The sequence below is a fragment of the Chryseobacterium sp. S90 genome (assembly GCF_047444895.1).
Lineage (GTDB): Bacteria > Bacteroidota > Bacteroidia > Flavobacteriales > Weeksellaceae > Chryseobacterium.
Map to the genome: position 1 here is coordinate 115344 of NZ_JBLGCX010000006.1, position 57671 is coordinate 173014.

The following is a 57671-nucleotide window of genomic DNA, read 5'->3' on the forward strand; positions in this document are numbered from 1 at the left end:
CAAAAAGAGGAGGAAATCCAATCTTTCCGTTAAACCTATTTCAGGTGAGAACATTCCGGGTAGGTATTGTAGGAAACCTGGCCACCAGATTAGGAATCAGTTCTGTTCCGTTATTGCTTCCCCTGATGATTCAGATTGCGTATAAACAATCAGCTGTAACTTCGGGCTGGATCATTGCTCCTATGGCTTTAACAGCTATCTTCGGAAAATCATCTGTGATTAAAATTCTGGATAAATACGGCTATCGTCAGACTTTGATGATCAATACATTCATCATCGGAACACTGATATGCCTACTCGCCATACCTGATATACACACTTCTTTATATTGGTTTGTCCCCATTATTGCAGTATTAGGTTTTTTCAACTCTATACAGTTCACCTCTATGAACACTATTTCTATTGCTGACCTTCGGAATTTCCAGACCAGCAGCGGAAACTCTTTAATTTCAGTGAATCAACAGCTCGCTATCGGTTTCGGGATTGCATTCGGACTGATTGTTTTAAAACTGTTTGAAAATACAGATCTTATTAATGGTGAAATCCACAACGCTTTTCGACTTACATTTCTTACAGTAGGAATATTAACGATTTTATCAGGATTTGTTTTCAGAAGACTGCACATTTCGGATGGAAAGAACATGAAATCAAAGGAAGAGTAAAGAAAAAACTTTAAAGGGCCGATTTAATCTTTCATTTTGCCATTCTACCCTTCCTACGAACTTAACACAGATCAATGCTTTTCGCACATAACTATGGTAATTTTGTTTACATAATCAACAATGTAATGGCAACTAAACAAATAGAAATCGTAGTATCTCCAAGACCTGCACACTTTGTAGGCGATGGATTCAGGGTTCACAATTTTATTCCGGGAGTATCCGGTTTAGATATGAAAAGAATGGACCCGTTTATTATGCTTGATTACAATTCAAAATTTCATTTCAATGGTTCCGACAGACCAAGAGGTGTAGGAGTTCATCCGCACAGAGGTTTTGAAACAGTAACAATAGCATATAGCGGAAAAGTAGAGCACCATGACAGCGCTGGCGGCGGCGGTGTTATAGGAGAAGGTGATGTTCAATGGATGACCGCTGCAAAAGGAGTTCTTCATAAAGAATATCATGAAACAGCATGGGCAAAAGAAGGAGGAATTTTTCAGATGGTTCAGCTTTGGGTGAATCTTCCGGCAAAGGATAAAATGAGCTGCCCGAAATACCAGGCTATTGAAAACTCTAAAATGGAAAGAGTAGATCTGGGTGAGAATGGTTTTGTTGAAGTAATTGCCGGCGAATATGACGGTCATAAAGGTCCTGCAAGTACTTTCACTCCGGTTCATATGATGAATGCAAAACTTAAGGCAGGTGGAAAAGCCGATTTTAATTTTCCGGTTCATTTCAATACCGCAGCTTTGGTTATCGAAGGAAGCATTATCGTTAATGGTGAAGAAACAGTGAAAATGGATCATCTTGCATTATTTAAAAATGAAGGTCAGACTTTCACTATTGAAGCAAAAGAAGATGCTATTGTTTTAATCATCAGTGGTGAACCGATTAACGAACCGATCTATCCACACGGCCCTTTTGTAATGAATTCCAGAGAGGAAATAATGCAGGCTTTTGAGGATTTCAACACCGGAAAGTTCGGATACCTTGAAGATTAAAAGAATTAAATTTATCTTAATCTTAGATAATTCCTTTTTTATTAACTTTATATAATGGCAAACCTTATAGGTTTTGAAACCTATAAGGTCTAGCTGTTTTAACAACTGAGTTCTGTTTATTCTATTGCAAAACAGACACTTTTAATACAAAATTATGAAACCAGAATTTGAAAATATACCTCTTGTAAAAGCAGAAAAAAGATTTGAAATAGAATTCAACGGGCATTATGCATTCATTGATTATCGTGAGACAACGCACCAGATCGCTTTGGTACATACTGAAGCAGACCCTGAATTGGCAGGAACAGGTGCCGCGGCTGCCGTAGTAGAAAAAACGCTGAATTATATTGAAGAAAGCGGAAAAAAGCTTCTTCCCTTCTGTCCTTTCGTTTTCGCTTTTATTAAGAAACATCCAGAATGGAAACGTATCGTGGATGAGAAATTTGAAGGATATGACAAACTTTAAATTTCCTGTAAAGCCACTCAATTTATTTAATTAACATTTTAAAAAGTATCACATCATCATGTCAAATATTGGACTTATCATTGAAGAAAAAGCAGCAGATATCGGAAATTTTCTGGTAGGAAGACTTCTTCCTTTCCGTGAAAAAAGAGCTGTTGGACCTTTCGTATTTATAGATCATATGGGCCCTTCGGAATTAAAGGATTATCAGAATCTTGATGTTCCCCCTCATCCGCATATCGGATTATCTACATTAACGTATCTGCTGGAAGGTTCTATTTTCCACAGAGACAGTATTGGAAGTGCTCTTGAAATAAAACCGGGTGCTGTTAACTGGATGACTGCCGGAAAAGGAGTTGTACATTCAGAAAGAACTCCTGAATATTTAAGACACACAGATAAAAAACTTCACGGATTCCAGATCTGGGTAGGGCTTCCAAAGCATCTTGAACAGTCTGAACCAACTTTTAATCATATTGAAGCTGATGAGATTCCTGTTTGGGAAGAAAATGGTATTCAATATAAACTAATTGCGGGCGAAGCATTTGGCAGAACATCTCCGGTTCCTGTACACAGCAAGTTATTTTTCATCGAAATAAAAACAAAAGAAGCTAAGAAAATAAGCATCGGAAAAGATCTTTACGGAGAAGCTGCAATGTATGTTCTGGACGGAACAGTAACTACTGAAGGAAACTCTTATGGTTCAAAACAGCTGATGATCGCTAAAGATACCAAGCTTTGTGAATTTGATATGAGCGAAAACGGAACGGTATATCTTTTCGGTGGTGAGCCATTTGATGAAGAACGTTTTATATTCTGGAATTTCGTTAACTCTGATAAAGAATTAATCGATCAGGCAAAAGTAAACTGGAATGATCAGAATCATGATGCGTTTCCTTTGGTTCCGGGCGATGAAAATGAATATGTTCCGCTTCCTAAGGCTATTTTAAACAGAAAATAATTTCAGTTGAAACCATGAAAATATTAGCATTTGCAGGAAGTACGTCTTCCACTTCTATCAACAGGGAACTGGTAAAGTTTGTTCTGAAAGATTTTCAGGATGAAGAAATCAATCTGATTGACCTCAACGATTTCACTATGCCTGTTTTTTCTGTGGATCTTGAAAAGAAAGGATTTCCGGATGAAGCCCATGGATTTTTAAAAGCCATTGAAGAATGTGACGTAATCATTTGCTCTCTGGCAGAACACAACCGTTCTTACAGTTCAGCTTTTAAAAATGTTTTTGACTGGTCTTCCAGAATTAATGTAAAAGTATTTCAGAATAAACCCATGCTTCTGATGAGTACCTCTCCCGGAGGCTACGGCGGCGGAAATGTGATGAATACAGCAAAAACATTTTTCCCTCAGTTCGCAGCAGATATCAAGGATACTTTTTCACTGCCGAAGTTTTATGAAAATTTTGACATGGAAAGCGGAGTTATCAATCCGGATATGCTGAATGAGCTGAAAGGCAAAATACAGAATTTTAAAAATCAGGTTAAAACCAATGAATAAAGGAAGACTGGAGGCATTCAGTGATGGTGTCCTTGCTATTATTATCACCATTATGGTACTTGAACTTAAAGTACCTGAGGGAGATAGCTGGGCCAGCCTCAAACCTCTTCTTCCCAAGTTCCTGGCTTATATTTTCAGTTTTATTTATGTAGGAATCTACTGGAACAACCATCATCATTTGTTTCAGACGGTAAAAAAAGTAAATGGCAGCATTCTTTGGGCTAATCTTCACCTGTTGTTCTGGCTTTCTCTGATGCCTGTTGCTACGGAATGGATCGGAACTACAGGTTTTGCTAAAAATCCTGTTGCAGTGTATGGTATCGGGCTCATTATGGCGGCAATTGCCTATACCATTCTGGAGCATGTCATTATCCGGTGCGAGGGAGAAGATTCCAAGCTGAAAGAGGCTATTCATTCAAAATATAAAGAGTATATCTCTATTATTTTTTATGTTCTTGGCATCGCTACTTCATTTTTTTATCCTTATATTGCCATAGGTTTTTATTATCTAGTGGCTCTTATATGGCTGATTCCGGACAGAAGAATCGAAAAATCATTAAAAGAAAATTGATATGGAAACACACGAATATCCCAACGGTAACATCACTGTCATCTGGCAGCCTAAAAAGTGTATCCACTCGGCTGTATGTGTAAAATTGCTTCCCAAAGTCTACAATCCTAAAGAGAGACCTTGGATAAAAGCAGAAAATGCAAGCCCGGAAGAACTTAGAACACAAATAGACCAATGCCCTTCTGGTGCATTAAGTTATAAATTCAATACAGAAAAATAATGGCGGTAACGGTAAAAGCAAGTTTAGGAAAAACAAAATATTATACAGAAGTAACAGCCGGCGAAAATCAGATCATCACCGATGAACCGATTGATAAAGGCGGACAGAATAAAGGTCTTAACCCAATGGAAATTCTGGCAACGTCATTGGCAAGCTGTACAGCTGCTACGCTGAGAATGTACATTGAAAGAAAGGAATGGGATGTAGAAAACATCAATGTGGAAGTAGAGCTTGAAAATTTCCCATTAACAAAAAGAGCTGTTTTCAAAAGGGATATCAGCTTTGAAGGTATTCTGGATGATGAGCAGCTGAAAAGACTACACACTATTGCTGATGCATGCCCTGTTCATAAAATATTAACCAACGACATAGAAATACTAACTAAATTCTCATAATATGATCGAAGTAAAACAAAACAACGACGATAAACACGGAAGTTTTGAAGCTTTCATAGATGGAAGTCGCGCAGGAATGATGACGTATACCTGGGCGGGAGAAGAAAGATTTATAATAGACCACACCGAGGTGGAAGAAGCCTACAACGGAAAAGGTGTAGGTAAGGAAATGCTTCTGGCTGCAGTGGATTTTGCCAGAAAAAATGGGAAAAAGATTATTCCCCTCTGCCCTTTCGCTAAGGCAAGTTTCCAGAAAAGTGAGGAACTTCAGGATGTTTTAGTGAACTAGTCACGGTTTTCCACCCTTATAATACAACCCTTTCAGAGAGAAATCTGGAAGGGTTTTTATTTTTAGCAGAATACAGGCTGTAAAAACAAAATATTCGTCACAATTTGTTTTGAAACTAAGAGTATTTCAAATTCACGATTCACGACTGATCTTTTTTATATATTTGCTAAAATTTAAAAATCAAGCATGAATTCAGGAACTATCCTTTTGCTATTTGTTTTCATCTATTTTATCGGCCTTTTGGTGATTTCTTATTTCACCAGCCGGAATTCTGATAACCAGTCATTTTTTATCGGTAATAAAAAGAGTAAATGGTGGCTCGTTGCATTCGGGATGATAGGAACCAGCTTAAGTGGGGTTACTTTTATTTCTGTTCCGGGTACTGTAGGAAAAATGACCGGCTCCGAATATATTTACGGAGGTTTTGAGTACTATATGATGGTGATCGGGTTTTTCATCGGATATTTTATTGTTGCAGCGATATTGCTTCCGCTTTATTATAAGATGAACCTCACATCTATCTATACGTATCTGGGGAAAAGATTCAATGTGGAAGCTCATAAAATAGGTTCCATCTTTTTTATTATTTCAAGGGCCATTGGTGCTACGGCAAGATTATATCTGGTGGTAAATGTTTTACAGATTTTCTTGCTTGAAGGTTTGGGAGTTCCGTTTTGGGTAACTTCTCTGGTTCTTTTGCTGATGGTACTTCTGTACACTTTTGAAGGAGGTGTAAAGACAATTGTCATTACAGATACACTGCAAACTTCATTTATGATTATCAGCCTTGTAGCATGTATCGTTTACATTTTATCCAACCTGAATTTATCATTTGGAGAAGCATATACTATTCTGGAACAGAAAAACTACACTCATTTCATCAATTTTGATCCTAATTCCAAAACCTTTTTCCTGAAAACAATTTTGGGAGGAATTTTTATTACGATTGCGATGACGGGACTGGATCAGGAAATGATGCAGAAAAATATCTCTGTAGATAATCTTAAGAATTCAAAGAAAAACATGCTGACCTTCGCAGGAACACTTCTTATCGTGAACCTTGCCTTCTTATTCCTGGGAGGATTATTATACCTTTTTGCCCTACAACATGGAGCAGAATATGGAACTATAAACGGTGAAACAGTCACGAATATTTTTGGATTTAAAGACACCGCAGGAAATATTAAGAATATAATGGGAGACGACCTTTTCCCGGCTTTATCGCTTCAAGGATATTTTCCAATGACAATTTCCGTTATTTTCATTATCGGATTGATCTCAGCATTATTCCCTTCTGCAGATGGTGCTTTAACGGCTGTAACAAGTTCGTATTGTGTAGATTTATTAAACCTTAATGAAGATAAAACCAAAACTGAAAAAGAAAAGAAACGTCTTCGTATGAAAGTGCATTTGATCTTTACGGTAGTTTTCTTTATCCTGATCATGGTTTTCAAAGCAATGAATGACAAATCTATTGTTTATCTGATCATGGAAATTGCAGGATATACTTACGGACCGCTTTTGGGGCTTTTTGCTTTTGGAATCTTCACGAAGTTTCAGATCTCAAGAAAGTATTCCATTCTTGTAGTGACTATTTTAGCACCTGTGCTTACCTATCTGATCAACCTTGCTGTAACAACTTATACCGATTACAAAATCGGTGTAGAGCTGATTGTTCTTAACGGATTGCTGACCTTTATTGGCCTATGGCTGGTAAAAAACAAAAACTATTTAAGAGTCGTTTAATTTAATCTTTATAAAAAAATAAAAAGGCTGTCCTTCATTGAAGACAGCCTTTTTTATTTTGGTGAATGGATTCTTTATTCTTTAATCCACTTGATTGTTTTCTCCATATTTTTAGATTTAACTTTAATCAGATAATCACCTTTAACCAACTGTGACAAATCAAAAGTACCTGTTTTATCATGGTTCAGTTTATTATTAGCCTGAGTGAATACTAATTTTCCACTTACATCATATACGTTCATGTCATACACTTCATTTGAATTGGTAAATTTAATATTCAGAAGTCCTTTACTAGGATTAGGATATACTACGAATACATCCTTATTTGAAGCTGTTTCGTTCACTCCCAATGTCTGTGTGATCGTAAAGTTAATAGGGTTAATATTGTAAAACACGTTCGTCTCTGCTGCCACCATAATTCTGGCCTGCGTAGTCGTTATATTAGGAATCGTAACGGTCTCGGAGCCATCATTTGCAGTAGAGCCTAAGATAAGCGTAGGATACGTAAGACCTCCATCTGTGGAAAGGAAAATGTTTACCGTAGCACAATTTACAGGGAAGGCAGTTGTGTTCGCTACATCCCATGTTATGGTCTGAGTAGAATTACCCGCCCAGTTAACAGCTGTGGTAGGTGCAGTTACATTGAACGGCCCTGAATTCCCATCAACGGTAATGATAGCATCATCATTTGAAACTCCTGCACATCCTGCGTTATTGTCTCTTACAGTCAGTCTGAACTCCATGGTTCTTGCATAGGATGGTCTCACTTCTCCTTTGGATACAGTACCATTGATTACGTCTGTAAGTTTCGGGAAATATCTGTAAGGAACTGTTACAGGTACGTATGATCTGAATAGAGGTGCATTACCTGTTGGAGCATTCCAGTCACCTGCCGGGCCTACATCATTCTGTTCCCAGCTGTAAGTAAGTGGATTATTATCTATATCTGAAGCAGATCCTTCTAATCTAAACGGTGTGCTCTTTGGTATGGTAAAATCACCACCTGCATTTACGGTAGGAGCGAAATTGTTAACCGGAAGTGTAACCTGACATGAAGTTGACTGAACTTTTGCTGTGATAGACTGGAATGATTTGGTATGAAAAGTAGGAATACTGTTAGGAGCTAAATTATTTGTGCTTCCACAAATTCCTGCGTAAGCCATAATCGTAATTCCACTTCCGGGTTCTACAGCATTGGTAGCACTACGGTTTCCATTGCAGCTGCCTGTAATTGCATTAAAAGTATGAGGACCTCCAAACTGATGTCCCACTTCATGAGCTACATAATCAATATCATAAGGATCACCAACAGGGTTAGGAGAACCGGTAATCCCTCTTCCTTTATTGGTTGCATTACAGATTACTCCCAATCCGGCTAATCCACCTCCGCCTGTACTGAAAGTATGGCCGATGTCATAATTAGTATTTCCTATCAGTAAATCAATCTGAGTCTGGCTCTCATTAATCAATGTGCTGGCATTGTTATTTCCGTTAAATGGATCTGTAGTAGCATTTGTAAAAACTACATTTGCTTCATTATCCACCAATACCAGTCTTGAAGCAACTTCCTGCTCATAGACTCCGTTTACTCTGTTTACAGATGTTACAATTGCGGAAAGAGTCTGCGCAACAGTAGGAGTAGCTGAACCAGTTGCTGCAACAGCATATTCTCCTGTGCAGGCCACTGCAAATCTGAAAACTCTAATTTGACCCCCTACGCTTGGACTTACGGTTTTTTGTGCGCTTTTTTTTTCAAAAGAAGAATCTTCATCTTTTACTCCGCAGGATCTCTGGGTTTTATCAATTAAGTCACTTTTCTTATAGATGATATAATTGTTAATATCCAATTTTGCATAAGGATCAATATAAGTATCTCCCGCTACTATAGATTTTATCTGTGCATGGAATCCCAGCTCCGTAAAATCCAGTTTTATAGTAGCGTACTTATCATCAATTCCCTGTCCTGTAAAAGTAACGATCTGAGGAAACTGACTGGCTAACCCAGAAGCCATCACCGAAGATTTCCAGATTCTGAATTTTGCTTTCTTACCGTCCGGCATTGGCAAAACAATAATCGGAGCATTATCTTTAAGATCACTGTCTTTCAACTCCGGAACAGAATTAAAATAACTTTTCATTCCAGCCACATCTAATGTATAAGTCAATGACTTTTCCGGCTGTACTGTCCTGTTTTTAGGATCTGCTTTGATGGACCTTTCACTGATCACTGTAAAAAAGTCCTGGGCCTTCCCTGAGGAAATGGATATTACAAATATCCCCAAATAAAATAATTGTTTAATTTTCATATATAATGGTTTGTAATTTTTATTAATTCAAATAACAAGACTAAAAACTAAAGAATAATCAGTTAAAGGTTTATAATTCAAATAATATTGAATTATAAAATTAACTAAATTTATCAAATATTATATACTAAAATTCAAAAAAAAATGATATTCAGTAGTAAAAAATCAACAATCAAGCTACCACAAAGCATTCAGCTCAATACACAAATTTTCTTTATTAAAATAACTAATTTTATAGACTTTTCTAATTTAATTATCTTTGCTACGAATGATATAAAGCCATTCAAAAATTTAACAAAATAAAAAGAAACAGAAATAAAAAAACCATGAAAAAAATTATCTCAATTATCGCTTTCTTGTTAACATTCAGTTTTATGAATGCACAGGAAAATTTTGAAGTATCAACTTTAAGAATCGGGCCGTTTAAAGTCTTTATGCCTAAGGTTGAGGCTGAAAAAATTGCAGGAATAAAACTTTCGAACTCTGGTGGAGAGAAAAAAAATAGGGTAAAGTATAATGGAGAGATCATTCAGATTGACCTTTTCGACAATTATATTAATGAAGCCAACCCGAGTGTTCCTTCAGTTACTTACATGACAACAACGAGTAAAAAATTTAAGACCAAAAGTGGAATCGGGGTTGGAAGCACCAGAGATGACCTTATCAATGCTTACAGAAATTATCCCAACTTCAGTGTACGTCCGGATTGGGATGACAATAGCAAACCTATCAAAGATTCCGGTTATTTTAATATTGAAGACAGTCAGGCAGGAACGCTGTTAAGCTTTAAATTTGTTAATAATATTGTTACAGAAATATCCGTCTACCTCAATGAGGGCTGTTAAAAGCAGGAAAATATTCAAATTAATTAAAATCCGGGGTTTCAGATCCGGATTTTTGCATTTCCATAAGCCGGTAAAAAATTGTAAATTCGCGTTCAAATAAATCAGACATAATGAGTAAAAGTATTGAAGAGCTAAAATCTCTTACTACGCAGATCAGAAGAGACATTTTAAGAATGGTTCATGCTGTAAATTCAGGACACCCGGGCGGAAGTTTAGGTTGTACAGAATACTTCACAGCACTTTATGGAAAGGTAATGAACTATAAACTTCCTTTCACAATGGAAGGCAAAAATGAAGATCATTTTTATCTATCAAACGGACATATTTCTCCGGTATTCTATTCTACTTTAGCAAGATTCGGATTCTTCCCTGTTGAAGAGCTGAGTACTTTCAGAAAATTAGATTCAAGGTTACAGGGGCACCCGACTACTCATGAGGGACTTCCGGGAGTAAGAATTGCTTCAGGTTCTCTTGGACAGGGACTTTCTGTAGCTCTTGGTGTGGCTCAGGGTAAAAAATTAGATGGTGATCAATCTCTTGTTTACACTCTTCACGGAGATGGTGAACTTCAGGAAGGTCAGGTTTGGGAAGCATTGATGTATGCTTCTGCTAAAAAAGTAGATAATATCATTTCTACTATTGATTACAACGGACGTCAGATTGACGGGGATACAGATGATGTATTAAGCTTAGGAAATCTTCATGCTAAACTTGAAGCATTCGGATGGATTGTTTTGGAGGAAAAGAACGGTAATGATCTTGAAGCTGTAATTGCAATCCTTGAGAAAGCAAAAACAGAAACCGGAAAAGGAAAGCCGGTAGCCATCCTTCTTCATACAGAAATGGGTTATGGAGTTGATTATATGATGGGATCTCATGCATGGCATGGTAAAGCTCCTAATGATGAGCAGCTAGACACAGCATTCAAGCAATTGTACCTAGAAGCTCCGGCTGATTACTAATATCTTAATATCTCGATTAATACAATAAAAATGAAATATACATATACAGAAAAAAAGGACACTCGTTCAGGATTCGGAGCAGGATTAGCAGAACTAGCGGACAAAAATCCTAATGTAGTAGCACTTTGCGCAGACCTTATCGGTTCTTTGAAAATGGAGAAATTCATTGAGAAGGCTCCGGAAAGATTCTTTCAGATAGGGATTGCAGAAGCTAACATGATGGGAATTGCTGCAGGTCTTAGCATTACAGGGAAAATTCCTTTCACAGGAACTTTTGCTAACTTTTCTACTTCAAGAGTATATGACCAGATCCGTCAGTCTATCGCTTATTCTAACAAAAATGTAAAAATCTGTGCCTCTCACGCAGGTCTTACTTTAGGAGAAGATGGAGCTACTCACCAGGTTCTTGAAGATATCGGTATGATGAAAATGCTTCCTGGAATGACGGTTATCAATACTTGTGATTATAACCAGACTAAAGCTGCTACTTTAGCGATTGCTGATTTTGAAGGTCCTGTATATTTAAGATTCGGAAGACCGGTAGTTCCTGTTTTCATTCCGGAAGATATGCCTTTCGAAATCGGAAAAGGAATTATGCTTCAGGAAGGTACTGATGTAACGATTGTTGCAACGGGACACCTTGTATGGGAATCTCTTGTAGCTGCAGATGAGCTTGAGAAAGAAGGTATTTCTTGTGAGGTAATCAACATCCACACGATTAAGCCTCTTGACGAAGAGATCATTCTGAAATCTGTTGAAAAAACAGGTAAAATTGTAACAGCTGAAGAGCACAACTACCTTGGTGGTTTAGGAGAATCTGTTGCAGGTATGCTTGCAAGAAGAAGACCTACAAAACAGGAATTTGTAGCGGTAAATGATACTTTCGGAGAGTCTGCAACACCAGCAGAATTGATGAAAAAGTATAAAATTGATGCTGCTGCAGTGAAAGAAGCTGTAAAGAGAATTTTAGCTTAAATAAGCTATTTTTATATAGATAAAACCCCGGCTGTTTCAAAGAAACAGCCGGGGTTTTTGTAATTGCGTTATAGACCACCCCGTCAAAAATTCTTTGAATTTTTGCCACCCCTCCGGCGGAGGGGAATGGTTATACATCTATTCTTCATTGTATTAGTTTTTATCCTGATTATTATTGTTCCTGTTGATTCAAAGGAATTCCTACAGCAATCAGAACCGGGCATAATATTTCCCTGACGTAATCGTCTTCTCTTCTGTCTGAAGCTTTTGAACCTGAGAAATAATTACTGATTCTGTAGTTTTTCACAAACTGATTTCTCTTTTTCCCAATTGAATAGTAGTATCCTCCTCTTTCATCATTGACAAAATAGGTCATTTCATCAAAATTCATGAGTTTTTTGGACAGTAAAAGTTTTCTGTAAATAGACTTCTCTGATTTATCAAAAATATATTTCACAGGAACCCTGAAAAACAAATCAAACAGGAAGTAGATCATATAAATTCCCCACAGTCCCATTACAATTTTAAACTGATCTCCGGAAGTTTTACCCTTAAAATAATATAGAATTACAGGAAGAGCAATCACCCCCAACGCCAGCCACCATACTAAAGTACGCAGGAAATTATAGTTGGGCATAAAGCTTATTTCACTTCCGTTTTCTTCAAACTTATAGCGGTCTCTGATATCCATTCTCAGGATTATTAATGTTCATAATGTCCTCTGTTTCATTCACCATCTTCTGTATTCCTTTTTGGGTAAGAGCCTGGCCTATCGTAAGCTGTTTTTCTTTGCCATTCACTTCAAAATACATCGACAGCATTACATTTGTGGTGATAAAACCCATGTATTTTGTTGCCAGCACATGAAAGTTTCTGAAGTTCTCTATCGGATAGGTTCTGGCCGGAACGAAAATGGTATGTTTTCCTGTAATCGTCATGCGATCCATATCAATGATGAATTTCTTAGTAAAAAAATTAACCAGAATAAGTGCCACCACAGCAATGATGACATAGCTAAGAGTTCTTACACTATTAAAGAGCAGTCCAGCTACAATCAGGAAGATAATACAAAGCACAGTTATAAATACCGGCTGGTTTTTAAAAATATATTGATTTCCTTCTTGTTTATAAAATTTGTAGTTGTTCATAATTAATATAATTGTTGTTTAATTTCTGGTTTCTGATAATGATATTATAAAGGTTTAGTGAGACTGTGATTGATAAGAGGCTTCTGAGACAATTATTTTATCGGGCTTCATATGTATATATTTAAAGTGTTTTTTTAATTCGTCATTCTTTTAATTGCCCCAGGTAGCCATCCAGTTCAGATATTCACTTCTGTATTCGTTATCATTAAGGCTTAAGATAAGACTTTTCAGTTCTTCCCTCTCAAACTCATAATCTGAGACCGTGAAAATCAGGAAAATATCCTTGCCTGTTATCTTTGTAAAAAAGTTCTCATTTTTAAGTTTTTCCAGCACTTCTATACAGGTAGAATACAACTTAGCCTGAAAACCATCAAACCATTGATCATCATCGTCATGCTGATCCAGCTCTGCTCTCAGTTGAGTACAGATTTCATTGAACTCTCCATCGGCTCCTTCCATTTCATAGATCCATTCTGCCGGTTCATACTTATAATAAAGAGCATCATCTTCATCTGCTGCTTCCAGTACTTTTATGGTATTTGCTGCTGGGCATACTGTCATTGCACCCTCATCACTGTACAATGCAAAGCTGTAAATCCCTTCTGTTCCATGCTTTTCATACACTTCTAAAAAAGCTTTCTTAGCAGCATCTTCTATCTGCTGTTTCAAAATTTCAAAATCCATACTTCTTTTCTTTTTTAAAATGGGCGGTAAAAATACCTTTATCCTATCAAATCAGCACATTATATTCTAAGAAAGGCTGTTCAATTTCATGATTATAGCTATCTGTTTTTATTATACAAGATTAATCCGGGAATCAAAATAGCTGCCCCAAGCAGCATGGGAGGCAACTCTCCATATTTGAATAACCAGGAAGTTTCACTTGAGGATCCTATCTTAATCACCACTACCAGGCAGAAGCCTATCAGAATCAGAATAATTCCAGCTATTTTTTTCATAGTATAAAATTTTAATTATTAGTAAATCAGTCTACAAAAGTGTTATAACGATCAAGAACATAACCCGCTTCTCTTTCCAGATCATCAAGATTATTGTTCAGTTCCTTACTATTTTCATTCAGGCTTCGTTGTACAATCCGCATTTTACCCAAAAAATCATTTACAGAATTGTTGAATGCCTGATAACTGCTTTCTTTTTGTTTTTCCGAAGACGGAATCTTTTCACTGATATTCCTATTGTATAATTTTTCCATCTGCTGATATTGCTGGGAAAATTTGTTTTTGTAAGCATTCATATCCGTGACTTTATAAGAATCGTCGATGATTTTCTGCGTCAGTTCCATTGTTTCTCTGGATTGAAGAATCTGTGTTTTAAGCGGATGATCTTTAAGAGTTTCTATCTCCGCTTTGTCTGCTCTTGGAGAAAGTTTTGCAAACAGCTCTGTAGCTGCGGCTCGATTTTCCTGGATAAGTTTTTTTGCTTTTTCAGTGATCTCGGTTACTTTTTTTCCTTTATCATCTTTCCAGTCTTCTGCTTCTTTATAAGTTTCTAATTCTTTCTTCAGGGTTTCCAGTTGAGCCGTTGTATCTTTCATTGTATCAACTAAACCTTGAAATTCTTTTCCCAGCACATCCGGAGCCTTCAGTTCCTGATGAGAATACATCATGATTGTAGGAGTGAAAGTGGGTGAAATTCCAGAAAACTGAGAATTAGCAGCTGCATTTTTCACAAATTCTTCCATCTGAGTTAATGAATTCTGGAAATTTTTGATAAAATCCGATTGAGCATCATCCATTTTTACCACTTTATTATTAAAGGAAATAATATCTCTATTGGTATCTCCGGAATTGACACTGAAAGGGTTTACCTGTTTGGTATCATTCTGCGAAAGTTTTTCTTTCATCTTTTCCAGCTTATCACATGAGATGACAGAAAAACTCAGGAGAAGCATTCCTGCAATAATTATTGATCTTTTCATAATTCTTTATTAAATTGTAATAGGTGTTTTTATCTGATTTTCATATTCACATCTTCAAGTTCGTTGGTAATCTCCTGCATCATTTTTTTACTGAAAGACTGTGATATTAAAGGACGTTTAAGATTTGATACATTTTTAAAATTAGCATACAAATAACACCCTAAAGGAATAAATGCCAACCGGAATGTTTGCAGCTCAAAGCCTTCAAAATCCTCTAGTCTGTACAAAAATTCCTTTCTGTTCAATCCGCTGTTTATTACCGTAAGAAGCTTATTTTCAGGATCAAAATTAACCTTTGAAGGAATAAAAGAAATAATGGTGAGCAATAATGAAAAGATTAATAAAAAAATCCCCGTTTTCAGATAGCTTGTATTTATGAGAATTACTCCTGAAATACACACCCAGGCAACTACTATAATATGTTGAAATGCAACATATTGTTTCACCTGATATCCAGCACCTTCTTTCTTTAAATGTTTAAAGTCTTCCATATCCAGAAATTTCAGACATTATCCGATAAAAGAAAATTTATCTTCACACATTTTCCCAATCAAAGGCAAAGGTTTTTCAACATCATTCGCAGCGTTAATAATTCCGATAATCATCAGTATCAAAGGGATGAAACCGAATATCCCAAGAATCCCGATTTTGGTAACCATCAATATAATATTGAGAATGATGGATAGTACAATAGAAAAAAGGATTAATCCTAATGATTGTTTCAGATGGTATTTTAAAAGGCCGTTTGATTTTTCTTTTCCGATAACGAAGGAAATTAACCACCCGATAAGAGTAATGTAAGACAGGATTGATAATGTTTTGTTGTCCATAACTGTAAAATTTTAAATTAATATTCTTTGATTTTTTCTGATCCAAAATTGCAACGGAAAAACATCTCTACATTATTTTTTGCAACTACAAAACATCTTCAACTCAGATTAAAGATGACTACAAAACGTCTACAAAAACAAATAAACATCTAACTATCAATCATTTAAAAACAATACTCATTTCTACTTTTTCAGAGCCTAAATTGAAAGATGTCTACAATTTTTGTACTTTCACCCTATGAAACTGAAGTACTCACTCTTATACTGTATACTTTTTATCTGCACTTTATATCCTGCACAGAATACATTTATTGATGGTCTTAAAAACCAATTGAATGAAGATCACATTTCTTCTGCAGAAAAATTCAAAATTTACAATGAACTTACTGAATATTACAGAGTCAGTGATCAATATTCTACAGCTGAAAAATATGCTCAGCAACAGCTGGAATTTGCTAAAAAGGAAAAAAATTACGCTGAAGAAGCCAAAGCTCTTACGCAAAAAGGAATTATTAAGCTTAACCAGTCTGAGTATGATAAGATTCCACCTATTCTGGATGCGGCTAATGCAATTGTTCAAAAGAGTAATAATAAAACTGCTGAACTATATGCCAGCTATCTGAATATCTATTATAGAAATGTTTTTGGTGAGCCTGAAAATACAATCAAGCTGATTCAGAAAGTGCTTCCACTCGTTGAGAAGCAGCCTTCCGAAATCATGTTAAATGCAAAGCTTAATTATCTTCTCTACGGAATTTATACTGAATGGAATGATGCTGAAAATGCCACTAAATATGCAAAAAAATCTATTGAGCTTGCAGAAAAATCAGGAAACAAAAATTTACTCAGTTCTACCTATTCCGCTCTTGCTGTCTGCTACTCTTTTCAATATGAAAAAAACGGAAATTTAAAAGATCTGAAACCGGTCATAGAAATGTGCAAAAAAGCTGTTGGCTTGTACCATCAATTTCCAGGTCATGTTTCAGCCCATGTACAAGCAATGGCATTGCTGAATCTTATTAATTATTATTTAAATTATCCCGTTATAACTCCTGAAATCCGCGAGGAAATTCAGAATAATGCCAACGAAATCCTGACTCTCACACAGCATACAACTCTAAACCAGGGAATTCAGGCAGGTGCGCTTGGTGTTTTGAGTAATCTGGCTTCACGGGATCAGAATGATGCTTTATCAGAGCAATATCTTTTAAAAGCAGAACAGATTCTTCTTACGCAGCAGCCGGTTTATTACCATGTCATGATCAATGTGGTGAAAGACCTTGCCCAGCTGTATGCAAAACAAAAGAAATATCAGAAAGCGTATGAATACGAATCAAAACTAGCAGAATACAGCAATCTTCTCTTTGACGAAGGACAGGCTGAAACGGCAAAAAAACTCGAAGCTCAATACCAATCTCAGAAAAAAGAATCTGAACTCAGATCTCTTACTGAAAAAACAACCAGTCTGAAAAAAGAGAAACTGCTTTACATTGGTTTGGGAATAATTGGATTAATTGGTGCTTTCTTTATGTTCCGTTCTTATCATTTCAAATTACGATATTCTATAGAAAGGGAAAATAAGCTTGACACAGAAAAGCATGAAGCAGAAATGCAGATTAAGCTTCAGCAAGAGGAGCAGGCAAGATTAAGAGCTGAGCAGGAACTTCTTACCCTTCAACAGCAAAAACTGCAAAGCGAAGTACTGGCCAGCCAATTGCATATTCAGCATAAAAATGAAGTTCTTCAACAGCTTCAGACCCAGCTTTCTGATACAGATATTAATATTCATCAGATGGTAAAAGAAGAAAGCCGTGTGGATAACGATTTTGAAAAGATCAGATTCACCATTCAGGAATTGCATCCGGATTTCTTTAAAAGTATCAATGAAAGGGCGAAACAAAAACTCACTGCTCTGGATTTGAAATACTGTGCCTATATTTATCTTGGCATGGATACAAAACAAATTGCCAACCTTCTCAATGTAGAACCTAAAAGCGTAAGAATGACCAAATACCGTTTGAAAAAGAAGTTCGGGCTGGATGAAAACACTGCTTTGGATTCTTTTTTTCAGGGTGTATTTTCTGAATAACCACAAGTATACTTTACCTTAATATTAAACTCCATAAGCTTTTCAACATCGGGTTGAAAAGCTTCATTTTTTATAGCTCAATATTATCTATCCTGATTAATTTATCTGAAACCAATACTTTTTTGTGGAAATTCACAAAGCGACTACATCATTTTTGAACAGAAAACCATTACTTTTTCACGAAAAACATCATTAAAACATGCAAATTTCTTTCAAAATGAATGAATTACCATGTTATTTCTAATGTTAAATTCATTCATTTCACCATATTGTACAATAGAATATCTTACTCTATAATATGCTATTACATTCCTAAGCTTTCTTAACATTTTCAGAGTTCACTTTATACTTTTCAATATTTAAAATATTTCACCAAACCTTCTCATATATGCACAACTTGCATAAGCATATTTGTACACAAAATATACAAACCACTTACACATTTTATCCCAATGAAGTGAACTGAATATTTATAGATTTGAAAACATCAACGTTGACGGAATGCATTCTACATCTTTGTATGTATGTGTACAGTACATAAAAATATGTAAAGTATTCACTCCCAATGTCAGGGTTTATATGGCACAAATGATTTACACAACACAACAAAAATTATCAAAATGAAAAAATTAAATGGAATGAAGAGTGGCTTCTCTTCTACAGAAAACAAAAAACTACAAAGAAAAGATTTAAAATCTATTTTAGGTGGAGATGGTTATAAATATGTAGAAACAGATTGTGGTTCTACATGTTATGATAAAGAGACTTGGAAAGATGGAGTTCATATCAGTACTTTAAAAATCGATACCAGTCTTAATTAATATTATCACAGATAGAGGGTTATCCCTCTATCTCTTTTATCAGATCATATTCGTTAGAGGATTTATGAAAAAAGATATTTGGAACTATACTTCATATGCTTTAATAGTTATATTTTTTACTCTTACAGCTTGTAAGAGCAGAAATTTAAACTATATAACCTATTATAATAAAATCAATAAAATCGACAGTATATTTCGTTTTCAAAAGGATACAATATTTACGATCAAGCAGTACAAAAAAATATTCAGACAATACCCTCCCAAAAACCAGGACCGGAGAGAAGAATATGAAAATTACATAAAGCTTGCAGATCAACATCACAAAAATTTCGGAGGGAAGAAAAGTCTTTACAAGCTTATTCCGTTAGTTGCACCTAATTGGAAATATAAAAAGCAAGACTCCGGCTTCATACAACTCTATCAAAAATATGGTATTGGCAGGCAGGAAATGGAATTGAAAGTTGAGGAATGGAAAAAAAGACTTAATCAAAAACTTGTAGATTCTTTTACAGTTGCGTTTAAACGTGATCAAGACAGTCGTATTTATTCAAATTATGCAGATATCAATAAAAATGATAAAAAGAATGCTGAACTTCTGAAGTGGATGTTTGAGAACTATGGATTTCCAGACCTGCAAAAAATAGGTTTATGGAATGGTGATTTTTTTATGCCCTCCGGCCCCATGTTACTTCATATGGCCGATTATGAAGAGTATTACCCATATTTGAAAATAAAAGTATTAGAGTATGTAAAATCAGGTGAATGTCCCCCAAGAGACTACGCAGCTATGATAGATAGAAATAATTTACACCATAAAGTACCTTATACTTATGGCGTTTATCAAGGTTATGAAAATATAAAAGATTCTGCAACCGTCAATCGTAATCGCAAAAGCATTGGGTTGCCAAGCTTAAATCATGCTCAGTTGATTACAAAAGATTTCTTCAAAAAAATAAAAAAGAAAAATTGATACTCATTATTTCTCAAAATAACGAAATAACCACTACAGAAGTCATTAAATGGCTACTAAAATTGGAGAAAAGCTTTATCCGGGTGCATGAAGAGGAAATTTTTGATATTAAAATCAAAGAAAGACGGATTTATCTAGAAAGCCCGAGAAATTGTTTTTTTATTGATGAAATTACCAGTATATGGTATAGAAGAGGTGGATTGAAGTTTAACCGTCTACATTATAAAAATGAAGCAATTAATCTCAATATGAATGAATATCAACACTGGCTGGAAGATTATATAATTAAGTTTTTAGAGTCAAAAAAACATATCAATAAACAAAGCAATAGTGATATCAATAAACTTCTCGTGCTTGAAGCGGCTCAAAAGGTTGGATTAGATGTTCCGTCTTACTTCCTGGCTGACACAACAGATGATGTTACTTTAAACAAAACAATCATCAAAACCATTGGTGGAAATCCGCGAATGGAAAACATACTCAAAGATTCAAGCGGTATGATGTATACAACAATTGTTCAAGAAAATGAAGACGAAAATTTTTTTATCACCTTCTTTCAGGAAAAAATTGAAAAAGACTTCGAGATCAGAAGCTTTTATCTAAATGGTAAAGTTTGGTCTACAGCCATCTTTTCGCAAAATGATAATCAAACTAAAATTGACTTTAGGAAATATAATGATGAAAAACCAAATAGAAAAATCCCTTATAATCTTCCGAAAAATATTGAACAAAAAATACATCTGCTAATGCAGTCATTAGATCTTAATTCCGGTTCTCTTGATTTCGTTAAAAATGATAGTAAATATTATTTTTTAGAAGTCAATCCTGTAGGCCAGTTTCTGGGAATGTCAGTAATGTGTAATTATTTATTGGAAAAAGAAATAGCTGATTATTTATGAAAAGAGATTTTACTAATAAAGAAAAGCATAAACTGCCTCTCACCTTTAAATATATTGACATTGTAAAAAGTAAAAGCCGTGAGAAAAAGCATTTTAGCATCACCATTCCTTGTGAAAAATATTATACGGATTCTTATGCTAAACTTAATCCTTATAAATTTCTGACAAGATTGCTATGAAATACTTTAATCTTTTCTCAACAATTCTCATTACAAAAGGAGCCAGCAGAATTCTTATTTCAGACCTACAGAGAAATGTATCTGAACTATATCCTTTGGAATTATACGAGATGATAGAAGAAATGAAAAATCATTCTCTTGAAGACATCCTAAGAGATTATGATGAAGAATCCAGGCCGATTGTTCAGGAATATATTAATCTGCTGCTGGAAAAAGAATATGGATTTGTTACTGAAAACGATTGGGACAGGAACTTCCCTCCTCTTTCTTATGAATATCATGAGCCCAGTGCTATAACAAATCTCTTTATCGAAATGGAAGATATTGAGCTGCTGAAAAAAATAAAACCTTCTGTAGAAAACCTTGGCATTAAACATTTGGTTATTTACAGTTTAAAACCATTAACAATAGATGAATTCATAGAAATTGATGATATTTTTAAAACCTCAGTGCTGTCAGGAATAGAAATTTTTTCCCCGTTTCATCAGGAAACCAATCTATCTTTTATACAGGCTCTTCACAAAAATACAGTCAGAATATACAGTCTCATTTTCTACAATTGTTCGAAACCTCCTTTCAAAGCTAAAGATGAATACAGATTCTCGCTTAATTTTCTAAAAGATGACCTGAAAATATCTGCCTGTGGAAAAGTGGAACTGAAATATTTCAATACCAACCTTCCAAAAGTACTGGAAGCAATGAACCACAATTCCTGCCTGTATAAAAAGATGGGTATTGACCGAAACGGCACCATTAAAAACTGCCCGCTGATGGTTGAAAGCTTTGGAAATATCCATAATCACAGTCTTGAAAAAGCAATCACCCAGAGTGATTTCAAAAAATATTGGGATCTGACCAAAGACAATATAGAAATCTGTAAGGACTGCGAGTTCCGTTATGTCTGCACAGACTGCAGGGCATACACCGAAAATGCAGAAAAAAGCAAAGAAGGCCTGAATATATCAAAACCTCTGAAATGCGGTTATAATCCCTATACAGGAGTCTGGGAAGACTGGACAAAAAATCCTTTGAAGCAAAAAATTTTTCATTCATTAGAACTCAGATAGTGTTTCTCATCCCCTCTTATATCCAAGAGCGGCTTTTAAATTGAATTTAAAAGCCGTTCGTCTTATTATAAAGTGATTATATTCTTATTTGAAAAACTTCCATTTCGGAATAATGGCCAGCATTCCGAATCCTGTAAACAGGAAAAGGTTGGTAACATCTGTATACAGGAATGTAGACAGGTAATAATTGTGCATAAAGAAGTGCATCACCAGTAAAGCCGGGAACATGAAGATTCCTATTTTTCTGTAGAAGAACATCAGTACCAGTCCAATCATCATTAATACATCAATTGAGAAAATAACGTAGAAATACCACCTCGGGATCTCCAGATATTCATGCTGCAGATATTCATCCACATCTATTCCAAGCCCCATTATAGTAAACAACATCAGGGCTGCAAATGCCAGTACAAATCCCCATCCTTTCTTCGGATCTTCGTCAAAATAACTGTATTCTTCCATACCTACAAAAATAAAGAACTTATGAGAAATTTCATAAGTTCTTTTATAATTATTCGTTTAAAATTTGACTTATATAGAGATAGCGTTGATCAATCTATTTTTGTCACTTAAGAATTCTTCCATAGAGATCATACTTTCAGTTCTCATTACGTCCTGAATGTCGTCTATCTGGTAAATAATTCTTTTAGCATCATCCGTGTTCTTAGCTCTTACTTTACAGAAAATATTATATTTTCCGGAAATAACGCTAGCTTCAATGACGTTAGGTAAAGTTGACAATTCTTTCAATACTTCCTGAGTACGGTTTGATTTTGTCAAAAGGATCCCTATGAAAGCTGTAAAGTGATAGTCCAGCTTACCATAATCGATATTAAGAGATGATCCCAAAATAATACCTGCATCTTCCATCTTTTTCACTCTTACGTGAATTGTTCCAGCAGAAACATCCATCTGCTTTGCAATTTCAGTAAAAGGCATTCTTGTGTTTTCTACTAAGAAATCAAGAATTTTCTTGTCTATTTCGTCCAGTTGATAGTTCATATTAGTTAAATTACAATTTCTTTAAAAAATCTATGTATTTTTTGCAAATTTACGAAAAATAATTTAACTAAAAAATATATATCAAATATTAACAATAATTAACACAGATGATAAAAATCATTAAAATATTCTGATTATTTACCATTTGATTTTATAGAATCTGTTTTTATTTCACCTTTTGCACCTGAAGTTTTTTTGTCTTTTTTCTTCTTTTTAAACAAAGAATTGAAGCTTTTACTCCACACAACCCCTCCTCCATAGGCTTGATTCGCAGAGCCGTTTGTACTCACCATACCCATACCAATATTGGTAGGTTTAGAGTATCCTCGTATGATTAAACTTCCATCATTCTTTTTTGAAAGATCATATTCTACAGACCCTTCTCCGGAAAGGTAGTTATTCTGTGTATTATCTGTTTTCGACAGAGGAATTCCTAATCCAGTCTTAATATTAACTCTAGGAGAAACCGCTACACTTACTCCTGCATTGGCTCTGTCTCCGACGGTTGAGTTCTGGTCTCCTTTTACATAATTAAGGTCAATCTGAAATTCATTACTCATTGTATTAAGAACAGATCCCAGCTGCTTAAGAAGCATGTTATACCCTTGCGATTCTGCAACGTTACCTACATTTACTTCAACTCCACCACTATTGGATACGTTAAAGGTGCTCAACAAAAGAACTGAACCGAATTGAAGTACTTTCTCTCCTTCCTGACTCATTTTAGCAGCCAGTGTTTCTCTTACCTGACTGGACACATCCATAGCCGTTACATTCAGATCAATCTGAGGGTCTACTAAAGATTGGGTAATATGAGCCTGTAATAAAACACTGATAGGCTGTAGTTTTCCCATACTCAGATATTCCCCAACATTGGCTACCATCCTAATATAATTGGCATTAATATCCAGTGCCGGCTTCATAGCGTCACCATCCCACCTGATACTACTGTTTCTTTCGATCTGGAAGGTCTTGTTAAGAATCGCTTTAGATACAAATGTTCCATTGTCTACTTTATAGGTACCGCTCATGGCGATATTTCCCTGTCTGTTCATGTGGAACCTCAACGGATCTGCAGAACCTTTTACAGTAATATTTCCTACATCATCTCCTACCAGTACATTTACAGTAGTTCCTTTATCTACGGCCAGATTGAAATCAATATTCATATTGGCTCCTGTTTTCTTCTTTTCTTCCAGTGTAATCAGACCGTCTTTTCCTTCTTTCAGGAACCTCAGCATTTTAAATTCTTCAACATTGGATGTAGAACTGGAATTAAAGGTAAAGGTACTTCCGTTAAGTGCCTTCATATTAGGGGTTGTAATACTTAATCCAGAAACAGGTCCATCCACATAAAGATCTCCCTGTCCGTAAACTCTTCCCCAGAACAGGTCGAAATCTTTTTGAGTAGTATTAAGCATCAACAGATTGTCTGCCCTCATTACGAGAGATACCCCCATTGAAGAAAGGGTCTCAAACTGGATCGCCCCGGAAATATTCCCTTTAGAATTGGTTCTTCCATCATGTACTTCAATATTGTTGAGGATGGCTAATCCTTTGGTCAGTTGAATTACAGTGTCATCAAATGAATAATCTACTCCGGTAAACAAAAGCTTTAATCCGAAATCTTTTAAAGCAATATCACCGCTATAGTCAAGATTGCTGAGTTTTCCGTTGATTTTAAGGTCTCCGGTTGCTTTTCCTCTCAGGTTTGCAAAAACAGTCTGTACAAACTGCTGAGTAAATGACAGGTCAAAATCACGCATTTCTGCCGTAAGATCAATGATCGGAGAAGAAGTGTTATTGTTAACAGTTCCTGTCAGATTAAGACTATTATTCCCAAGAACACCCGCAGAATGTACTTTTACATCAATATCATAAACGTTCAGTGAGAAACCATTGGTGGCAGAAATAGAGATATCTCCCATATCATTGCCGTTCATCTTGATATCATCAATATTAAGATCTACCAGTGGCTGAAGTGTACTTTTATCCATCTTGATCTTGACACTTCCGTTGGCAAGACCCTTGATATCCATTGTATTTCCTCCGGACTGCATTTCCAGAAGTTTTTCTATTGAAAAGTCGTTGATATCGGCATCCAGATAAAAATCTTTTGCCGATTTAAACTGTGCTTCTTTAATAAACAAGGCACTTTTATCGGAATAAACCCTTAAGTTTCTGATATCAAAATCTCCGGTATTCCTTCTATAGGTAATGGAATGATTGAGTTCCGGACTTGTATCTATTGCCCAGGTCACTTCATTGAATTTTACTTCCGTAGGCTCAAATCTGAACACGTAATCTCCGGCTGCATCGGTAGACTGATCTACATTAATAGCGTATTCTTTAAGCTTTTCATTAATTTCATCATCAGGGCTTCCATGCTTGAATACGGTAGCTAAATGAAGGGTATTTCCATTCTCATTATTCCCTTTAAGTTCAAAATCTTTGATGACATTTTTGTTATAAACTACCCTATTAATCCTTGCATACAATTGCTGGTTAAGGTCAGCTGTGTTAATTCTCACTTTAACACTATCCACCATTGCACTGTCTCTGTTAATGTTCTTTCGGTCATTAACTTTATAATCAGGATTGGAATCTGCCAGCGCTTTATCAGCATCTGTAATTTCTTCTTCCTTCGTCATCATATATTTTAAAGAAGCAGCATCCAGATTCAGAATCAGGTTGTTTGAATTTCCGTCATATTCACCTTCTACAATAGCTCCCTGAGGAAGTCTAAGCTCCGGTAAAAAGTAATTGACCAATCCCTGTTGAACATCAAACTTCAGGGCAAAATTCTGTCCGCGGTATAATTTTCTCGGCGGTGGTCCCACCAATATTTTTCCGACTCCGTTTTCTACCATTCCTGCAAGATCTGCCAGGCTGTATCTTCCCGATATCTTCCCTGTGGCAGCTCCCGGAGCATCCACATCAATCACACGGCCTCCTGCTTCTACAAAGGTTTTTAATTTAGCATTCGGAATATTATATTTTTGAGTTGCAGTAGCAAAATTCAGATTGTTGGCATTAACGTCCAGCGTAAGATCATTAATGGAAGACATGGCCATCTTTCCTTCAACCTGACCGCTTACCACCTGGCTGCCAGGCTTATTGGTAAAATAGTTCATATTCAGGTAGGTGACATCTGCGTTGACATCCATAGCCACTCTTGAAGTACTGAAATCTATTAATCCTTTTATTGTAGCTTTTGCCTGCTCATCATTAACGGTAATAAGTCCGTTGTATTTTTTATGATCCAATAATCCATCCAGATACAGATTATTGATCGTTTTATCCATAATTTCAACGCTTGCAATCTGAGATTTAGTGGTCAGACGCATCGTATTTACATCAAAGCTTTGCCCGTTAAGATCAAATTTACCGGAGATCAAGCCTACCGTTTTATTCTTTGTAATAACAGATGTATTAAGATCTTTTACATCAAGATAACCGGAATATTTAGGCATTGCGGTGCTGTAACCCGATAATGTAAGCTTGGAAATTTTAGCCTGCCCTATTCCTGTCATTAAATTCCCACTGTCCACATAGATCTGATCCGGATTTACTCTTGCTGTTCCATTATACTTTAATTTCCCGAAATCATCAGCAAAGTTCTTCATCTTTTTAGAGATAAAGGATGGCATCATTGCTTTTAAATCTTTGTAAGTAAAATCTGCAGAAAGATCTTTTGTTTCGATGGCAAAATGTCCTTTCAGCAGGTTATCAACCTTCATCGTTTTGGTTGCAATATTCACATCAGGATTTCTGATCAGGAAATTCTCCAGATGGAACTTATTTAAAGGTCCCGTCATCGTCCCTGAAAGATTGAACGGTTTTATATTATCCCAGTTCGTCACAAAATAGCTGATGTCATAACCACTCACCTGGCTTCCCTGTTGAATATTCATATCCCATCGTACTCTGTCAGCAAAATCTGACCATGATCCGTCATGAAGATTAAATTTAATATCCCCCTGAAGTAAGGTATGATCGGTATTCAGTGTAAGGTCTTTCAATGACAAAAATTGTTTCGTTAAAGACAGTTCTGTTGAAAAAGTATCCACAATATGAGATTTCCCCCATCTTGAGGTCACAAAGGACATATTATTAATCAAAGCCGAAACATTCGGTCCGTTGACTTTTACATTCGGTGCTTTTAAGTTGAATTGTGTTGCCGTTAGCCATTTTCCCTGTTCTCCGGGAGAATTTTCATTGACGATTGAAACTTTAGAATCAATAATCTGTACTCTGGAATTCAGCTGAAAAGGAGGTTTGTTCGGATTTCTTTTCTTTCCGTCATCAAAGAGTTCTGTAAATCTTACAAAATTAGATATGCTGTCTCCTTTATAGGTAATTACTCTTACTTCGGCATTAACGAGAGTCAGTGAATTAAAGCTTAAAGAATTGCTTTTTCCTGAAATAGCATTCACAGCAAGAGATATCCAGTCTGAATCTGCACGGAATTCGCGGGCTTTAATAAAATCAAATCCTTTATAATCTTTTACTTTTAAACCTTTTATCGTTACATCTCCAAAGTAGTTAACATCCACACTTTCTGTGGAAAACCCTGATTTGAAATCTTTATTTACGATCTGAAGAGCCTGATCTGCCGCCCATTGTTTTGTCACCGGAAGATTGATGACAACCAATATACCTCCTACCAGAAATAAGCCAAGCCAAAAGAGAATCAAGAGAAGTTTTCCCCACCAGGTATAGCTGGTAACATCTTTCATCGCCTGTTTTCCAAACTCTTCAGCCGTTTCCACAGGATGATGTATGGCATCTGAAGCCAGCTCAGATGCTTCTTTTACTGTCTCCCGAACTTTTTCTTCTACATTTTCGACAGTTTTCTGTACCTGATCCCCTAGGTTTTCAGCTACCGATTTTTTATTCTCATTCTCGTTATTATTCTCTAACTTTGCCATTATTATGAGCGACTCTATAATTTTAGGTATTGAATCGTCCTGCGACGACACCTCAGCAGCTATCATCAAGGGAAATTCTATTCTTTCAAACATTGCCGCGAACCAGGCCATCCATAAAGAATATGGTGGTGTTGTCCCTGAATTGGCTTCACGGGCCCATCAGCAAAATATTATCCCCGTTGTTGAAAAATCTTTTTCTAAAGCAAATATACAACAAAATGCTATCTCTGCTATAGGATTTACTCGCGGACCGGGACTTTTAGGATCTCTTCTTGTAGGAACATCATTTGCTAAGTCTTTGGCTATGAGCCTGAATGTACCATTGATCGAAGTAAATCACCTTCAAGCCCACATTCTGGCCCATTTCATCGAAGATGCAAATCCTGTGCCGCCTACTTTTCCATTCTTATGTCTTACGGTAAGTGGCGGACATACCATGATTGTACTGGTAAAAGACTATTTCGACATGGAAATCATTGGTAAAACCATTGACGATGCCGCAGGAGAAGCTTTTGATAAAATCGGAAAGATTTTTGACCTTGACTACCCTGCCGGACCTATCATTGACAGACTTGCCAAAGAAGGGAATCCTGATGCGTTTAAATTCAACAAACCAAAGCTGGAAAACTATGATTATTCTTTCAGCGGTATTAAAACTTCGGTATTATATTTCATTCAAAAGGAAGTCAGAAAAAATCCGGATTTCATCAAGGAAAACCTAAATGATCTATGTGCATCTGTACAGAAATCCATCATTGAAATCCTGATGAATAAACTTGAAAAAGCGGCTCAGGATCTTAACGTCAATAAAGTTGCTATTGCAGGTGGTGTATCTGCCAATTCTGCTCTGAGAAAAGCAATGGAAGATAACAAGGAAAAGCTGGGCTGGAGTATCTTCATTCCTAAGTTTGAATATACCACAGATAATGCTGCGATGATTGCCATGGTAGCAAAACTGAAGTTTGAGAGAGGTGAATTTACAGATTTGAGAACTTCGGCAACGGCAAAATACGATTTATGAAAATACTCTTAGAAGAAAAAGTACTGGGCACGCATTCTAAAAAGAACTCAAAATATTACTGGGTATTAGAAACGGTTACAGGAAAAAATGAAGATGCAGAAAATGCCTTAGATTACTTTCCATCAAGTTCTGAAACAGGATATATTCAGGATATAAAAGAGGAAATTATAAAAAAAATAAATTCTGAACATCTTTTCAGTTTTCCTTATACTCCAAAAGAAGGAGATTATTTATCGATCAAGAATAATTTGAGAAAACAGGAATACTTAAATCTGATTTTCATCAACAATATCTGGATTGAAGAAATATACATGTGTTCTTACCGTGAATGTGATACAGACATATACACAACTATAAAAACAGGAGTTGCATTCTTAACTCAGGATATATGAAACTATTTTACGGAGAAATAACAGATCATCAGGTCATCATCCATGACGAAGAACAGCAGCATATTGTGAAAGTGCTTCGTATGAGAGATGGTGAGGATATTCATGTGACGGATGGAAAAGGGAAACTTGCTTCCGGAAAACTGGTTATAGAAGGTAAAAAAGCAGGTATTGATGTTTCTGAGATCAAAGAAAATCTGCCGGAATTCACTCCCAAACTTCATATTGCGATTGCTCCCACCAAGAATATTGACAGGATTGAGTTTTTTGTGGAGAAAGCTGTGGAAATGGGCATTTCGGAGATCAGTATTATCGTAACCGAGAAAACGGAACGTAAAAATATTAATATTGATAAAATCAGGAAACAGGCTGTTGCTGCATCGAAGCAAAGTCTGAGATTTCATTTTCCGGTCATCAATGATGCTGTAAAACTAACGGACTTCCTGAAAAACACTGATCCGGAACATACTTTTGTAGCACACTGTCATGAGAATCTGGAAAGAATTGATCTTAAAAATATTCCTCAACTGAAACAGCTTACCTTTTTAATAGGCCCTGAAGGTGATTTTTCTGAAAAGGAAATTGCATTTCTGGCAGAAAATAAAGTAAAGGCTGTCTCTCTCGGAAATCAAAGGCTCAGAACGGAAACTGCAGGAGTTTTTGTAGCCGCATGGAATTATTATAACATGATATAGATAACAAAAAGAGAAGGCACTAAACCTTCTCTTTTTATTTCTGAATCTTATTTCCAGTCAATATTATTTTCTCCCAGATATTTATCAAAGATCTGCTGTCCGCTTCTGATTGAATTTACAGTCCAGAGAATTTTCATCCTTAAAAGTTTTTCTTCATCCAGTTTATAATCAATATCAGATTTTATAAGCTTTTGTTTCAATTCATACATACAAATTGAAGCTGCTACCGAAACATTAAAACTTCTCGTAAAACCATACATCGGAATTGCCAGTGTCTCATCTGCAAAGTCTAAAATTTCCTGAGACACCCCTTCCATTTCAGTTCCGAAAACCAATGCAATCGGCTCTGTAATTTCATATTCAGGCAGCATTTTAGCATTATTTTCTAATGAAACCACCACAATTTTATATCCCCTGTCTTTAATACTCTGAAAGGACTCCATATTCCGGGGAAGTTTTTCTACCTCAACCCAGGTATCTGCGCCTTTTGTTACCCTAAGATTGGGTTCAAAACTATATTCTTCCTGTAAAGCGACTACTTTATGAAAGCCGCAAGCCTCCACAGAGCGTACAATTGCTGCTGCATTTCTAAACTGATAGACATCTTCTACAACCGGAAGCACAAAGTCTGAACTTTCCTGCGAAAAATGTTCAATTTTTGCCAGTCTTTCTTCGGTTAAAAACTGTTTTAAATATTCATAAGTCTGTGCTAAATCACTCATCTGCATTTAGTTATTTTTTCCAATAGCTCAATGTAACGCCCACAATTACCATCTTATTTTTATAAAATTTCGATCTAAGCGTTTCATTCATTTTCAAATCTTTGCAAATTAACGTAATTTTGACCTATGAACCCTAATCGGGCTCCAATTCTTAATTAAAAATAGTACATGAAGCGAAAAGTCCTGCTCATCTATACCGGTGGAACCATCGGAATGGAAAAAGATTATGAAACCGGAAGTCTCCGTGCCTTTGATTTTGGTAATATATTTGAAAAGATGCCTGAAATGAGGCTCATGGAATGTGAAGTCTTTGTTCATCCTTTCGCCAAACCACTGGATTCATCCGATATGGGACCTGAAGAATGGAGGATTATCGCCAATTATATTCTTAAAAACTATAATGACTACGACGGATTTCTGATTCTTCACGGAACTGACACCATGTCTTATACGGCATCAGCATTAAGCTTCATGTTAAAAGGATTAAGAAAGCCCGTCATCATGACCGGTTCTCAGCTTCCGATTGGTGATCTGAGAACAGATGCCAAGGAAAATCTTCTGACCAGCCTTTATTATGCCAGCCTTTATGAGAATGATGAAGCAGTCATTCAGGAAGTTGCCATCTATTTTGAATACAAATTATTAAGAGGAAACAGAACGTTGAAATATTCTGCCGAGTATTTTGATGCGTATGCAAGTCCAAACTACCCTATTCTGGGGCAGTCTGGAGTTCATTTGAATATTCTTAAAGACAATCTGTTCCGTTGTGATCCTGAAGTAGAATTCCATGTAGATGAACATATTTCCGAAGATATTTTATTCTGGAGAATTTTTCCGGGAATGCACTTAAGTCATTTCAGGGAAATTCCTAAAATGAAGGTGCTTATCCTTCAGGTATTTGGTTCCGGAACCATTTTCAGCAGTGCAAAAACCCAGGAAACACTTCAGGAAATCCGAAATAACGGAACGGAAATCGTAGTGGTAAGCCAGTGTATATCAGGAGGTATTTCATTCGGAAAGTATGAAAACAGTAATATTTTTTCCAGAATCGGAGCGATCAGCGGAAGAGACATGACTGCGGAAACAGCTATTACCAAAGCAATGCACCTTATTGACAACCCCAGCTACCCTGGAAGTTTTGCTGATAATTTCACCAGAAGCCTTTGTGGAGAAATTACGGATTAAATTGCAAGAATAATTTGGATATTAAAGAAATTACACTATTTTTGCAATCTCAAAAAGAGAGGTGTCCGAGTGGTTGAAGGAGCTACCCTGGAAAGGTAGTATACGGGTAACTGTATCGAGGGTTCGAATCCCTTCCTCTCTGCAAAAAAAGTTGAAGCCTGTGCTAATGGAAGCACAGGCTTATTTTTTGGTTAAAATTCTTTACTCATATTCAATTCTTTACTTCATAAGTATTTATACTCAAAGTCATAATTGGTAATTTATACTATACAATATCATTTCTGTTCTTCGTTACTTTGAATTACAATCTAATCAACTAAAATCCAAATCAATATGACATCAACAAGTGTAAATGCAAATTCTTCAGGTCAATTAGTACTTGGAAACGGAGCACAGTTTTGGGTATACCTTTCACCTCAAAACGACACCGCCAGAATGATATCTACATGGCGTGTAACATTCTCACAGGGAAATTGGAGCGATACTATTTCCAGTGAAAATCCAACCAAACAAATTCAGACTCCCAATCTTTCAGGGATCTTTGAAATTAAAGTAGAATTATTGAGCGGATCTACCGGTACATGGCGTCAGATTCCGCCTCAGAGCGGAAGCCATAATGAAATAGGCTGTAATTCTAACTGTGCTTCAATGGTAGGTATTGTTGCTGACAGCACCAATCCTCCTATCGGCGCTATTAATGCCCACTTTTGGACAACATGGGATGCCATGTGTAAGACAGGGCAAAACTAAAATATAAATAAACCAGTCCATAAATCAGATTGCCACAGTATTTTGCGTACTGTGGCAATTTACTATTCTCCGTAAAACATTTTTCAAATGCTTCATGACGAGAAAACTATTGAATCCAGAAATTTGTTTATTTCCTTTTTCACTAAATTCGCTTATTCAAACAGGACTTTCCAATATGTATACATTCAGGGCAGTATTCTCATTGCTATTATTTTCAACATTTTTTCTATTTCCGCAATTGGCGAAAGCCAGTGCCTATTGGATGGAAATTCACGGATCGGGAAAATTAAAAGATCCTGTAAAGGTTCAGGTTTTTTATGGTTTTATTGATGATCTTAGCGAGCGCCACCGAACCACCGGACTGGAATTTCATGAAATCAAAAATTTCCAATTCTTTATCCTGAATGCCAAAGGGAAAAAATCAAAGTTTGAATTACAAATGAAGGAAGACTATTGGGAAGGAACTTTCATCCCTGACCAGGAGGGAACTTACCGGATTTTAGGAATGAATGATCAGCAGCCTGTTCTTCTTCGTTCTAAAAATCCTGCTGAAAATGTACGCCCAATTGATTTTATGTGTAGTGCGTATCATGTCGGGAAACCTTCAGAGATGATGTCGCCAGTTCAATTCATGGATATTATTCTTCAGGAAAAGAATGGCATTTATACTATCTCTCCGTACAGAAACATGAAACCTGTTGAAAAAGGAACTCCCATCAGGATATTTAACCCCGAAAACTGGGAGAAAAACATTTCTATTGACGAAAACCATCAGGCTGTATTTAAACCAACTCTTGCAGGGCTGTATGTAATCCGACAAGACTGGAATGATAATACTCCCGGAACTTTTCAGGGAAATTCCTATGGAAAAATACGTTACCGGAATAATTACTGCCTTTGGATCAACTGATCTTATTTTTGATCATAAAAAATAAAAATCCCGAACATCAGTCCGGGATTTTTTCAATTATAATAATTATTTAAAACTTTAAAGAAACACTTCCAAGAAAACGTGCCGGAGCCTGTGGCGTCAGACGTACAGACCATGCTTTTTCATTGGTTATATTATCGAATTTCAATCCAACTCTATATTTCGGCTGATCGTAGAAAATCCCAAGATCAAACATTTTATAAGATGGGATTATAACTTTCGCTGTTTGCGTATTGGTTTGATAAGAAGAGGAACCCATATTTCCTCCTCCACCTATTCCAAGGCCTTTTAATTTTCCTTCAGAGATCCGGTAGCTGATCCAGAAATTGTACATATTGGCTGGGCCTGATAATGCAGGTCTTAAACCGTCAACAGAAGGATTGGCATTGGTATATTTACTGTCATTATAAGCATATCCCGCCACAATATTGAATCCATCAAACGGATTGGCAGTAATTTCAGCTTCTATTCCTTTGCTTAGCTGTGTTCCGTCCTGTATTGAATAATTGACATCATCAGGGTTGGTTCGTAAAATATTATCTACACGAATGTTATAATAGCTTAACGTTCCTACCAGTCTGTGATTGAAAATATCTGCCTTCACCCCAAATTCCAACTGATTGGCATATTCCGGTCTGAATGTATTTCCATTGATATCAACACCGCTTACGTTATTGAAACCATTCATATAATTTCCAAACAAGGAAACCTTATTTTTCAATATTTCATATACGATTCCCATCTTAGGTGAAAAAGCGGTCTGTCCATAGGGACCTGACTGGGTTCCGCTATTACTTAAACCTCCTTTAATTTCCCCTGTGGTAATATCATAAACTCCTTTAAACTGAAACCTGTCTACCCTCAAACTAGCCATTACCATAAGCTGGTCTGTAATATTGAATACATCCGATACATACGCCGCATAGGTATTGTCACTATTGTTTTCTTTTCTGAAAGCGGAAGTTGCCGTAAGGGCATCGATGATATTCTGATTCACTCTGAAATCCGCTGAAGGATGAACAAAGTTGAATACTTTGGTATTGGTATGATAACGGTCGAAATGATTGGAATTGTTATAATAATCCAATCCCACCACCATTCTGTTTCTGAAACGCCCGATATGGAAATCTCCGATGAAATTCTGCTGGATATTGGTGGCAATAAATGAAGTTGTTCCCACCATTACCTGAGCACTTGCTGTAGAGTCTGTTTTTCCGTTAATCGCGGAAATATATCCTTTGATTGTTGATCTTGCACGTGATAATATAGTCTGGGAAGTCCAGTTTTCTGAAACTTTATAGTTCAGCTGGGCAAAGATATTCATCATCTGCGTTTCATACGCCAGATCATCTCCTAAGAATTTTTTATAATACGGAAATTTCATATCTGCAATAGACTGAGTTTTGTTACTTCCTGTATAAGGATTAAAACGAACAACAGATGTTCCTTTTGCCTGATTAAATTCCACATCAAGAAGAAGCGACATACGATCGTTGATCTGGTAAGAGAAACTAGGTGCAATCGCTAAAGAATTGGTAAACCCGAGGTCCTGAAAACTCTTTTCAAAAGTTCCAGCTGCATTAAGACGGAAAAGAGCAGTTCTATCTTTATTAACAGGAGTATTCACATCTACTGTTAACCTGTTATAGCTCCAGCTTCCACCCACATAGCCTACTTCACCGCCAAAATTATTATAGGGCTTTTTCGTCACTCTGTTGTAGACTCCACCGTAGCTGCTGGCAACACTTTTCCCGAATAATGTAGCTGACGGTCCTTTAATAGCTTCTATACGTTCAAGGTTTACAGGATCAATCACTGAGAATGCTGCTCCTGCCACTCCATTTCTTGCATTAGGCTCTGTTTCAAATCCTCTTGAACGGAATGTTACTCTCCCCTGATTGGCAATCATGGGCACTCCTGCTCCCGGTACATTTTTAGAAATACTTCCCAGATCTACAGCAACCTGTTCCTGAAAAAGTTCTTTTGTCACCGTATTGTATACTTGTGGATTTTCTAAGTTTTTTAAGGGTAATCTTGCTACAAACCCGCTTTCTTTCTTGGAAAATCTGTTGGTGTTTTTCATGATAACCACCTCTTGTATCGCCTGAATATTTTCTTTGATAAGCTGATAGTCCAGTTTTGTATCTTCCCCTGTTTTAACCTCAACAGGAAGACGGATTTCCTTACTTCCCAGAATTTGTAATTTTAGGATATAAGAACCCGCATTAAGATTTTCAAAATGATAATTCCCTTCATCATCTGTCAGGGTTTGTCGATCTGTTTCAAGTAATGAGACTGATATTGCTCTCAGAGGCTGCCCGTCTACCATACTTACTTTTCCATTTATTCCACCATGTAAATCCTGTGCATATAGAGTTGCAAAGCTCAGAAACGAAAAGAAAAGGACGAGCAGCTGCTTAGACCATTGTATCTTGTGATGGATAGGTATATCATTCTGAGGAATAACTCCGGAATGATCCATATGCCCTGATGAGAGCATACATTCATTTGATTGTATCATTTTTTTCAGCCTTATTTAAAATAATTATAAATAAAGGTGCAAAATAACGGAATAGCAAATTCTCCCACAATATTAATTTGAATTATTCTAAATAAATTTTAATAAATATTATATTCTTTCTGAAAATAGAAATAGTAAAACAATTGCATACGTCAACTGTAAAAACTGATTAATCATTAGTTATCCACTTTTCCACAAGTTATTAACATTTTATCCACAATCATTATTTGATTCAAAAAACTCTATTCCTAAATCTATCCTAAATCATCTCTTTATTTTGTCATGTTTTTAAACAGTATTAAAAGTTTTTGAATAAACATTCTATGAACAAAGCCTCTAATTTTGACACCTTAAAGTATTCTCACTGCGTATTAATGGTATTTTTATCCATTTCATGGTTTCGCAGTCATTTAAAACTAACAATAAAGCAGTTACCCATGATGTTGAGCATAAAGAAACTTTTTGCAGGATTATTTTTATTCGGCTTTATCGGTTCAACCTTACAAGCACAGATCAGTCCACCCGGTTTGGGAGATGCCAATACCGCATTCTGGGGAGCCTTTGGAGTAAAACGACAGCTGGATTCTTTAGGGAAGAAACAGGCGTTAAGCTATATTGCCATCGGGCGAAAAAGCAGTCCGGATAATCATAATCTATTTTCAAAACAGGCTATCATTGTCTTGAATCATGAAATTTACCATTCCTTTGCACCACATCAGCAGTACAGCTATGCTTTGAGCTACCGTCGGCAACCAAAATACGAAAGCAACACTCCTTATGATAAAGAAAATACGGAACAGGAATTCAGAGTTTACGGAAGATATGCCTACACTTTTGATCTTGGAAAGAAATGGAAACTAAAAAATACGGTGCGACAGGAGTTTAGAAAGTTTTTTGATGCAGACTTTCATCAAGTAGAGGAAGATTTTCAATTCAGAACGCGTATCAAGAGTCAATTAACCTATAATTTATCTCCTAAAAATAATCAAAAACTGGCATTGAGTGCGGAAGCACTGTTCTCCATCAGCCATCTTAATGAACCTGATCCGCAATGGGGTTCTTTCGGGTATCGTGAAATGCGAATTGCAGCTTACTATATGTTTACAATCCCAAATTCTCCATTTACAGTAGATGTAGGATATATGGATGATCTGATCAGAGACAGCAGAAGTATTCATCATGGAGGCGTTCATTATCTGGCGGCGGACCTTATCTGGAATATTCCGTACAAAAAGAGATAATAAAAAGAATAATTCTATTACACCATATACAAAATCCCAGTCATTGCTGACCAGGACTTTTGTTTGAAACATAAGTTTCTCTGCAATATAATTAAGTATGAATGTTGGTGTAAAATATTAGTTGCACAATGTCAGAAACTGGCGGCTCAACTGCACATTGAATTTGGCTTCAGCTTTGGAACGGGCATAGATAGTTTGCTTAAACGCATGTACCGTCTTCAGTTTCTGATCTATGAATTCGGCAATCTGCACCACAGAGAAAAGAAAGTCTCTGTATACCGCCATACTCACCGTCTGACCATAGTATGGAAGATAAGCTTTCAAAAAAGGAATGGCTTTTTGATGGCGATTGTAGCTGATACAGTATCCTACCCCTTCCATAGAGGTAATAATAGCATAGTGATTAAGATAATCCTGAATATTTTTGGTACCGTCCAAAGCATTTACATTTTTTGAACAAAACTTATTAATCTTATCCAGAATATGCTGGGCATACTCCATCATAGAAATATTTTTAAATTCAAAAACCTGGTTCATTCCATTGGATGAAGAGGTTCCGTTTTCACAATCAATACAGAAAGAAATCCCGATTTTTTCATGATAAGGAAAAAAGCAGTCTTTCACTTCAATGGAAGCATCCGGCTTTAGCATGTCATCTGTAAAATTATAATAGACATACGGACTGTAAAGTTCAGCAAGAGCATTCAGATAATCTGTTTCGCTGGTATTATGATATTCTTCAAACCATTTTTCAAGGTTGTCGTAATAATTACTTTCAAAGTCGTTAAAGTTTAAGTAAAATGGCAATTCCATAGCTCTGTAATTTTGATATGACAAAGCTATATGCGTAATGCGACAAAACTTGACGCAATATATTTTTTTGTAAAAAAGATTTGAAAGATTGTTAAGTCAATGGTCAATTTCTGCTTCGCAAAGTCAATTGTGAAAGATTAATAACGCTAAGGTTCGCAAGGGTTTATTATACTATACAGAATTTATTTGTTCGCAAAGGCACTTCATTCAGCTAGGGTATAAGTTTATCAATTGCTGAGTGAAAAGCCTTTGCAATCGTTTTTAAAAACATTAAAATATCTTAGCGAACTTTGTGTTAAAATCTATGTATATGTATCAAAATTTGCGAGTGCAGCGAATTGACTATTCACCATTGACGTTTATTTGTCGTAATTCTTCATGATGTACTCAAAATAATGAATCATTTTCAGATAGTTTTCAATGCTAAGATATTCATTGGTACTGTGAATACTTTGTTGTTCAGCACTGTTGATCTTAATCGGCATGAACCTGTAGACGTTTTTGCTTACAATTTCATATTTACCGGCATCAGTTCCAGCCATGGTAAGATATGGGGTAACAATAGCTCCCGGATGAATTTCTTTAACTCCGGCTTCTATCATTTTAAAAGCTTTCGTATTGGTTGGAGAAATTGCAGAAGCTTCTCTTGTATTGTCAATTTCCTCTACCTCCACATCAAAACCTTCAGTTGCTTTAGCTATATGATCCCTTACATCCTTCACTGAGTTTCCGGGAAGTAATCTGAAATTAACCACAAATTCAACTTCAGGAGAAAGCACATTGGTACCGTCACTTCCTTTCATCATTGTTAGTGCTGTTGTTGTTCTTACCAATGCATTGGTTGTATTGTTTTTAGTGAGTTGTGAAATTAAAACAGGTTTTAAAAGCCATTGATTGGCTAGTGCCATTCTGGTTGTAAAAGGCATTTCTCCTCCGATATTATTAAAAAACTCTTTAATTAACGGGGTGATCACAGGTTTCATCTGATCATCTTCCAAACGCTGCATGATAACAGCTGCTTTTCCTATAGCACTTTCCATGGGAGGCATTGAAGAATGCCCGCCAAGTCCTTTTACTTTAATTTTTGCGGAAAGAAAGCCTTTTTCAGCACATCCTACAACAGCAACATCTGTATCTATCCCTGCCACATTTCCTTTTCTCATAATTAATCCGCCTTCGTCATAAATCGCATCGAACTTCAATCCTTTTTTCTTAAAATAATCTGCAATCTGAATAGCACCTTTTTGTCCGCCAACTTCTTCATCAAAACCAAATGCCAGATAAATATCGCGTTGTGGAACCTGCTTATTTTTAATCATAGAATTCATGGATTCCATTAAAGAAAATAACATTCCCTTCATGTCTATCGCTCCTCTTCCATAGATCCTTCCATTAGCTACAGCTCCGGAAAAAGGGGCAAAATCCCAGTCTTCCGCTACTTTTGCAACAGGTTCTGCCGGTTTATCATCCGGACGGAATATATTTTCTTCATTATTTTTTATATCAGCATCTCCCGGTGGAACAACATCCATATGGGAAAGAAATAAGATAGGTTCCAGGACAGGATTGCTTCCTTTAAGTCTGAACACCAATCCATACTGATTCACCTCAACATTTTCTGTATTCTGATATACTAAGGGGTAAGAAGCTTTTAAATAAGTTTTGAACTGATCAAAGGGTGCATAGTCAAATTCCCCTAAACTTCCTGTAGAAACGGTTGGAACCTTTATTCCTCCCGACAGCCTCATCACTGCAGAATCATTTTTTATGGGTTTCCATCCTTCGCCTGCTCCGATATTATTTTTTTTAAAAGGATAAGTATATGTTTTAATCAATACTACAGCGGCCAGAATGACAATGATTCCCAGAAGGATTAAAAGAACTTTTTTCATAGCAGATAAGTTTTGTGAGGTGGTTTGATCCTATAAATATAGCAAAGTATTTGGTGCCTAACAATTTAAAACCGGGCTTTTTCAATCAAAACTATTGAATGCTGCTGTTTAAAATTTTAACCTGATCAAAATGGAGCTTCATGTCCCCATAATGAAAGTCTAATCGTCATTAGAATAAAAAAGTATGAAGAATATTCTGCACATTATTTCCAGCGCAAGAGGAGAACAGTCTTATAGTAATAAATTGAGTTCTTTCATCTTAGAAAGACTTTTGCAACAGGGCAATATCAATAAGATTACAGTCCGGGATCTAGTTAAAGACACTCCACCTCATGCTGATGAAGTGTCTATTCATGAGTTTTATAAACATCCGGGATTGTATGATGAACAAAGTCAACAGCTTCTTTCATATGCCAATATGATTGTAAATGAAGTGTGTGAGGCAGATATTATTATCATCGGAACTCCCATGTTTAATCTGGGAATTTCCACTCCTTTGAAAGCATGGCTGGATCAGCTGATCCGGGCGGGAGTGACTTATGTTTTTGATGAACATTGGGACCGTGTAGGACAATTTAAAGGTAAAAAAGTATATCTAGCAGTTGCTTCCGGAGGCAGGAGTGCAGAAGGTGCTCCGGATTATGTTTCTGCTTATATCAAAGATGTTTTCAGAAATTATACGGGAATTACTGATGTGGAAACATATCGTATTGAAGGGACTATGGAGAATGGTTTTACAGCGGATTATGAAAGTATTTTAAAAGACTTTGGTACTGCCAATGAACTTTTTTAAAAGTAAATTTTATTGTAAACGCAAAGTTTTCTATTCTTGATTCTGAATATAAGGGAGCTAAGAAGGAATCAACAAGTTGATTGGATGAAGCTTTGGAGCTTTATAGTACTTTGTATTTTGTTTTTAACGCAAAGACGCTAAAGAATTTTATCATGATTTATATTTTAAGGCGCAAGAAAATCAAAGATTTTCAGCAGGGAATTACAAAATGTTCTTGTGCCTTAAAATATGATTATAATTGTTTTAGTACCGTTGCGGTTTCTTTTAATTCAGGATTTCGTTCATTTCGGTGAGAATGATTGGTTTTCCATCGGTGATTACAATGGTATGTTCGTGCTGAGCCATATAGCCGCCTTTATTTCCTACCATTGTCCATCCGTCTTTCAATTCTACTGCAATATTGGAATCAGTGGAAATAAAAGTTTCAATAGCCACCACAGAGTTTTTCTTAAAACGCCTGGAATCAAAACGGTTTTTGTAGTTCAGTAATTCATCAGGCTGTTCATGTAAACTTCTGCCTACCCCATGTCCGGCAAGATTTTTAATAACCTTAAGACCTCTTTTCTTCGCTTCTGTTTCCATTAAATGTCCTATGTCTGCTATTTTCACACCACCTTTTATATTGTCTATAGCTTTTCTTAAAATATCTTTGGAAGCCTCCACCAATTTCTGATGTCCATGAATATCTTTTCCAATGACAAAAGAACCTCCATTGTCTGCCCAATACCCATCCAGTTCTGCAGAAACGTCAATATTGATGAGATCACCTTCTTTCAAAATCCTTTGATCTGTAGGAATACCATGGCAGAATTCATTATCCACACTAATGCACGTCCAGCCTGGGAATCCATACGTCAGATAAGGAGCAGATTTTGCCCCGAAATCTTCCAGTATTTTGGCTCCATACTCATCAAGATCTTTTGTGGTCATACCTGGTTCAGCATACTCCATCATCTTTTTCAAAGTATAGGCAACGGCTTCACTTATTTTTTGCATTCCGATCATCTGATCTTCGGTTGTGATTGACATAGTTTTATTTTGATTGTTATTGAGAATTACAAAGTTAGGAAATTAAAGTTGGGATAAAAAAATACCTATAGTCCAGATTTTTATGTATAAAAATGCAATCGTTTAATTATCTATTTTTGGATAATTCCTTACACTCACACGGTAAGGGTGCTCCTTCAAAATGCTTATCATCAAAATGCAAATAATAGCTTTTACCTTTTCTTTGAATGAGTAATGTCAAACTATCCTTCTTTTTAGAAACATAATCACCTTTCTCAATTTTATTTTTCCATTGATCAAGTATTGGAAGACATATATCCCCGAAGCTCATATATAGATTCATGTGATTTGTTGTATCAGCTACTTCCCCGAAGTATTGTTCTCTTTCTAATACTAGAGGGGCATATTCATCAAGAAATGTTTCTTTTCCTGATTTAAAAAAGTCAGAAATACCTTTTTTATCTGAATTGAAAAATATAAATAGAATCACAAATCCTATAAAAGAGATGAAGAACAATAATAAATTTCTCTTCTGCATTTTTATTAATTATGGTTATAGAACTTCTGCTATCTATTTTCTAATCCGGATATAAAAGTAATAAAAACTCATGTCATTAGAATTCGGGTTGATAGAATTCCTTCAAAAATATGAAACAAAGATTCTTAAATCTCTATGACAGCTTTTTATTATCATTGATCTAGTGAAAAACATGGTTACAAGACACTTTCCTATTATTATCCCCCTTCACCACCACCCTCTACCCCCCTTGGGTAAGGGGGTATACCCAGTTATACAAGGGGCTAGAAGGTGTTCATTAACGGTCTCCAGCCACTTTGGTAAGTGGGTAAAGGGACTTATAGAACGGTATAGAGGCCGTTAATGAAGTAGTTGGAGGCCGTTCCGAAAGGGCTCCAGCCACTTGATAAAGGGACTCGAGAGACTTACTATAGTGGTTAGAGGTACTTTCTAGGTGGCTGGAGGTTGTTTATAAAGTGGTTTATGGTATTTTGATAGGATGTATGAGGGCTTTTTAAAACAAAAACCACTGCTTTTGCAGTGGTTTTTTATTTTATTTACGGACACGAGCGAGAACGCTCGCGCCAGCGGGGGATCGTTTCTTATTATCTAAGAATCAACTCTGTTAAAAATTTTATAAACTACAGGAGCTAGCCCGGCTAAAACTACTAAAAACAGTCCTAGATTAGAAATTTTTAATTTTTCAGGATATACTAACATTAAAACAGCCCACAAAACCATTGTAAATACAGTTATATATCCATATATTTTTGCAGATTTTGTACTATACCAATCAAACTCTTTAATTCTATTCTGGTTTTGCATATTATACATATTTATTGATTTTAAGACACAATCTTTTAGTTTCTCATATTCTGAGTTCTTATTCTTATTACGGAAAAGACTTAGTTTTACCTTTCTATTACTAAAATTAAGTGTAATAGTTCCCACATAATTTGTTTCGTTAAAACTGTAAGATTTTAAATCCGATAAGAAGTAAGAGGTTTCCTTAATGAAGACCCTATCTTTAGTAAAATTAAAATCAACCCTTTGTTGTAAGCTTTTTCGACCCACAAGATAAATTAATACTATTGAAACTAAAAATGCCATAGCAGGATAAACAGTTTTTGCAATATAAACATAAGTAAGGATTGCTAATAAATTAGGGATAATAGCTAAGAGTAATACGAGAAGAATTACTCTATTTCTTAAATTATTTTAATCTCTTTTTTATTGTCCATGATTAATTTACAATATGTGTATTCCAAAATATTGAGCCTCTTCCAAATTCGCTATCCAACTTGTATAATCTGCTATTCCATAAATTGCTATTCCCGTAAGTACAGCTGGAGCTCCAAAGACTGTCGCAGCCAATGTTCCTGCTAATAAAGCAGTATTTATGACCGTATGGGCAGTCCATTTATCATTATAATATTCAGAGAAAGTGACTCCAACAGTTAAAGCAGTCCCTATTACTCCAGCTCTCCCCAAAACTTTTGAGAACTTTGATACTCCTTTTAATTTATCCAAATTTTTCAATCCGTTAATTGCAGCTGAAGTTAATCCAATTCCCCCATTTAAATGTTTTTCTGCATCCTTAAAAAATCTTCAGTTTGATAACGTCTCAAATCTCCACTGAATCCATCAATACCATTTGTCAATTCAAGAATTTCATCTCCAACAAATTTTCCAATATTCTTTAATGTCATTACATGTGCTATCATTTCCTGTGAAGTATTAGCATCTCCTAGCTTACCTAGTGTCCACCAAGATATACTAAGGTTAGATAAAGTTCCTCCATTTTTAAAATAATCAAACATAGCAGTTGCTACGTCTCCAGTGAAAGTAGAATCACCACCTCCGCCACCATCTCCCGGATTTACCCCAAGAAAATTAGTAGCATATTTAGGTTTAAATGATGCGCCAAGAAAACCATAAGTCTGCCCTGTAGTATCAATAATATGTCCATTTTCATCCATCCATCTTCCGTCAGGATCTCTCATTAAAACCGGATTATTAGCAACATAAGCAAAAGGACTGGTAGAGGTATAGGCTTCTGCCAGCTGGTCTATTCCGTTCCATCTTCCAAGATCAGGCATATACTGTCTCCAGCCATAATCAAACAATCCTGTTTCCTGAAGTTCTTTCCCGTTGTAATTAAAAATTAGAGTATTGAAAACCAATACTCTAATTTATCACCAACATGTTTGAAACATTACCTTATTTTATAACACGAGCGAGAACGCTAACACTAGCTTGCAGTTTGTTGCTTATGTATTTAATTATTTTTTACAAACTCGTATTTTAGCATTTCATCAGGATCACCTTCCCATATAAAAATATTCCAAGGTGGATTATTTCCATTGATACCTTGCCCTGAGATATAAAATAAAATTTCCCCTTTTGTTCCCTCGGGTAGATTATATTTTATAGTAATTCCATTGTCTATATTATCAATAATACCACTTTCTACATTTTCTGTAAACTGCCAAGTTCCTTCAGTATTTAATTCTCTATTTTTATTTTTTGGAAAACTACTAATTTTATAATGATCGACCCCTTTCAAAATACAAGTTCCATTTTTATTTAATTTGATATATGCATTATCAGATGACTTCCAAGTACCTATAAAATCTGATTGTTTTGGCTTAGTTTTACCACAACTATATAACATAATTGTTAATAGTGTAATTAATAAATGTTTTAATTTTGTTTTCATTTTAGATATAATACTTCTGTCCAGTGAAATGATTGAGTAGTTTTAGACCCCCAACCTGTTTTAAATTTATCATTAATAAGTTTCCCCGCTGTCTGTTGCCAAATTGGAAGATAGCCAAGCACAGGAGGGCGGGACGCAGATTGCATTGTAGAAGAATTTTCAACATGAAATGAAACAACCACACTCTTATTATATGCTGCTGCCGTGTATTCTAAGTTATAAGATCCTAAATATGTTACTGCTAAATTCCCTGTTAACCCGCCTGTTAATAACGTTGAATAATCTTTAAGATAAAGCCCAACTCCTTTAATACCACCTAGCTTATAAGAATTTGAACCTTCTAAACTACTTTGTTTTAAAGCGATTTTAGATAAGATAATATCTCTAGTGCCCTGTACATGATTATGTTGTCTTAGCATTTCTGTCATTAAGTCTCCATTAGTAAAATCTCGATGCCTTGGACCAGTTCCTGAAAGCCATTCTACGCCTAACTGCCAAGGAGTTATTTCTTTATTAGAAGGAAAATTCTCACCAAGCTTCATCATATGTGCAATCATCCCCTGAGCTGTATTTGCATCACCTAAAGCACCTCCTGTCCACCAGCTCATATAGCCGTTATTGGTTTTGAGAGAGAAATCTCCTCCGTTTTGAACTGCTGCCATTAAATCTGCATATGCTTGCCTTTTTCCAAAAGTTCCCTGAGTAGAACCCCCACCAGTTCGTTTACCAAGTCCGGAATTTACTACATAGTCCGGCGTAAAACTTCCGTTCATCCCGGCAAACCACCATGATCCTTCAGAGATATTACTGATCATCCCACCGTCATAAGGTACATTTCTCATCCCATCCGGGTCTATAAACATAACAGGATTATCTGCCCCATAATGATAAGGGCTAAATCTTCTGAAACCCTCTGCTAATGGATCCATCTTCCGATGTCCGACATATACATTCTGGCCCCGTAATCATCCCAGCTTTAACTTACCAACACATTTGATACACTACAATAAAAAAGCGTTGGTTTCCAACGCTACATCTGTCATTTACGATGTTGTTATTTATCTAAGTAATTAATTATTAGACCAATAATTATAGCTATTGGTATCAAAGATAAGCCAGCCATATTATTCTTGGCTCCTTCTTTTTCTATATTAGAATTATATGCTTCAGCCATTTTTTTTGAATTAAATTTATATACAAAAATCCATCTTATAAAAACTCCAAATCCTCCAAATACAAAATCTATCATAATATTACTATTTTGGTCCTAATTGATATATACCTTTTTTAACTGCTGTTTTCATTCCTGTATTAACTCCCCAATTGCCAACAGCGTTTCCTACTGTACCCAATTGAGTGAATGGTTTAAGTCTAAAACCAATACCCATTGTCATTGCTTCAATAGCTGGAATAGATATTTTATTAAATTTCTCTTTTTCACTCATTATTGTAGTTCCATCTTTATAATTTAATGTTTGTCCCCATACCCCATCTTTAAATCTCCATAACTTCATATCCATTTTTACATGCATGTCACCAGCCTTTCCTTGTTTAATCATTTCTTTTGGAGCAAGATAGAAACTTCCATAAAAGAGATATCCTACAACTTGAATACCTTCTGCTGGTTTTGAAATAATATTGTCTGCTAGAAAGTTCCATGTTTTTCGAGTAATAGATATACTACTTCCTGGTGGATCATCAGTTCCAAACTGCGAAAAATCAATTTCTTTGAAGTATTCTTTCTCAGGCTCAGCGAGATAAGCCATTATATCTTTATAGGTTTGTGTTTCTCCAAAAGTTTGTGGAGATCCTCCACCAGTTCGTTTACCAAGTCCGGAATTTACTACGTAGTCCGGCGTAAAGCTTCCGTTCATCCCGGCAAACCACCACGATCCTTCTGGGATATTACTGATGATCCCTCCGTCATAAGGTACATTTCTCATCCCATCCGGGTCTATAAAAATGACAGGATTATCAGCCCCATAATGATAAGGGCTAAATCTTCTGAAGCCTTCTGCTAATGGATCTGTGGTTCCCCATCTTCCCAGATCAGGCATATACATTCTTGCCCCATAATCATACATTCCGTTTTCCTGAAGTTCTTTGCCATTATATTTATAGCTGTAGAAACTTCCGAAAACTGAAGTACTGAACGAACCCGAGATATGGTTCAGTCCAAATGGATAATAGTTGTTGGTATCGATAATTTTAGGAGCGCCTGTGCTGCTTTTGGCAAAACTTACCTTGGTATTTCCAATATTATGGATCTTTTAACACATGTGTATAAAATAATTGATTTTCATCACTTTACATACTCTGCTTTCTCCTTTGTTTTATTTTGGTTATCCAAAAACCATTGCAATGCAATGGTTTTGTAATGTCTATTCTAGCTAAAAGTCTATTTAATTATCTTTTCCGGAAAAAAATCTTTCAGATCAATATCATAAATTACAGAATTACATTCTTTTTCAGAACTCTTCTCTTTAGGTACCTTTGAAATATTACTTAAAATATCATCTATATTTTCGTAAACAGCATTCCCTTTTAGATCTATGTGTACTATATTACAACGATTTATATTATCCTGTATTGAAATACTAGACTTATATGTATTCATATCATATGGTGGATGAATATAACTGTACATCATTAGGTATTCATAGTTAAAATCTTTATCCACTATAATCATTGAGGGCACAAACATATAGTTATCGTGAGAACCGGTACGCAAACTGAAATTATAAATATTTGTTTTAGTATGAAATACCATCTGTTCAAAATTAGCAAGTATACCTTTATTATATTTTTTAGAAAAGAAGATAATCTTTGCTATGCCATTAGTTCCCAATCCTTTTTTTAAATGAAAATCCCCTCTATTTAATATATAATAAATACTATAATTATTATTATCAGATATTTTTATAAGATTCTGTTTTTGTGTTTTTGAATTAACAGAAATTTTTTTATTCTCTATATCAATCATTTTCAATTGAGAGAAGGCATTTACACTGATAGTAAATACCACCAATGTTATTATTTTATTTAATTGTTTTAACTCCATATTTTGTCATTATAATATTAAAATTTCTCTGAATAGCTGCACCATCTCTATACCAAACCCATCCGTCTATGTAATTTTCACGTGAAGTCTGATTAAAGCCTGTTACTAATATTTTTAAAATAGAGTATTGAATTTCAATACTCTATTTTATTACCAACATGTTTGGAACATTACCCAACTTTACACTTATTAATATTTTAAAATTAGAATATTGAAAATTAATACTCTAATTTATTACCAAACATGCTTGAAACATCATCCTAGCTGGAGATAGTTGTATTTGCAGAATTTATTCAGTGGATAATATATTAATCTTATTACTCTTAATAGAACCCGTAAATAGTTTATATCTATTAAGCTTCTTTCTTTGTGATTTAGTAAGATATTTTATGTAAGCTTCTTTATCTATTGAAATAGAAAGATATCCTATATTTTCTTTTTCATTATCTAGAACATAAAAGCCTTGCAAAGGACCAACGTCTCTATTTGTAATATTTTTTAGATTAAAAGGAACATGAAATACAATCTTTTCTTGTGGTTTAAGAAGCAATAAATTATTCATTATATAATAATTTATTTTGACATCTGATTTAGGAACATTGTTTTTCTTTCCCCATTTTTCTATTTTGACATTAAATTCTTTTTTTATAGAATCATTCTTTATTTTTATTTTTTCAAACTCTGATAGGTCTATTTCAGAATGTAAATAGGTTTCTACATTTTTTTGTTCACAATTATCATAGATATTGATAGTTAATCCAAAAAAAGGATATTGATCAATCCATTCATGCTGAATAATATTATAATTATCACTATAATATGGTTGCAATGATGTAGTATCAATTGGAATTATAATATTTTCATTACTTTCATTATATAGAGTAATATTAGCAATTTTTTTTTGAGAATCTAACTGCCAGTTAATTTTAATTTGAGCCTTAAATTGTCCAAATATTGAAAGTACAGAGATGATTTGAAATATTTTTAGTACGTTGAGAATCATTATTATTTTATTTACGGTTATTATATTCTATTTCACCTGTTTTAATAGTAAACCCCTGCTATTGCAAGGGCTACCTTATTAAAATATAATTAATACAGTGACGCAAATTTGGATTTCATCTATTACAAAGCCTAAGCTAATTGAAAAATTACCATTTAATATACTTAGTATTTTTTAAATTCCACTTAATTCTAATAGGATTACTTTTTATCGTATAATTAATTTTCTCTTTATTATGAGTTGGCGGATTAGAACTACAATTAGTAAGATAGACAGTGATAATATAATCTTGATTGCTTATAATATTAAAACTATCATATTTACCATTTTCTACATTAAATTGAAAAGGATTAAATTTGATCGGAATTACTAGTTTTTCTTTTGGCTTAATTTTAATTATTCTGTCCTTACTTTCTAAATATGTAAGCTGATTTCTTTTATTAGCAAGATCAATCTGTGTTTCATCTAATTCTATTAATCCAGTTTCATAATTTACAGACTTATTTTTACGTTTCAGTTCAATTAAAGGTCTAAAGTTATCTGCAATATATTCCTTGCCAAATGGTTTAAAACTTACAGTATCTATAGGAATTGAACACGTAATATTTGAATTATTATAAATTTCCATCACAATTATTTTACTCTTATCATCAGTATCTAACGATTTAATATTTAATAATAATTGAGATTTAACATTGATTATTGTAAAAAATAATACAAGAAGATATTTCATATTTTATGGTATTTTATAAATAGAATCTAACAATTTATATTTTTCTAAAAATAAATTATAAGCTTGTGTTCCTAAATCACTACTCCTACTATTAAGTTTATCAGCATATCCAAACTTAATAATATTAAGAATATTCAATTCATTTCCACTTTTTGTTTTATATCCCAAACTATCCATCCAACGATAAGATCTATATTCATTATATAGTAATATAGCACTCGTACCTACAGTTCCATTTCCGAAATACTCTCGTAATGAACGATTCACAAAATATGAATCATACAGATGGAGCATTTCGTGACCTAACGTAAATGATAAATGTAAAATGTTATCAATTTTAGTCATATTAAGAGCAATTATATTGGTAGAACTTAAAAGCTGTCCTAGAGCATCTGTTCCATCTTTTTGAAATTCTATGGGAGTTTCTTTAGTAAAATATTTATAAATATTTGCTAAAGAAGGAACCTTATCAACTAATTCCATCCAATCTTTGAAATTTGCTTTTTTATTAATAGGATCACTCCAGCCTGCTTTTTTCAATTGCTCAACCATAGAGAATAAGGCTCCAATACTTCCTCCACCTCCAAAATATGATTGAGCAAAGGTAATTGCCTCTAAACTTGTAAACGATAATCCTCCGGAGGATGGCTCACCAAAGTCGGATGATGCGCTACCCCCACCGGTACGTTTACCAATCCAGTTATTTTCTATATATCCTGAGGTGAAATTTCCACTTCCTCCTGCAAACCACCATGAGCCATCCGGTACATTAATTTCTAATCCTCCCTCATACGGCTTATTTCTCATCCCATCAGGATCTGTAAACATAACAGGATTATCTGCTCCATAGTGGTAAGGGCTAAACCTTCTGAATGCTTCAGCTAAAGGATCTGTGGTTCCCCATCTTCCCAGATCAGGCATATACATCCTTGCACCATAATCATACATTCCGTTTTCCTGAAGTTCTTTGCCATTATATTTATAGCTGTAGAAACTTCCGAAACCTGAATTACTGAACGAACCCGAGATATGGTTAAGCCCAAAAGGATAGTAATTGTTGGTGTCAATAATTTCAGGAGCGCCTGTGCTGTCTTTTGCAAAACTTACCTTCATAATCCTAAGGTAGCTTTACTCATATTTTAAAATTAGATTATTGAAATCAATACTCTAATTTATTATCAACATGTTAGGAACATTACCGGTTTTATTGTATCTAAAAATATGACTAATTGATTATTTAAAAATAGATTTATATTCTGTTTTCATTTCGTCAGCCTTTTGAATATCTTTATTTATTCCCCAGCCATTTCTATATAATTTTTCAATAGTAATAATGCAACTAGGTTTTTTTAATTTGACTCCTTTTAATAAATATGACATTACAAAATCCTTATCAGAATTATTTAATTTTTTTATTGATGAAATGTCAAGTTCTAAAGACCCTGAATTATTTAAAGATAATACCGACATAAATACTTGATAACATCCTTCTCCATTATTATATTTATTAGCCATTATCATTGCATAAGGAAGTATTTCTCCATATTTTGATGAATTACCATATTTTATAGTAAGATCTGTAAATGCATCCTCGTCTCCTTTTATTACAATATGATTTTTAATTATTTCACTATTATCTTTGGTTAGTATTGTTTCTTTTTTCTCACATGAAATAAAATTTACAATCAAAAGAATTAGTATAATTACATTTTTCATTTTTACAACTTTTTTTTATTATATGTACCTCTTACAAGTTTTCCATTTAAAAATATATTATAATTACCAGGTCCCCCAACATGTGCTCTTTTACCATCGGGACTTGCAATGTAATAATCAGCAGGACCTATTATGACAACATTTTTAAATGCTGGGTCTTGAGACAATCGATGAGCAAAAGAATATTCTGATCTACCTATATTACACACCCTCAAATCTAAAATAATTGACCCTCCTTTTTGTTTAAAGGCATTCCAAGTAGGGCTATATTTCTCTAAAAGCTCCAATAATTCATCTGGCTGGTGAATCATTTTACCATTGGGCCCTTTCATACCATCGGGATAACCATGTGCAAAAATTCTTATAGTATTATTTTGAATTTTTTTATCATTTTCAGCTACTAAATATAGTCCTCCATCACCCATATTAAACCAATTCATACTGTCACCTGGAATATTTTTTCTGCTTTACCTTTATTTTTTTTACCTCCATCATCACTTTCATTAATTGCTTCATCTACTGAAAAATCAATTTCTTTGAAATATTCTTTCTCAGGCTCAGCGAGATAAGCCATTATATCTTTATAGGTTTGTGTTTCTCCAAAAGTTTGTGGAGATCCTCCACCAGTTCGTTTACCAAGTCCGGAATTTATTATGTAGTCCGGCGTAAAGCTTCCGTTCATCCCGGCAAACCACCATGATCCTTCAGAGATATTACTGATCATCCCACCGTCATAAGGTACATTTCTCATCCCATCCGGGTCTATAAACATAACAGGATTATCTGCCCCATAATGATAAGGGCTAAATCGTCTGAAGCCTTCTGCTAATGGATCTGTGGTTCCCCATCTTCCCAAATCCGGCATATACATCCTTGCACCATAGTCATACATTCCATTTTCCTGGAGTTCTTTGCCATTATATTTTTAGCTGTAGAAACTTCCGAAAACTGAAGTACTGAACGAACCTGAGATATGATTCATCCCAAAAGGATAGTAATTGTTGGTATCAATAATTTCAGGAGCGCTTGTGCTGCTTTTGGCAAAGCTTACCCTGGTATTTCAAGATTATGAATCTTTTAACACATGTGTGTAAAATAATTGATTTTCATTACTTTACATACTCTGCTTTCTCCTTGATTTTATTTTGATTATCCAAAAACCATTGCAATGCAATGGTTTTGTAATGTCTATTCTATCTAAAAGTCTATTTAATTATCTTTTCCGGGAAAAAATCTTTCAGATCAATATCATAAATTACAGAATTACATTCTTTTTCAGAACTCTTCTCTTTAGGTACCTTTGAAATATTACTTAAAATATCATCTATATTTTCGTAAGCAGCATTTCCTTTAAGATCAGTGTGTATTATATTACAACGATTTCTATTATCCTGTATTGAAATACTAGATTTATATGTATTCATATCATATGGTGGATGAATATAACTGTACATCATTAAGTATTCATAGTTAAAATTACTATCAACTATTATCATTGAAGGTTTAAACATATAATTACCTGCTAAACCTGTATATAAAGTAATATTGTAAATAGCTTTCTTTTTATAGTCAATACTTTGTTTGAGTAGAGTAAGTATTCCTTTATTATACTTTTTAGAAAAGAAGATTAGATTTACAACATCAACATTTCTATGTTTTTTATCAAAATCAAATTTTTTTCTATTTAAAAGATAAAATATACTATAATTATCATCATCCAATACCTTTATAACATTTCTTTTTTCTGCTTTTAAATCAATTGAAAATTGTTTACCTTCTATATCTGCCATTTTCATTTGAGAAAATGCATTTATGTTTATAATTAAAGCTAATAAAATTATTATTTTATTTAATTGTTTTAACTCCATATTTTGTCATTATAATATTAAAATTTCTTTGTGTAGCTACGCCATCTCTATACCAAACCCATCCGTCTATATAATTTTCACGTGAAGTCTGATTAAAGCCTGTAAAATCTTGAAACCTTATAGTTCCTTGGCTATTGGGCCACAAACCTGAATAATCTCTATTCACAAAAATATCTCTTGATTTAACAATTGTAGAAATTCCTGTACCAAAAAGATCATCATACCTTACAGAATGGCAAGAACCTACTATCAAATTTTTTCCATCCTTTACATAATTACTAATACCAATAAGACTATCTATACTATTTGTCAGTTCTTTTGATAATTTACTTTTATCAGAAATATACTGTTGTATATGGCTACCTAAAATCTTTTCAGTCTCAAGGTTTGTATAAAAGCCAGTATCTCCTGTCATTCTATATCCTGTCCCCGAATTTGAATCAGGAATTAGTTCTCCTTTTTCGTCAAATACATAACGTTGGCTTTCTAAACCATGTGCATTAATATAGATATTATCGGCAAGGTTTTTCCCTAAATATGCTGTTAATTTTTCTAAAGCATCTTTTAAGCTTGAAGCATCAATCACATGCCAACCATTTTTTTCAAAATCATTATTAACGAAATTCCCCAGATGCCCTGCATCCCCTCTTATAAAATTAAGGATGATGTTAGTTGCTGTAGATCCCCCGCCAGTTCGTTTACCAAGTCCGGAATTTACTATATATTCAGGCGTAAAACTTCCATTCATCCCGGCAAACCACCATGATCCCTCAGGGACATTACTGATAACTCCTCCATCATAAGGAACGTTTCTCATCCCATCAGGGTCTATAAACATAACAGGATTATCTGCACCATAATGGTAAGGACTAAATCTTCTGAATGCTTCAGCTAATGGATCTGTGGTTCCCCATCTTCCCAAATCCGGCATATACATCCTTGCACCATAGTCATACATTCCATTTTCCTGAAGTTCTTTGCCATTATATTTATAGCTGTAGAAACTTCCGAAACCTGAAGTACTGAACGAACCCGAGATATGGTTAAGCCCAAAAGGATAGTAATTGTTGGTATCAATAATTTCAGGAGCGCCTGTGCTGTCTTTTGCAAAACTTACCCTGGTATTTCCAAGATGGTCTTTATACTGGTAAATATAACGGTTTTCCGTGAAACTGTAATAACCTTCCGCGGTCGCTGCAAAATCAAGCTTCCACTCCGGAGTTGGGGTGCCGGGAAATACAAATGATGCATTTTTATAAGCTTGTTGTTCATAGGCAGTTTCTGTTCTGCATTCAAGGCAGATTCCGCCTCCTTCCGTGTAGCTGTACTGGAAGCCGTCCAGATAGTCTGTAATACGGGTAGTGGTTGAGCCTCTTGGCGGTGCGCTGGAATAGGTTTTTCGCAGCTTGGTTCCGTCTGCACGGTAAAGATAGCTCATCATACTGTTAAGCAGCTGTCCCAATCCGTTTGTCTGCTGCATGCTATACCCGTTGGAAAGGTTCAGAAAGTTATACGTGATAGACTGTATTCCTTTGTCCGGCATATCTTTCATGTTTCCGTTTAGGTCATAAGTAATAGTGTTATTTCCTCCTTCATAGCCTGTGTCATTCAGTGCATTCTCTGTTACTTTGGTCAAACGGTTTCCGGTATAATCGTATACCAGATCATCTACCTGTGTAGCTGTTGTTCCGGATACAGGAAAGGCATTTCTCTTTAATGTTTTAATGTTTCCGTTCACATCATACGTCAGGTACTCATTATAATAATTGTTAAACGGGGTAGTGGAAGCAGGCTCAGAATACACCGCATCTTTCAGTCTGTTCAGCCCGTCATAGGTATAGGTATATCTTTTCTGAACGTTTTCCGAAGCATTCTGCCAGTCTATTTCGGCAATACTACCGTTGTATTTTCCTGAACCAACATTGCTATATTCCGGATTGTTATATTTAATTCCGTACTGTAGCTGACAAATAATCATGATTTGATCCCGAGAAATATTTTTCCCAGACTTCATCTCCCTGCTGATTCAATTTTACCAGATGGAAATCGTAACCGTTATTTTGCTTATTTCCTGATGTTTGCTGCTTATTGCTTTGGATAGAGCTTCCCGTTATAAGATACTGCTGATCGATTGTTGTAGTAACCTGGCTAAGAAAATCCTGAGTAGAGGATTTGATATCTTTCTGCCATACCACTTCCTGAGCAGATGTGCCCAGAATAGCGCATAAAGTTAGCGCTCCGAGATAGATTTTTTTCATTCCCGTGTTGTTGTTTTTTTGAGTTAGTAATTAGTTTATTAAAACTTCGCGAATTTAACACTTTTTAAGACATGAAAATCATTTTAATGTGGTATGCTGTAAATCATACTATTTATTATTAAATCCCCTTTTATTTATATTGAAATTCATTTTATTCCGGTGTAAAATTATCTTCTGACAGCGACAAAACTTGTCGCATTAAAAACAAAAAAGGGCCAACTCAAAAGAATTGACCCTTCCAAAAAACATTAACTGTTTATTGATAGAATTATGATGTTTTATTTCCAGCCTCCACCTAAACTTTTATAGATGTCAACGACTGTGCTGAGCTGTTTTTGCTTTGCCTCAATAAGTTCCATTTTGGCATCCAAAGCATCTCTCTGGTTCAAAAGAACTTCAAGATAATCTGCTCTGGAATTACGGAATAACTGATTGGCAATATCAATAGACTGATCCAGGGCTTTAGTTTCCTGAGATTTCAATTGATAATACTGATCTATATTTTTAACCTTTGACATCAGATTGGCAACATCCAGATAAGCATTCAAAATGGTTTTATCATATTCGTACAACGCCTGAACCTGTTTTGCATCTGCTGTCTGGAAATTCGCTTTTATGGCACTTTTGTTAATAAGCGGTCCTGCCAATTCACCTGCCAGATTATAAGCAATGGATTCAGGTAATTTAACAAGATAAGATGGTTTGAAAGCCTCCAATCCCAATGTCGCAGAAATTTCCAAAGAAGGATAAAACTCTTTTCTTGCTGCTTCCACATCCAGCTTCGATGCTTTTAATTCCAGTTCCGCCTGCTTGATATCGGGACGGTTTGCCAATAACTGTGATGGAATTCCGGTATAGACTGTGGGAGGAATCGTAGACATGAAGTTTTCCTTTGTTCTCACGATCGGTTGTGGATATCTTCCTAACAGTGCATTAATTTCGTTTTCCTTCTCAGTAATTTGCTGACGGATTGTATATTCGGCAGCTTTGGATTTCGCCAATTCTGCTTCAAATTTTTTCACTGCCAGCTCTGTTGCAGCTGCAGCTTCTTTTTGGATTTTTGAAATTTCCAACGCTCTTTGCTGAAGCTTGATATACTGTTGTATGATATCCAACTGGTTATCAAGTGCCAGCAATTCATAATAATTATCAGCAACTTCTTCAATAAGATTAGACAGGACAAAGTTTTTACCTTCTACGGTAGAAAGATAATGGGCTACTGCAGATTCTTTTTCGGTTCTGAGTTTTTTCCAGATATCTATTTCCCAGCTTGCATTTAATCCTGCTTCAAAATTTCCCAGCGGATCCGGCATTTCTTTCCCGGGTTCTATTTCTGTAGTAGCATCACCCGCTCCTTCACTGGTATAGCGGCCAGCTTTTTTCAGTCCGGCTCCTATTCCTGCTGAAACAGTTGGAGTAAGTCTTCCTTTTTTAGCTAAAACACCACTTTTCGCAATTTCAATCTCCTGAAGGGTAATCAGAAGCTCCTGGTTATTTTTTAAAGCAGTTTCAATAAGCGTTACCAGGTTTGGATCTGTAAAGAACTGTCTCCACGGAGTTGTTCCGCTATTGTTATTCGCATCCTGCTGTTCTTCCTGATTAAAGTTCTGAGGAATATTTTCTTTTACCTCGTCTTTTATGACAGTCGCCATCGGAGCCTTACAACTTGCGAGTACAAGTGATAGGGCAATGGCGGTGATTATATTTTTAGTCTTCGAATTTTCCATCATGTTCATAAGGTTCAGTTTGTTCTGTTAAAGGATTCTCTTCTTCATATTTTGCCAGTCTGGATTTGTCTGCAATGGTTCCGAAGATATAATACAATCCAGGGATAATCATCAATCCGAAAATGGTTCCGATCAACATCCCTCCTGCTGCTGCAGTACCAATTGTTCTGTTACCAACTGCTCCCGGTCCTGTTGCAATAACCAATGGAATCAAACCGGCAATAAATGCAAACGATGTCATCAGAATCGGACGGAAACGAATGGCAGCTCCTTCAATAGCAGC

General features: G+C 35.3%; 61 protein-coding genes, 1 tRNA gene and 1 pseudogene (2 of these 63 cut by a window edge). 27 read left to right on the forward strand and 36 right to left on the reverse strand.

Features of this window, described 5'->3' with window-relative positions; all coding sequences use genetic code 11:
- The 10 genes from ACLMCG_RS16285 to ACLMCG_RS16330 all read left to right on the forward strand — a co-directional run.
- On the forward strand, positions 1–662 hold the 3' portion of the coding sequence (locus tag ACLMCG_RS16285) for an MFS transporter (RefSeq protein ID WP_413960264.1). The gene continues 742 nt to the left of window position 1, outside the view; only the last 662 of its 1404 coding nucleotides appear in the window; its start codon lies off the left edge, out of view; the stop codon is at positions 660–662.
- 125 nt (positions 663–787) lie between these two features.
- Positions 788–1663: a pirin family protein gene (locus ACLMCG_RS16290; protein WP_413960265.1), complete on the forward strand. Its 876-nt coding sequence runs from the start codon at positions 788–790 to the stop codon at positions 1661–1663.
- A 154-nt stretch (positions 1664–1817) separates the two neighbouring features.
- Positions 1818–2129: a GNAT family N-acetyltransferase gene (locus ACLMCG_RS16295; protein WP_142719264.1), complete on the forward strand. Its 312-nt coding sequence runs from the start codon at positions 1818–1820 to the stop codon at positions 2127–2129.
- A gap of 58 nt (positions 2130–2187) precedes the next feature.
- A complete protein-coding gene (locus tag ACLMCG_RS16300; protein WP_413960266.1) occupies positions 2188–3087 on the forward strand; it encodes a pirin family protein in 900 nt (299 codons plus the stop codon).
- A gap of 14 nt (positions 3088–3101) precedes the next feature.
- Complete coding sequence (locus ACLMCG_RS16305; RefSeq protein WP_047424292.1) at positions 3102–3641, forward strand: NADPH-dependent FMN reductase; 540 nt, start codon at positions 3102–3104, stop codon at positions 3639–3641.
- The gene (locus ACLMCG_RS16310; RefSeq protein ID WP_047424290.1) at positions 3634–4212 is read left to right on the forward strand and encodes a TMEM175 family protein; all 579 of its coding nucleotides are present in this window, start codon (positions 3634–3636) and stop codon (positions 4210–4212) included. The genes ACLMCG_RS16305 and ACLMCG_RS16310 overlap by 8 nt, the downstream gene beginning before the upstream one ends.
- Before the next feature lies 1 nt (position 4213).
- On the forward strand, positions 4214–4432 hold the full coding sequence (locus ACLMCG_RS16315; protein WP_213278214.1) for a (4Fe-4S)-binding protein: 219 nt from the start codon (positions 4214–4216) through the stop codon (positions 4430–4432).
- On the forward strand, positions 4432–4827 hold the full coding sequence (locus tag ACLMCG_RS16320) for an OsmC family protein (protein ID WP_223601188.1): 396 nt from the start codon (positions 4432–4434) through the stop codon (positions 4825–4827). The genes ACLMCG_RS16315 and ACLMCG_RS16320 overlap by 1 nt, the downstream gene beginning before the upstream one ends.
- Before the next feature lies 1 nt (position 4828).
- Entirely contained in the window at positions 4829–5116 is a 288-nt protein-coding gene (locus tag ACLMCG_RS16325) for a GNAT family N-acetyltransferase (protein WP_213278212.1), read from the forward strand.
- A gap of 186 nt (positions 5117–5302) precedes the next feature.
- Positions 5303–6862: a sodium:solute symporter gene (locus ACLMCG_RS16330; RefSeq protein WP_223601187.1), complete on the forward strand. Its 1560-nt coding sequence runs from the start codon at positions 5303–5305 to the stop codon at positions 6860–6862.
- 74 nt (positions 6863–6936) lie between these two features.
- Here the strand turns inward: ACLMCG_RS16330 and ACLMCG_RS16335 are convergent, their stop codons facing one another.
- Positions 6937–9168, reverse strand: coding sequence for a reprolysin-like metallopeptidase (locus ACLMCG_RS16335; RefSeq protein WP_413960267.1), 2232 nt, complete (start codon positions 9166–9168; stop codon positions 6937–6939).
- A 326-nt stretch (positions 9169–9494) separates the two neighbouring features.
- On the opposite strand from ACLMCG_RS16335, the gene ACLMCG_RS16340 reads away from it, so the two are divergent.
- From ACLMCG_RS16340 to ACLMCG_RS16350, 3 genes are all read left to right on the forward strand, one after another.
- Positions 9495–10013 carry a hypothetical protein gene (locus tag ACLMCG_RS16340; RefSeq protein WP_413960268.1) on the forward strand — a complete coding sequence of 173 codons (519 nt, stop codon included), beginning with the start codon at positions 9495–9497 and terminating at the stop codon, positions 10011–10013.
- A gap of 77 nt (positions 10014–10090) precedes the next feature.
- The gene (locus ACLMCG_RS16345) at positions 10091–10975 is read left to right on the forward strand and encodes a transketolase (RefSeq protein WP_223601280.1); all 885 of its coding nucleotides are present in this window, start codon (positions 10091–10093) and stop codon (positions 10973–10975) included.
- Between the two features lie 30 nt (positions 10976–11005).
- Positions 11006–11950: a transketolase family protein gene (locus ACLMCG_RS16350; protein WP_213278207.1), complete on the forward strand. Its 945-nt coding sequence runs from the start codon at positions 11006–11008 to the stop codon at positions 11948–11950.
- Between the two features lie 172 nt (positions 11951–12122).
- Here ACLMCG_RS16350 and ACLMCG_RS16355 read toward each other — a convergent pair whose 3' ends face one another.
- From ACLMCG_RS16355 to ACLMCG_RS16385, 7 genes are all read right to left on the reverse strand, one after another.
- On the reverse strand, positions 12123–12641 hold the full coding sequence (locus tag ACLMCG_RS16355; protein ID WP_413960269.1) for a hypothetical protein: 519 nt from the start codon (positions 12639–12641) through the stop codon (positions 12123–12125).
- Entirely contained in the window at positions 12619–13098 is a 480-nt protein-coding gene (locus ACLMCG_RS16360) for a hypothetical protein (protein ID WP_413960270.1), read from the reverse strand. Before ACLMCG_RS16360 ends, ACLMCG_RS16355 begins: the two co-directional genes overlap by 23 nt.
- 150 nt (positions 13099–13248) lie before the next feature.
- Complete coding sequence (locus ACLMCG_RS16365) at positions 13249–13782, reverse strand: DUF4303 domain-containing protein (RefSeq protein ID WP_413960271.1); 534 nt, start codon at positions 13780–13782, stop codon at positions 13249–13251.
- A gap of 98 nt (positions 13783–13880) precedes the next feature.
- Positions 13881–14057 carry a hypothetical protein gene (locus ACLMCG_RS16370; protein ID WP_413960272.1) on the reverse strand — a complete coding sequence of 59 codons (177 nt, stop codon included), beginning with the start codon at positions 14055–14057 and terminating at the stop codon, positions 13881–13883.
- A 26-nt stretch (positions 14058–14083) separates the two neighbouring features.
- Positions 14084–15037: a hypothetical protein gene (locus tag ACLMCG_RS16375; RefSeq protein WP_413960273.1), complete on the reverse strand. Its 954-nt coding sequence runs from the start codon at positions 15035–15037 to the stop codon at positions 14084–14086.
- Positions 15038–15066: 29 nt separating this feature from the next.
- Positions 15067–15528: a hypothetical protein gene (locus ACLMCG_RS16380; protein ID WP_413960274.1), complete on the reverse strand. Its 462-nt coding sequence runs from the start codon at positions 15526–15528 to the stop codon at positions 15067–15069.
- Between the two features lie 18 nt (positions 15529–15546).
- Positions 15547–15867, reverse strand: coding sequence for a DUF4870 domain-containing protein (locus ACLMCG_RS16385; protein ID WP_413960275.1), 321 nt, complete (start codon positions 15865–15867; stop codon positions 15547–15549).
- 238 nt (positions 15868–16105) lie between these two features.
- Here ACLMCG_RS16385 and ACLMCG_RS16390 point away from each other — a divergent pair, with 238 nt between their 5' ends.
- The 5 genes from ACLMCG_RS16390 (at position 16106) to gwsS (ending at position 21892) form a co-directional block, all read left to right on the forward strand.
- Complete coding sequence (locus tag ACLMCG_RS16390; RefSeq protein WP_413960276.1) at positions 16106–17956, forward strand: helix-turn-helix transcriptional regulator; 1851 nt, start codon at positions 16106–16108, stop codon at positions 17954–17956.
- A gap of 620 nt (positions 17957–18576) precedes the next feature.
- On the forward strand, positions 18577–18777 hold the full coding sequence (locus tag ACLMCG_RS16395; protein WP_223601181.1) for a TIGR04139 family peptide modification target: 201 nt from the start codon (positions 18577–18579) through the stop codon (positions 18775–18777).
- A gap of 64 nt (positions 18778–18841) precedes the next feature.
- On the forward strand, positions 18842–19747 hold the full coding sequence (locus ACLMCG_RS16400) for a hypothetical protein (protein ID WP_413960277.1): 906 nt from the start codon (positions 18842–18844) through the stop codon (positions 19745–19747).
- On the forward strand, positions 19744–20646 hold the full coding sequence (gene gwsG / locus ACLMCG_RS16405) for a grasp-with-spasm system ATP-grasp peptide maturase (RefSeq protein WP_413960278.1): 903 nt from the start codon (positions 19744–19746) through the stop codon (positions 20644–20646). The genes ACLMCG_RS16400 and gwsG overlap by 4 nt, the downstream gene beginning before the upstream one ends.
- A gap of 175 nt (positions 20647–20821) precedes the next feature.
- Complete coding sequence (gene gwsS, locus ACLMCG_RS16410) at positions 20822–21892, forward strand: grasp-with-spasm system SPASM domain peptide maturase (protein WP_413960279.1); 1071 nt, start codon at positions 20822–20824, stop codon at positions 21890–21892.
- Positions 21893–21976: 84 nt separating this feature from the next.
- On the opposite strand, the gene ACLMCG_RS16415 is transcribed toward gwsS, so the two are convergent.
- The 3 genes from ACLMCG_RS16415 to ACLMCG_RS16425 all read right to left on the reverse strand — a co-directional run bounded on the left by ACLMCG_RS16415 (position 21977) and on the right by ACLMCG_RS16425 (position 27825).
- Positions 21977–22354 (reverse strand): hypothetical protein, encoded by a 378-nt coding sequence (locus ACLMCG_RS16415; RefSeq protein ID WP_047373649.1) that lies wholly within the window; start codon positions 22352–22354, stop codon positions 21977–21979.
- A gap of 69 nt (positions 22355–22423) precedes the next feature.
- Positions 22424–22894, reverse strand: a complete 471-nt coding sequence (locus ACLMCG_RS16420; protein WP_039371059.1) for an Lrp/AsnC family transcriptional regulator — start codon at positions 22892–22894, stop codon at positions 22424–22426.
- 134 nt (positions 22895–23028) lie between these two features.
- A complete protein-coding gene (locus tag ACLMCG_RS16425) occupies positions 23029–27825 on the reverse strand; it encodes a translocation/assembly module TamB (RefSeq protein WP_413960280.1) in 4797 nt (1598 codons plus the stop codon).
- A gap of 4 nt (positions 27826–27829) precedes the next feature.
- Between ACLMCG_RS16425 and tsaD the strand changes: the two genes are divergently transcribed.
- Genes tsaD through ACLMCG_RS16440 form a run of 3 tightly spaced genes read left to right on the forward strand, consistent with a single transcriptional unit; the run spans position 27830 to position 29930 of the window.
- Complete coding sequence (gene tsaD, locus ACLMCG_RS16430) at positions 27830–28846, forward strand: tRNA (adenosine(37)-N6)-threonylcarbamoyltransferase complex transferase subunit TsaD (protein ID WP_047424252.1); 1017 nt, start codon at positions 27830–27832, stop codon at positions 28844–28846.
- Positions 28843–29238, forward strand: coding sequence for a hypothetical protein (locus ACLMCG_RS16435; protein WP_142719244.1), 396 nt, complete (start codon positions 28843–28845; stop codon positions 29236–29238). Before tsaD ends, ACLMCG_RS16435 begins: the two co-directional genes overlap by 4 nt.
- On the forward strand, positions 29235–29930 hold the full coding sequence (locus ACLMCG_RS16440) for a 16S rRNA (uracil(1498)-N(3))-methyltransferase (RefSeq protein WP_047424249.1): 696 nt from the start codon (positions 29235–29237) through the stop codon (positions 29928–29930). Before ACLMCG_RS16435 ends, ACLMCG_RS16440 begins: the two co-directional genes overlap by 4 nt.
- Positions 29931–29977: 47 nt before the next feature.
- Here the strand turns inward: ACLMCG_RS16440 and ACLMCG_RS16445 are convergent, their stop codons facing one another.
- Complete coding sequence (locus ACLMCG_RS16445; RefSeq protein ID WP_413960281.1) at positions 29978–30658, reverse strand: TrmH family RNA methyltransferase; 681 nt, start codon at positions 30656–30658, stop codon at positions 29978–29980.
- Positions 30659–30820: 162 nt separating this feature from the next.
- On the opposite strand from ACLMCG_RS16445, the gene ACLMCG_RS16450 reads away from it, so the two are divergent.
- From ACLMCG_RS16450 to ACLMCG_RS16465, 4 genes are all read left to right on the forward strand, one after another.
- Positions 30821–31837, forward strand: coding sequence for an asparaginase (locus ACLMCG_RS16450; protein WP_413960282.1), 1017 nt, complete (start codon positions 30821–30823; stop codon positions 31835–31837).
- 55 nt (positions 31838–31892) lie between these two features.
- A tRNA-Ser gene (locus ACLMCG_RS16455) sits at positions 31893–31979 on the forward strand.
- Positions 31980–32170: 191 nt separating this feature from the next.
- The gene (locus tag ACLMCG_RS16460) at positions 32171–32587 is read left to right on the forward strand and encodes a hypothetical protein (RefSeq protein WP_413960283.1); all 417 of its coding nucleotides are present in this window, start codon (positions 32171–32173) and stop codon (positions 32585–32587) included.
- Positions 32588–32762: 175 nt separating this feature from the next.
- Positions 32763–33497: a hypothetical protein gene (locus ACLMCG_RS16465; RefSeq protein ID WP_413960284.1), complete on the forward strand. Its 735-nt coding sequence runs from the start codon at positions 32763–32765 to the stop codon at positions 33495–33497.
- Positions 33498–33567: 70 nt separating this feature from the next.
- Here the strand turns inward: ACLMCG_RS16465 and ACLMCG_RS16470 are convergent, their stop codons facing one another.
- Positions 33568–36039: a TonB-dependent receptor domain-containing protein gene (locus ACLMCG_RS16470; RefSeq protein WP_413960285.1), complete on the reverse strand. Its 2472-nt coding sequence runs from the start codon at positions 36037–36039 to the stop codon at positions 33568–33570.
- Between the two features lie 437 nt (positions 36040–36476).
- Here ACLMCG_RS16470 and ACLMCG_RS16475 point away from each other — a divergent pair, with 437 nt between their 5' ends.
- Positions 36477–37280: a hypothetical protein gene (locus ACLMCG_RS16475; RefSeq protein ID WP_413960286.1), complete on the forward strand. Its 804-nt coding sequence runs from the start codon at positions 36477–36479 to the stop codon at positions 37278–37280.
- Between the two features lie 117 nt (positions 37281–37397).
- Here the strand turns inward: ACLMCG_RS16475 and ACLMCG_RS16480 are convergent, their stop codons facing one another.
- Together ACLMCG_RS16480 and ACLMCG_RS16485 are read right to left on the reverse strand one after the other, a co-directional pair.
- Positions 37398–38093: a hypothetical protein gene (locus ACLMCG_RS16480; RefSeq protein ID WP_413960287.1), complete on the reverse strand. Its 696-nt coding sequence runs from the start codon at positions 38091–38093 to the stop codon at positions 37398–37400.
- A 359-nt stretch (positions 38094–38452) separates the two neighbouring features.
- Positions 38453–39985, reverse strand: a complete 1533-nt coding sequence (locus ACLMCG_RS16485; protein WP_413960288.1) for a M20/M25/M40 family metallo-hydrolase — start codon at positions 39983–39985, stop codon at positions 38453–38455.
- A 184-nt stretch (positions 39986–40169) separates the two neighbouring features.
- Between ACLMCG_RS16485 and ACLMCG_RS16490 the strand changes: the two genes are divergently transcribed.
- A complete protein-coding gene (locus ACLMCG_RS16490) occupies positions 40170–40778 on the forward strand; it encodes an FMN-dependent NADH-azoreductase (RefSeq protein WP_413960289.1) in 609 nt (202 codons plus the stop codon).
- 264 nt (positions 40779–41042) lie between these two features.
- Here ACLMCG_RS16490 and map read toward each other — a convergent pair whose 3' ends face one another.
- The 21 genes and pseudogenes from map to ACLMCG_RS16595 all read right to left on the reverse strand — a co-directional run.
- Positions 41043–41807, reverse strand: a complete 765-nt coding sequence (gene map / locus ACLMCG_RS16495; protein WP_413960290.1) for a type I methionyl aminopeptidase — start codon at positions 41805–41807, stop codon at positions 41043–41045.
- Between the two features lie 106 nt (positions 41808–41913).
- Complete coding sequence (locus ACLMCG_RS16500) at positions 41914–42324, reverse strand: hypothetical protein (protein ID WP_413960291.1); 411 nt, start codon at positions 42322–42324, stop codon at positions 41914–41916.
- 588 nt (positions 42325–42912) lie between these two features.
- Positions 42913–43413, reverse strand: coding sequence for a hypothetical protein (locus ACLMCG_RS16505; protein WP_413960292.1), 501 nt, complete (start codon positions 43411–43413; stop codon positions 42913–42915).
- A 138-nt stretch (positions 43414–43551) separates the two neighbouring features.
- Positions 43552–43833 (reverse strand): hypothetical protein, encoded by a 282-nt coding sequence (locus ACLMCG_RS16510; RefSeq protein ID WP_413960293.1) that lies wholly within the window; start codon positions 43831–43833, stop codon positions 43552–43554.
- A gap of 47 nt (positions 43834–43880) precedes the next feature.
- Positions 43881–44486 carry an RHS repeat-associated core domain-containing protein gene (locus ACLMCG_RS16515; RefSeq protein ID WP_413960294.1) on the reverse strand — a complete coding sequence of 202 codons (606 nt, stop codon included), beginning with the start codon at positions 44484–44486 and terminating at the stop codon, positions 43881–43883.
- A gap of 95 nt (positions 44487–44581) precedes the next feature.
- Positions 44582–45022: a hypothetical protein gene (locus ACLMCG_RS16520; protein WP_264517369.1), complete on the reverse strand. Its 441-nt coding sequence runs from the start codon at positions 45020–45022 to the stop codon at positions 44582–44584.
- Complete coding sequence (locus ACLMCG_RS16525; protein ID WP_413960295.1) at positions 45019–45951, reverse strand: hypothetical protein; 933 nt, start codon at positions 45949–45951, stop codon at positions 45019–45021. Before ACLMCG_RS16525 ends, ACLMCG_RS16520 begins: the two co-directional genes overlap by 4 nt.
- A 125-nt stretch (positions 45952–46076) precedes the next feature.
- Positions 46077–46271: a hypothetical protein gene (locus ACLMCG_RS16530; protein ID WP_413960296.1), complete on the reverse strand. Its 195-nt coding sequence runs from the start codon at positions 46269–46271 to the stop codon at positions 46077–46079.
- 7 nt (positions 46272–46278) lie between these two features.
- Positions 46279–47289 carry an RHS repeat domain-containing protein gene (locus tag ACLMCG_RS16535; RefSeq protein WP_413960436.1) on the reverse strand — a complete coding sequence of 337 codons (1011 nt, stop codon included), beginning with the start codon at positions 47287–47289 and terminating at the stop codon, positions 46279–46281.
- Between the two features lie 131 nt (positions 47290–47420).
- Complete coding sequence (locus ACLMCG_RS16540; RefSeq protein WP_413960297.1) at positions 47421–48083, reverse strand: hypothetical protein; 663 nt, start codon at positions 48081–48083, stop codon at positions 47421–47423.
- 289 nt (positions 48084–48372) lie between these two features.
- Positions 48373–49086, reverse strand: a complete 714-nt coding sequence (locus ACLMCG_RS16545; protein ID WP_413960298.1) for a hypothetical protein — start codon at positions 49084–49086, stop codon at positions 48373–48375.
- 148 nt (positions 49087–49234) lie between these two features.
- Positions 49235–49819, reverse strand: coding sequence for a hypothetical protein (locus ACLMCG_RS16550; protein WP_413960299.1), 585 nt, complete (start codon positions 49817–49819; stop codon positions 49235–49237).
- Positions 49820–49822: 3 nt separating this feature from the next.
- Positions 49823–50932, reverse strand: a complete 1110-nt coding sequence (locus tag ACLMCG_RS16555) for an RHS repeat domain-containing protein (RefSeq protein ID WP_413960300.1) — start codon at positions 50930–50932, stop codon at positions 49823–49825.
- Between the two features lie 120 nt (positions 50933–51052).
- Positions 51053–51535: a hypothetical protein gene (locus ACLMCG_RS16560; protein ID WP_413960301.1), complete on the reverse strand. Its 483-nt coding sequence runs from the start codon at positions 51533–51535 to the stop codon at positions 51053–51055.
- Between the two features lie 2 nt (positions 51536–51537).
- Positions 51538–51975, reverse strand: coding sequence for a hypothetical protein (locus tag ACLMCG_RS16565; RefSeq protein WP_413960302.1), 438 nt, complete (start codon positions 51973–51975; stop codon positions 51538–51540).
- Positions 51972–52448, reverse strand: a pseudogene (locus ACLMCG_RS16570) (RHS repeat domain-containing protein); the annotation flags it as partial. The pseudogene ACLMCG_RS16570 and the gene ACLMCG_RS16565, both read right to left, overlap by 4 nt.
- Before the next feature lie 292 nt (positions 52449–52740).
- On the reverse strand, positions 52741–53403 hold the full coding sequence (locus ACLMCG_RS16575) for a hypothetical protein (RefSeq protein ID WP_413960303.1): 663 nt from the start codon (positions 53401–53403) through the stop codon (positions 52741–52743).
- Entirely contained in the window at positions 53381–55381 is a 2001-nt protein-coding gene (locus ACLMCG_RS16580; RefSeq protein ID WP_413960304.1) for an RHS repeat domain-containing protein, read from the reverse strand. The genes ACLMCG_RS16575 and ACLMCG_RS16580 overlap by 23 nt, the downstream gene beginning before the upstream one ends.
- Positions 55350–55661 carry a hypothetical protein gene (locus tag ACLMCG_RS16585; protein ID WP_413960305.1) on the reverse strand — a complete coding sequence of 104 codons (312 nt, stop codon included), beginning with the start codon at positions 55659–55661 and terminating at the stop codon, positions 55350–55352. The genes ACLMCG_RS16580 and ACLMCG_RS16585 overlap by 32 nt, the downstream gene beginning before the upstream one ends.
- Before the next feature lie 278 nt (positions 55662–55939).
- Positions 55940–57397 carry a TolC family protein gene (locus ACLMCG_RS16590; protein ID WP_047424220.1) on the reverse strand — a complete coding sequence of 486 codons (1458 nt, stop codon included), beginning with the start codon at positions 57395–57397 and terminating at the stop codon, positions 55940–55942.
- Positions 57369–57671: the final stretch of an efflux RND transporter permease subunit gene (locus ACLMCG_RS16595; RefSeq protein WP_413960306.1), read on the reverse strand. 2889 nt of this gene lie beyond the right edge of the window; the window shows 303 of its 3192 coding nt (coding positions 2890–3192); its start codon lies off the right edge, out of view — the gene reads right to left on this strand; its stop codon occupies positions 57369–57371. Before ACLMCG_RS16595 ends, ACLMCG_RS16590 begins: the two co-directional genes overlap by 29 nt.

What these genes read in the sequence shown, in the direction of transcription:
- ACLMCG_RS16435 (WP_142719244.1), top strand. Translation starts at nt 28,843, where the DNA reads ATGAAAATACTCTTAGAAGAAAAAGTACTGGGCACGCATTCTAAAAAG.
- ACLMCG_RS16440 (WP_047424249.1), top strand. Translation starts at nt 29,235, where the DNA reads ATGAAACTATTTTACGGAGAAATAACAGATCATCAGGTCATCATCCAT.
- ACLMCG_RS16390 (WP_413960276.1), top strand. Translation starts at nt 16,106, where the DNA reads ATGAAACTGAAGTACTCACTCTTATACTGTATACTTTTTATCTGCACT.
- ACLMCG_RS16590 (WP_047424220.1), bottom strand. Translation starts at nt 57,397, where the DNA reads ATGAACATGATGGAAAATTCGAAGACTAAAAATATAATCACCGCCATT.
- ACLMCG_RS16315 (WP_213278214.1), top strand. Translation starts at nt 4,214, where the DNA reads ATGGAAACACACGAATATCCCAACGGTAACATCACTGTCATCTGGCAG.
- ACLMCG_RS16305 (WP_047424292.1), top strand. Translation starts at nt 3,102, where the DNA reads ATGAAAATATTAGCATTTGCAGGAAGTACGTCTTCCACTTCTATCAAC.
- ACLMCG_RS16545 (WP_413960298.1), bottom strand. Translation starts at nt 49,086, where the DNA reads ATGATTCTCAACGTACTAAAAATATTTCAAATCATCTCTGTACTTTCA.
- ACLMCG_RS16490 (WP_413960289.1), top strand. Translation starts at nt 40,170, where the DNA reads ATGAAGAATATTCTGCACATTATTTCCAGCGCAAGAGGAGAACAGTCT.
- tsaD (WP_047424252.1), top strand. Translation starts at nt 27,830, where the DNA reads ATGAGCGACTCTATAATTTTAGGTATTGAATCGTCCTGCGACGACACC.
- ACLMCG_RS16340 (WP_413960268.1), top strand. Translation starts at nt 9,495, where the DNA reads ATGAAAAAAATTATCTCAATTATCGCTTTCTTGTTAACATTCAGTTTT.
- ACLMCG_RS16300 (WP_413960266.1), top strand. Translation starts at nt 2,188, where the DNA reads ATGTCAAATATTGGACTTATCATTGAAGAAAAAGCAGCAGATATCGGA.
- ACLMCG_RS16550 (WP_413960299.1), bottom strand. Translation starts at nt 49,819, where the DNA reads ATGAAATATCTTCTTGTATTATTTTTTACAATAATCAATGTTAAATCT.
- ACLMCG_RS16560 (WP_413960301.1), bottom strand. Translation starts at nt 51,535, where the DNA reads ATGAAAAATGTAATTATACTAATTCTTTTGATTGTAAATTTTATTTCA.
- ACLMCG_RS16470 (WP_413960285.1), bottom strand. Translation starts at nt 36,039, where the DNA reads ATGATACAATCAAATGAATGTATGCTCTCATCAGGGCATATGGATCAT.
- ACLMCG_RS16505 (WP_413960292.1), bottom strand. Translation starts at nt 43,413, where the DNA reads ATGGCATTTTTAGTTTCAATAGTATTAATTTATCTTGTGGGTCGAAAA.
- ACLMCG_RS16350 (WP_213278207.1), top strand. Translation starts at nt 11,006, where the DNA reads ATGAAATATACATATACAGAAAAAAAGGACACTCGTTCAGGATTCGGA.
- ACLMCG_RS16540 (WP_413960297.1), bottom strand. Translation starts at nt 48,083, where the DNA reads ATGGAGTTAAAACAATTAAATAAAATAATAACATTGGTGGTATTTACT.
- ACLMCG_RS16425 (WP_413960280.1), bottom strand. Translation starts at nt 27,825, where the DNA reads ATGGCAAAGTTAGAGAATAATAACGAGAATGAGAATAAAAAATCGGTA.
- ACLMCG_RS16335 (WP_413960267.1), bottom strand. Translation starts at nt 9,168, where the DNA reads ATGAAAATTAAACAATTATTTTATTTGGGGATATTTGTAATATCCATT.
- ACLMCG_RS16365 (WP_413960271.1), bottom strand. Translation starts at nt 13,782, where the DNA reads ATGGATTTTGAAATTTTGAAACAGCAGATAGAAGATGCTGCTAAGAAA.
- ACLMCG_RS16400 (WP_413960277.1), top strand. Translation starts at nt 18,842, where the DNA reads ATGAAAAAAGATATTTGGAACTATACTTCATATGCTTTAATAGTTATA.
- ACLMCG_RS16525 (WP_413960295.1), bottom strand. Translation starts at nt 45,951, where the DNA reads ATGGATCCATTAGCAGAGGGTTTCAGAAGATTTAGCCCTTATCATTAT.
- gwsS (WP_413960279.1), top strand. Translation starts at nt 20,822, where the DNA reads ATGAAATACTTTAATCTTTTCTCAACAATTCTCATTACAAAAGGAGCC.
- ACLMCG_RS16500 (WP_413960291.1), bottom strand. Translation starts at nt 42,324, where the DNA reads ATGCAGAAGAGAAATTTATTATTGTTCTTCATCTCTTTTATAGGATTT.
- ACLMCG_RS16530 (WP_413960296.1), bottom strand. Translation starts at nt 46,271, where the DNA reads ATGATAGATTTTGTATTTGGAGGATTTGGAGTTTTTATAAGATGGATT.
- ACLMCG_RS16325 (WP_213278212.1), top strand. Translation starts at nt 4,829, where the DNA reads ATGATCGAAGTAAAACAAAACAACGACGATAAACACGGAAGTTTTGAA.
- ACLMCG_RS16480 (WP_413960287.1), bottom strand. Translation starts at nt 38,093, where the DNA reads ATGGAATTGCCATTTTACTTAAACTTTAACGACTTTGAAAGTAATTAT.
- ACLMCG_RS16395 (WP_223601181.1), top strand. Translation starts at nt 18,577, where the DNA reads ATGAAAAAATTAAATGGAATGAAGAGTGGCTTCTCTTCTACAGAAAAC.
- ACLMCG_RS16555 (WP_413960300.1), bottom strand. Translation starts at nt 50,932, where the DNA reads ATGAAGGTAAGTTTTGCAAAAGACAGCACAGGCGCTCCTGAAATTATT.
- ACLMCG_RS16585 (WP_413960305.1), bottom strand. Translation starts at nt 55,661, where the DNA reads ATGAAAAAAATCTATCTCGGAGCGCTAACTTTATGCGCTATTCTGGGC.
- ACLMCG_RS16420 (WP_039371059.1), bottom strand. Translation starts at nt 22,894, where the DNA reads ATGAACTATCAACTGGACGAAATAGACAAGAAAATTCTTGATTTCTTA.
- ACLMCG_RS16330 (WP_223601187.1), top strand. Translation starts at nt 5,303, where the DNA reads ATGAATTCAGGAACTATCCTTTTGCTATTTGTTTTCATCTATTTTATC.
- ACLMCG_RS16295 (WP_142719264.1), top strand. Translation starts at nt 1,818, where the DNA reads ATGAAACCAGAATTTGAAAATATACCTCTTGTAAAAGCAGAAAAAAGA.
- ACLMCG_RS16580 (WP_413960304.1), bottom strand. Translation starts at nt 55,381, where the DNA reads ATGATTATTTGTCAGCTACAGTACGGAATTAAATATAACAATCCGGAA.
- ACLMCG_RS16290 (WP_413960265.1), top strand. Translation starts at nt 788, where the DNA reads ATGGCAACTAAACAAATAGAAATCGTAGTATCTCCAAGACCTGCACAC.
- ACLMCG_RS16575 (WP_413960303.1), bottom strand. Translation starts at nt 53,403, where the DNA reads ATGGAGTTAAAACAATTAAATAAAATAATAATTTTATTAGCTTTAATT.
- ACLMCG_RS16320 (WP_223601188.1), top strand. Translation starts at nt 4,432, where the DNA reads ATGGCGGTAACGGTAAAAGCAAGTTTAGGAAAAACAAAATATTATACA.
- ACLMCG_RS16385 (WP_413960275.1), bottom strand. Translation starts at nt 15,867, where the DNA reads ATGGACAACAAAACATTATCAATCCTGTCTTACATTACTCTTATCGGG.
- ACLMCG_RS16380 (WP_413960274.1), bottom strand. Translation starts at nt 15,528, where the DNA reads ATGGAAGACTTTAAACATTTAAAGAAAGAAGGTGCTGGATATCAGGTG.
- map (WP_413960290.1), bottom strand. Translation starts at nt 41,807, where the DNA reads ATGTCAATCACAACCGAAGATCAGATGATCGGAATGCAAAAAATAAGT.
- ACLMCG_RS16415 (WP_047373649.1), bottom strand. Translation starts at nt 22,354, where the DNA reads ATGGAAGAATACAGTTATTTTGACGAAGATCCGAAGAAAGGATGGGGA.
- ACLMCG_RS16355 (WP_413960269.1), bottom strand. Translation starts at nt 12,641, where the DNA reads ATGGATATCAGAGACCGCTATAAGTTTGAAGAAAACGGAAGTGAAATA.
- ACLMCG_RS16375 (WP_413960273.1), bottom strand. Translation starts at nt 15,037, where the DNA reads ATGAAAAGATCAATAATTATTGCAGGAATGCTTCTCCTGAGTTTTTCT.
- ACLMCG_RS16450 (WP_413960282.1), top strand. Translation starts at nt 30,821, where the DNA reads ATGAAGCGAAAAGTCCTGCTCATCTATACCGGTGGAACCATCGGAATG.
- ACLMCG_RS16460 (WP_413960283.1), top strand. Translation starts at nt 32,171, where the DNA reads ATGACATCAACAAGTGTAAATGCAAATTCTTCAGGTCAATTAGTACTT.
- ACLMCG_RS16445 (WP_413960281.1), bottom strand. Translation starts at nt 30,658, where the DNA reads ATGCAGATGAGTGATTTAGCACAGACTTATGAATATTTAAAACAGTTT.
- ACLMCG_RS16465 (WP_413960284.1), top strand. Translation starts at nt 32,763, where the DNA reads ATGTATACATTCAGGGCAGTATTCTCATTGCTATTATTTTCAACATTT.
- ACLMCG_RS16370 (WP_413960272.1), bottom strand. Translation starts at nt 14,057, where the DNA reads ATGAAAAAAATAGCTGGAATTATTCTGATTCTGATAGGCTTCTGCCTG.
- ACLMCG_RS16485 (WP_413960288.1), bottom strand. Translation starts at nt 39,985, where the DNA reads ATGAAAAAAGTTCTTTTAATCCTTCTGGGAATCATTGTCATTCTGGCC.
- ACLMCG_RS16565 (WP_413960302.1), bottom strand. Translation starts at nt 51,975, where the DNA reads ATGAATTGGTTTAATATGGGTGATGGAGGACTATATTTAGTAGCTGAA.
- ACLMCG_RS16360 (WP_413960270.1), bottom strand. Translation starts at nt 13,098, where the DNA reads ATGAACAACTACAAATTTTATAAACAAGAAGGAAATCAATATATTTTT.
- ACLMCG_RS16520 (WP_264517369.1), bottom strand. Translation starts at nt 45,022, where the DNA reads ATGAAAACAAAATTAAAACATTTATTAATTACACTATTAACAATTATG.
- ACLMCG_RS16310 (WP_047424290.1), top strand. Translation starts at nt 3,634, where the DNA reads ATGAATAAAGGAAGACTGGAGGCATTCAGTGATGGTGTCCTTGCTATT.
- ACLMCG_RS16475 (WP_413960286.1), top strand. Translation starts at nt 36,477, where the DNA reads ATGATGTTGAGCATAAAGAAACTTTTTGCAGGATTATTTTTATTCGGC.